Origin of the sequence: Bacteroides sp. AF32-8BH, from assembly GCF_003435205.1 — a bacterium.
Lineage (GTDB): Bacteria > Bacteroidota > Bacteroidia > Bacteroidales > Bacteroidaceae > Bacteroides > Bacteroides ovatus.
The window spans coordinates 1-44,249 of the sequence record NZ_QVLZ01000024.1; the positions used below are offsets into that span (position 1 = coordinate 1).

General features: G+C 41.4%; 40 protein-coding genes, 2 tRNA genes and 1 pseudogene. 31 read left to right on the forward strand and 12 right to left on the reverse strand.

The features are described 5' to 3' along the window. Nucleotides 1-216: 216 nt before the first annotated feature. Genes DWZ47_RS17075 through DWZ47_RS17085 form a run of 3 tightly spaced genes read right to left on the reverse strand, consistent with a single transcriptional unit; the run spans nt 217 to nt 4,907 of the window. Nucleotides 217-1,671 carry a glycoside hydrolase family 57 protein gene (locus DWZ47_RS17075; protein ID WP_032843102.1) on the reverse strand — a complete coding sequence of 485 codons (1,455 nt, stop codon included), beginning with the start codon at nt 1,669-1,671 and terminating at the stop codon, nt 217-219. A 16-nt stretch (nt 1,672-1,687) separates the two neighbouring features. After that, nucleotides 1,688-2,953, reverse strand: a complete 1,266-nt coding sequence (locus tag DWZ47_RS17080; RefSeq protein ID WP_004309013.1) for a glycosyltransferase family 4 protein — start codon at nt 2,951-2,953, stop codon at nt 1,688-1,690. 16 nt (nt 2,954-2,969) lie between these two features. Further along, nucleotides 2,970-4,907, reverse strand: a complete 1,938-nt coding sequence (locus DWZ47_RS17085; protein WP_032843100.1) for a glycogen debranching enzyme N-terminal domain-containing protein — start codon at nt 4,905-4,907, stop codon at nt 2,970-2,972. Between the two features lie 214 nt (nt 4,908-5,121). Here DWZ47_RS17085 and DWZ47_RS17090 point away from each other — a divergent pair, with 214 nt between their 5' ends. Next, nucleotides 5,122-5,775: a rhomboid family intramembrane serine protease gene (locus DWZ47_RS17090; RefSeq protein ID WP_117513982.1), complete on the forward strand. Its 654-nt coding sequence runs from the start codon at nt 5,122-5,124 to the stop codon at nt 5,773-5,775. 128 nt (nt 5,776-5,903) lie between these two features. Here the strand turns inward: DWZ47_RS17090 and DWZ47_RS17095 are convergent, their stop codons facing one another. Further along, nucleotides 5,904-6,503 carry a MarC family protein gene (locus DWZ47_RS17095; RefSeq protein WP_004301781.1) on the reverse strand — a complete coding sequence of 200 codons (600 nt, stop codon included), beginning with the start codon at nt 6,501-6,503 and terminating at the stop codon, nt 5,904-5,906. Nucleotides 6,504-6,640: 137 nt separating this feature from the next. On the opposite strand from DWZ47_RS17095, the gene DWZ47_RS17100 reads away from it, so the two are divergent. Further along, on the forward strand, nt 6,641-7,309 hold the full coding sequence (locus DWZ47_RS17100) for a Crp/Fnr family transcriptional regulator (protein WP_117513939.1): 669 nt from the start codon (nt 6,641-6,643) through the stop codon (nt 7,307-7,309). A gap of 96 nt (nt 7,310-7,405) precedes the next feature. Here DWZ47_RS17100 and guaA read toward each other — a convergent pair whose 3' ends face one another. Together guaA and mscL are read right to left on the reverse strand one after the other, a co-directional pair. Beyond that, nucleotides 7,406-8,929: a glutamine-hydrolyzing GMP synthase gene (gene guaA, locus DWZ47_RS17105; RefSeq protein WP_117513941.1), complete on the reverse strand. Its 1,524-nt coding sequence runs from the start codon at nt 8,927-8,929 to the stop codon at nt 7,406-7,408. A gap of 131 nt (nt 8,930-9,060) precedes the next feature. Continuing rightward, nucleotides 9,061-9,507, reverse strand: a complete 447-nt coding sequence (mscL, locus tag DWZ47_RS17110; RefSeq protein ID WP_004301777.1) for a large-conductance mechanosensitive channel protein MscL — start codon at nt 9,505-9,507, stop codon at nt 9,061-9,063. A gap of 142 nt (nt 9,508-9,649) precedes the next feature. Here mscL and gap point away from each other — a divergent pair, with 142 nt between their 5' ends. The 7 genes from gap to DWZ47_RS17145 all read left to right on the forward strand — a co-directional run bounded on the left by gap (nt 9,650) and on the right by DWZ47_RS17145 (nt 16,911). After that, the gene (gap, locus tag DWZ47_RS17115; RefSeq protein WP_004301776.1) at nt 9,650-10,660 is read left to right on the forward strand and encodes a type I glyceraldehyde-3-phosphate dehydrogenase; all 1,011 of its coding nucleotides are present in this window, start codon (nt 9,650-9,652) and stop codon (nt 10,658-10,660) included. A gap of 172 nt (nt 10,661-10,832) precedes the next feature. Beyond that, nucleotides 10,833-12,893, forward strand: coding sequence for a M3 family metallopeptidase (locus DWZ47_RS17120; RefSeq protein ID WP_117513943.1), 2,061 nt, complete (start codon nt 10,833-10,835; stop codon nt 12,891-12,893). Nucleotides 12,894-12,917: 24 nt separating this feature from the next. Next, nucleotides 12,918-13,433, forward strand: coding sequence for a DUF4847 family protein (locus DWZ47_RS17125; RefSeq protein ID WP_004301774.1), 516 nt, complete (start codon nt 12,918-12,920; stop codon nt 13,431-13,433). Between the two features lie 8 nt (nt 13,434-13,441). After that, nucleotides 13,442-13,891 carry a dCMP deaminase family protein gene (locus tag DWZ47_RS17130; protein WP_004301773.1) on the forward strand — a complete coding sequence of 150 codons (450 nt, stop codon included), beginning with the start codon at nt 13,442-13,444 and terminating at the stop codon, nt 13,889-13,891. A gap of 30 nt (nt 13,892-13,921) precedes the next feature. Beyond that, entirely contained in the window at nt 13,922-15,670 is a 1,749-nt protein-coding gene (locus DWZ47_RS17135; RefSeq protein ID WP_117513945.1) for a S41 family peptidase, read from the forward strand. Beyond that, nucleotides 15,648-16,175, forward strand: coding sequence for a 5-formyltetrahydrofolate cyclo-ligase (locus tag DWZ47_RS17140; RefSeq protein ID WP_004301771.1), 528 nt, complete (start codon nt 15,648-15,650; stop codon nt 16,173-16,175). Before DWZ47_RS17135 ends, DWZ47_RS17140 begins: the two co-directional genes overlap by 23 nt. Beyond that, nucleotides 16,120-16,911 carry a histidinol-phosphatase gene (locus tag DWZ47_RS17145; RefSeq protein WP_117513948.1) on the forward strand — a complete coding sequence of 264 codons (792 nt, stop codon included), beginning with the start codon at nt 16,120-16,122 and terminating at the stop codon, nt 16,909-16,911. Before DWZ47_RS17140 ends, DWZ47_RS17145 begins: the two co-directional genes overlap by 56 nt. On the opposite strand, the gene DWZ47_RS17150 is transcribed toward DWZ47_RS17145, so the two are convergent. Next, the gene (locus DWZ47_RS17150; RefSeq protein ID WP_004301769.1) at nt 16,898-17,185 is read right to left on the reverse strand and encodes a DUF721 domain-containing protein; all 288 of its coding nucleotides are present in this window, start codon (nt 17,183-17,185) and stop codon (nt 16,898-16,900) included. The genes DWZ47_RS17145 and DWZ47_RS17150 overlap by 14 nt on opposite strands. Further along, a complete protein-coding gene (gene recF / locus DWZ47_RS17155; protein WP_032855812.1) occupies nt 17,172-18,290 on the reverse strand; it encodes a DNA replication/repair protein RecF in 1,119 nt (372 codons plus the stop codon). The genes DWZ47_RS17150 and recF overlap by 14 nt, the downstream gene beginning before the upstream one ends. A 160-nt stretch (nt 18,291-18,450) precedes the next feature. Here recF and DWZ47_RS17160 point away from each other — a divergent pair, with 160 nt between their 5' ends. The 9 genes from DWZ47_RS17160 to DWZ47_RS17200 all read left to right on the forward strand — a co-directional run bounded on the left by DWZ47_RS17160 (nt 18,451) and on the right by DWZ47_RS17200 (nt 28,575). Further along, nucleotides 18,451-19,134, forward strand: a complete 684-nt coding sequence (locus DWZ47_RS17160; RefSeq protein WP_004301767.1) for a tetratricopeptide repeat protein — start codon at nt 18,451-18,453, stop codon at nt 19,132-19,134. Between the two features lie 156 nt (nt 19,135-19,290). Continuing rightward, nucleotides 19,291-19,785 (forward strand): 6,7-dimethyl-8-ribityllumazine synthase, encoded by a 495-nt coding sequence (gene ribH, locus DWZ47_RS17165; RefSeq protein ID WP_004301766.1) that lies wholly within the window; start codon nt 19,291-19,293, stop codon nt 19,783-19,785. A 50-nt stretch (nt 19,786-19,835) separates the two neighbouring features. After that, nucleotides 19,836-19,918, forward strand: a tRNA-Tyr gene (locus tag DWZ47_RS17170). Between the two features lie 8 nt (nt 19,919-19,926). Continuing rightward, nucleotides 19,927-19,999, forward strand: a tRNA-Gly gene (locus tag DWZ47_RS17175). Nucleotides 20,000-20,061: 62 nt separating this feature from the next. Next, on the forward strand, nt 20,062-21,321 hold the full coding sequence (locus DWZ47_RS17180; RefSeq protein ID WP_004308568.1) for a Gfo/Idh/MocA family protein: 1,260 nt from the start codon (nt 20,062-20,064) through the stop codon (nt 21,319-21,321). 306 nt (nt 21,322-21,627) lie between these two features. Beyond that, entirely contained in the window at nt 21,628-23,037 is a 1,410-nt protein-coding gene (locus tag DWZ47_RS17185) for a Gfo/Idh/MocA family protein (protein ID WP_117513984.1), read from the forward strand. Between the two features lie 114 nt (nt 23,038-23,151). Continuing rightward, nucleotides 23,152-24,042, forward strand: coding sequence for a YitT family protein (locus DWZ47_RS17190; RefSeq protein ID WP_004301761.1), 891 nt, complete (start codon nt 23,152-23,154; stop codon nt 24,040-24,042). A gap of 72 nt (nt 24,043-24,114) precedes the next feature. Continuing rightward, nucleotides 24,115-27,456 carry a glycoside hydrolase family 2 TIM barrel-domain containing protein gene (locus DWZ47_RS17195; protein WP_373594588.1) on the forward strand — a complete coding sequence of 1,114 codons (3,342 nt, stop codon included), beginning with the start codon at nt 24,115-24,117 and terminating at the stop codon, nt 27,454-27,456. Between the two features lie 30 nt (nt 27,457-27,486). After that, nucleotides 27,487-28,575, forward strand: coding sequence for a phosphotransferase enzyme family protein (locus tag DWZ47_RS17200; protein ID WP_004304572.1), 1,089 nt, complete (start codon nt 27,487-27,489; stop codon nt 28,573-28,575). Here the strand turns inward: DWZ47_RS17200 and DWZ47_RS17205 are convergent. Genes DWZ47_RS17205 through truA form a run of 3 tightly spaced genes read right to left on the reverse strand, consistent with a single transcriptional unit; the run spans nt 28,567 to nt 30,997 of the window. Next, a complete protein-coding gene (locus tag DWZ47_RS17205; RefSeq protein WP_117513950.1) occupies nt 28,567-29,217 on the reverse strand; it encodes a DUF3256 family protein in 651 nt (216 codons plus the stop codon). The two genes, DWZ47_RS17200 and DWZ47_RS17205, sit on opposite strands and share 9 nt — an antisense overlap. A 44-nt stretch (nt 29,218-29,261) precedes the next feature. Continuing rightward, nucleotides 29,262-30,164: a DMT family transporter gene (locus DWZ47_RS17210; protein WP_004301754.1), complete on the reverse strand. Its 903-nt coding sequence runs from the start codon at nt 30,162-30,164 to the stop codon at nt 29,262-29,264. Between the two features lie 29 nt (nt 30,165-30,193). Beyond that, complete coding sequence (gene truA, locus DWZ47_RS17215) at nt 30,194-30,997, reverse strand: tRNA pseudouridine(38-40) synthase TruA (protein WP_117513952.1); 804 nt, start codon at nt 30,995-30,997, stop codon at nt 30,194-30,196. Nucleotides 30,998-31,126: 129 nt separating this feature from the next. Between truA and DWZ47_RS17220 the strand changes: the two genes are divergently transcribed. Continuing rightward, nucleotides 31,127-31,624, forward strand: coding sequence for a hypothetical protein (locus DWZ47_RS17220; RefSeq protein WP_008775470.1), 498 nt, complete (start codon nt 31,127-31,129; stop codon nt 31,622-31,624). 20 nt (nt 31,625-31,644) lie between these two features. Beyond that, nucleotides 31,645-33,297: a flotillin family protein gene (locus tag DWZ47_RS17225; RefSeq protein ID WP_004304550.1), complete on the forward strand. Its 1,653-nt coding sequence runs from the start codon at nt 31,645-31,647 to the stop codon at nt 33,295-33,297. 628 nt (nt 33,298-33,925) lie between these two features. Here the strand turns inward: DWZ47_RS17225 and DWZ47_RS17230 are convergent. After that, complete coding sequence (locus tag DWZ47_RS17230) at nt 33,926-34,363, reverse strand: DUF6078 family protein (protein WP_004304549.1); 438 nt, start codon at nt 34,361-34,363, stop codon at nt 33,926-33,928. A 191-nt stretch (nt 34,364-34,554) separates the two neighbouring features. Here DWZ47_RS17230 and DWZ47_RS17235 point away from each other — a divergent pair, with 191 nt between their 5' ends. The 11 genes and pseudogenes from DWZ47_RS17235 to DWZ47_RS31040 all read left to right on the forward strand — a co-directional run. Next, nucleotides 34,555-35,415 (forward strand): hypothetical protein, encoded by an 861-nt coding sequence (locus DWZ47_RS17235; protein ID WP_004324977.1) that lies wholly within the window; start codon nt 34,555-34,557, stop codon nt 35,413-35,415. A gap of 84 nt (nt 35,416-35,499) precedes the next feature. Beyond that, nucleotides 35,500-36,177 (forward strand): DUF5715 family protein, encoded by a 678-nt coding sequence (locus tag DWZ47_RS17240; protein ID WP_004301742.1) that lies wholly within the window; start codon nt 35,500-35,502, stop codon nt 36,175-36,177. A gap of 101 nt (nt 36,178-36,278) precedes the next feature. Continuing rightward, nucleotides 36,279-37,295, forward strand: coding sequence for a PhoH family protein (locus DWZ47_RS17245; RefSeq protein ID WP_004301740.1), 1,017 nt, complete (start codon nt 36,279-36,281; stop codon nt 37,293-37,295). A gap of 71 nt (nt 37,296-37,366) precedes the next feature. Further along, a complete protein-coding gene (locus DWZ47_RS17250; RefSeq protein ID WP_004301731.1) occupies nt 37,367-38,311 on the forward strand; it encodes a phosphoribosylaminoimidazolesuccinocarboxamide synthase in 945 nt (314 codons plus the stop codon). A 162-nt stretch (nt 38,312-38,473) separates the two neighbouring features. Continuing rightward, nucleotides 38,474-39,211, forward strand: coding sequence for a bifunctional demethylmenaquinone methyltransferase/2-methoxy-6-polyprenyl-1,4-benzoquinol methylase UbiE (gene ubiE / locus DWZ47_RS17255; RefSeq protein WP_004308553.1), 738 nt, complete (start codon nt 38,474-38,476; stop codon nt 39,209-39,211). A gap of 17 nt (nt 39,212-39,228) precedes the next feature. Beyond that, nucleotides 39,229-40,257 carry a hypothetical protein gene (locus tag DWZ47_RS17260; RefSeq protein WP_117513954.1) on the forward strand — a complete coding sequence of 343 codons (1,029 nt, stop codon included), beginning with the start codon at nt 39,229-39,231 and terminating at the stop codon, nt 40,255-40,257. Between the two features lie 6 nt (nt 40,258-40,263). Then, nucleotides 40,264-41,010, forward strand: a complete 747-nt coding sequence (locus DWZ47_RS17265) for a shikimate dehydrogenase family protein (protein ID WP_117513988.1) — start codon at nt 40,264-40,266, stop codon at nt 41,008-41,010. 18 nt (nt 41,011-41,028) lie between these two features. Then, nucleotides 41,029-41,979 (forward strand): alpha/beta hydrolase, encoded by a 951-nt coding sequence (locus DWZ47_RS17270; RefSeq protein WP_004301723.1) that lies wholly within the window; start codon nt 41,029-41,031, stop codon nt 41,977-41,979. Nucleotides 41,980-42,051: 72 nt separating this feature from the next. Then, nucleotides 42,052-42,984 carry a TPM domain-containing protein gene (locus DWZ47_RS17275; protein ID WP_004308545.1) on the forward strand — a complete coding sequence of 311 codons (933 nt, stop codon included), beginning with the start codon at nt 42,052-42,054 and terminating at the stop codon, nt 42,982-42,984. Nucleotides 42,985-43,032: 48 nt separating this feature from the next. Continuing rightward, on the forward strand, nt 43,033-43,614 hold the full coding sequence (locus tag DWZ47_RS17280) for a LemA family protein (protein WP_004304537.1): 582 nt from the start codon (nt 43,033-43,035) through the stop codon (nt 43,612-43,614). A 447-nt stretch (nt 43,615-44,061) separates the two neighbouring features. Further along, a pseudogene (locus DWZ47_RS31040) lies at nt 44,062-44,249 on the forward strand (toll/interleukin-1 receptor domain-containing protein); the annotation flags it as partial.

Consider the following 44,249-nt stretch of genomic DNA (forward strand, 5'->3'; position numbering starts at 1 on the left):
CAGAACTGTAAAATATAAAAGAGGTTGTGCCAACGTTTTGACACAACCTCATTATTTTATAGATATATATTCAGATGAAAGCAGCCAAGGTAAATTTCACCCTTTGTATTATACAAAAAAAGACATTCATTGAAATCCCTTAAAATCTCTATCATAAAAAACCGTGAGTGCCTTTTATCTCACCCACGGTTCCATATATAATAATTCTTATACATCTTATTTAACTGTAACCTTCTTAGCTTTCCCCGTAGCCTTCTTCGGTTCTGCTGTTGCTTTCTTAACTGCAGTTTTCTTCGCAACAGGTTTTGATTTAGCAGCAGGGTCCTCTTTCACTACCGATTCTTTAGCAGTTGTAGCTTTTTTTGCTGCCGTTTTCTTTGCCGCTTCTACTTTTGCCTGTAATTTAGCCAATACCTTCTCCAATTCAGTAATTTCATCTCCCTGATTCTTAATGGTAGTTAACAAAGAATTTAATTCTTCACTGTCTACATCGATAGGATATAGTGCATCTACCCGTTTGATAAAGTCACCCAAAATATTCATATAGTTGGTGAAAGCATCATAAGGAGAATCATAGATACCACGGTTCAACCACATACCATTGTTTTTAGTTGTCATAAAACGGAAGTTATTGCTAGCCTGCAAATAATCCCAATCCTGTTTGATACGACGGTCATCACATAAATGAACACGTTCGGCTACACTATACAGTTTATTAAAAGCCTCGCGTTGCATGACATTACCCAACCAACAACTAGTATCTCTTTCTTCATCCACCCATGACATCGGATAGGCAACATCAAGCTGTGATACAGATTTCAACTTCGTCACGATTTCCGTCGGTGTAGAGAATGTGATTCCTTTAGCTTTTGCACATTCAGGCAGTGCCTTCATGAATTCAAGAATATTAGAAGATAACGGTTGAGCCATACCAAGTGCACTCAATTCCATGAAGATATTGATGACCTGTTCTTCTTGTGGCAATGCATCGATCCAATTAATATACTTATCAGCAAACAACGGATATTCCGCCCACTCCGAATTAGAAAAGCGCAAACTGATGTCGTCAGAGAGTTTGAAATCCCGCAACAAGAGCTTAAGACTTGGAGCTTGATTACAGTGATAAACATAATGCGGACTCTTCCACCCCAACACATGTTTAGCACCTTCCGTCAACATCCCCTTGAAGCCCATAGAAGCTACCAATCCACCAATTTCATCAGAATAAATCAGACTAGAGTTGCGGAACACTTTCGGTTCTTTGCCAAACATCTGTTTCATCTTATCACGTTGACGAAGTACTTCTTCACGGAAGCAATCCTCGTTAGCCAGTGAAGACAAACCATGCGAATAAGGTTCACATAAGAACTCACAACAACCAGTTTCATTTAACTGATGCAATAAATCAATGACTGCCGGAGCATGAATTTCCAATTGTTCCAAGGCTACTCCCGAGATAGAAAGTGCTACTTTAAAAGCACCACCCGAGTTTTTCGCCATCTCGATCAACGCATTGAGAGCAGGAATATACGAACGTTCAGCGACCTCATTCATACCCGTTTCGTTGGCATAATCATCATAATAATAATGGTCATTACCAATATCGAAGAAACGATAACGTTTCAAATGGATAATTTGATGTATTTCAAAATAAAGACAGATAGTTCTCATTTTATTTATTGTTTTGTTATTTACCATAGTTTCTTAACACAGACTCGTAGAGAGCACGGATTCTCAAGCCAACTTTTTCCCACGTAATCCCATCTACTTCCTTCTTTCCCTCTTCTTTGAGATATTCGAAAAGAGACGGATTGGTACACAGAGAATGGATAGCGTCAGCCATTGCATGAATATCCCAATAGTCAGTTTTTATCACCTTATCAAGAATCTCGCCACACCCAGACTGTTTAGAAATGATGGAAGGTGTTCCACACTGCATGGCTTCCAGCGGAGCGATACCGAAAGGTTCAGAGACAGACGGCATGACAAATACATCACTGTTCTTATAAACCTCATATACCTGTCTGCCTTTCATGAAGCCCGGGAAGTGGAATCGATCGGCAATACCACGTTCAGCAACCAAGTTAATCATGGCATTCAACATATCGCCTGACCCCGCCATTACAAAACGAATATTACGAGTACGCTGCAATACAAGCGCAGCAGCTTCTACAAAATATTCCGGTCCTTTCTGCATCGTAATACGTCCAAGGAAAGTGACCACCTTTTCTTTTGAGTGATCGGGACGTGGAATATCCAGCAGTTCCTGCGACAATGGATAAACAGCATTATGCATGGCAAATACCTTTCTGGGGTCCTGATGATACTCGTTAATAACAGTGCGACGAGTAAGCTCGGATACGCACATGATACAATCGGCATGATCCATACCATTCTTCTCAATCGAATAAACAGTAGGATTGACTTTGCCACGAGAACGGTCAAAATCCGTAGCATGCACATGGATGCAAAGCGGCTTTCCGCTAACCATTTTGGCATGTACTCCGGCAGGGTAAGTCAGCCAGTCATGCGCATGAATGATATCAAACTCCTGCTGACGGGCTACTACTCCGGCAATGATCGAGAAATTATTAATTTCTTCGTGCAAGTTCCCGGGATAACCACCAGCAAACTCCATACACCCCAAATCATTCACATGCATATAAGAAAAATCGGCATAAATATGATCGCGGAAAGAGTAATATTCTTCCGGTGTCATTTCCAACAAACGGGATTTCAAGTAGTCGTAGTTGACATCACGCCACACGATGGGTACTTGATTCATACCGATTATTTTCAAGAACTTTTCTTCTTCACCGCTCGGTTTAGGCATACAGAAAATCGTCTCCATATCACCTTGCAGACTCAATCCTTTAGTTATTCCATAAGAAGCAACCGCAAGACCACCATATATTTTGGGAGGGAATTCCCATCCAAACATTAAAACTTTCATCTTCGTTCCTCCTTTTTTAATAATACTTAGACAGTAGCTTTAAGACACGCAGTATTTCTGCTACATTCATCGCAAACGATACTGCGCCGCGTCCTTTGAAAGGCGGGTTCCCATCGAATAGCTCGGGAATGGAACCAACACAGTGGCTTGTCATTTCGTCATCATAACTAATCAGTTGGCGTTCAACGAATGACAATCCGCTCATCTTATAAATTCGAAGATAAGCTTCCAGATAGAATCCCATCAACCAAGGCCAAGCCGTTCCCTGATGATAAGCATAATCACGTTGTATCTGCGGACCTACATAGTTCGGATTATATCCGCCACTCTTCGGACTCAACGAACGAATTCCTTTCGGAGTGAGCAGCTCTTTGGTCACAATATCAAGCACCTGTTTCTTTTGTGCACGATCCAAAGGAGAATAATCAAACGCTACGGTAAATATCATGTTAGGACGTACACTCCAATCCATCATATTACCGTCTACATAATCAAGCAGATAACCATATTCGTTACGGAATACCTCGACAAAAGACTTTCCGGTTACTTCTGCCTGCGCATCAAGTTCATCCGCCAAGTATACGTCTCCTCCTTCGCGCACCAAATCAGCTATAAAACGCAACGCATTATACCACAACGCATTAAATTCAACAATATACCCCGTACGAGGAATCACCGGATGTCCGTTCACTGTAGAATTCATCCATGTAATCGCCTTATCCGTACCGTTGGCAAAAAGTAATCCATTATCATGCAAGAAAAGATTCTCATGTTTCCGCTGACGAATAAACTCCATTATATCTTTCAGAAGTTCTCCGTATTTCTGACGACATTGCTCACGGGAAGTTTCTTTTGCATATTGCTGCAAAGCCCAGACAGCCCAAAGCAAAACGTCAGGATGCTCCATTTCATAAATCTTGTAGCCTACTGGTTCTTCATTTATAAAATTGCGAATTGCCTTTTCCGCCGTTTTCATCACATCCTCAAACTGATCGACCTCATCGAGCGCAAGCGTCAGTCCCGGCAGGGCAATGAACATATCACGTGCACGACATTTAAACCACGGATAACCGGCAAGAATATAATGTTCGTCTTCCTGCTGGTTATGGAACTGATGAGCGGAATTCTTCAGACAATGGTAAAAGCTATCACGAGGGGTACGATCAAGCACTTCAGCCTCAAATGTTTGTTTCAATCTACGGGGAGTCACTTCTGAAGTTCCGGCAGAGAATACGATGCTCTCCCCCTTCTTTATATCCACCTCAAAATAACCGGGAACATAAAGGTCTTCATTGAAGTCATACCCACGCTCTTGTTCTTTCGGGTATTCAATACCCCGATACCAGTCAGGCATGAAATGAAACTCACACTTTTTATTCAACTGCATATATAGTTCCGGATATCCGGGATACATACAGGTTTTAATACCATTTTCCACAAGTTGATACTCGCGGTTTGCCTGCGCATTTTCATGTGTGTACTCACGTACACTCCTGAAAGCGAGGAACGGGCGGAAGCGCAAAGTCGTAGCCGAATGCGCATCCAGCAAAGTATAACGAATCAGGATTCTATTTTCATGATGTACAAAGATTTTTTCTTTGCGGAGGATAACACCTCCGACACGGTAAGTTGTTGCCGGGATATGCTCACAATCAAACTCGCGGATATACTTGTGTCCGTTAGGACTAAAGTTGTTTCCCTGATATTTGTGCAATCCCAAGTTAAACTCCGCACCGTGTTGAATTACCGTTTCATCAAGAGAAGATAGCAGCACATGATTTTCATCGTCGATATTGGGAACTGGAATTACCAACAGGCCGTGATATTTGCGTGTGTTACAATCAACAATCGTCGTACAATGATAAGCTCCTGCTTTGTTCGTCCGGAGGATTTCTCTTTGAAGAGACTCTTCCAGATTCGTCATGAGGGTCTTGTCAAATCGTAAATAACTCATAGTTGTGCATTATTAAAGGTTAATTTATTGGTCATTATATCATATATCTATTTATTGTTACATACCGCATATATGGGCTGTAGCATCATATACAACGGGTATAACGCCCAAATGTACAAATTATAGATAAAAACAAAAATAAAAAGGCTTTTTATTTTCAGATTTTGTGCAAATATTCGTAGTATTGCGTAAAATATCTAAAGAAAAGAATGTCATGAAGCAAGATATTCAGCGTATCATGCTGGCTGCAGCAAAGCCTTTGTTTCTTATTTTTATTCTCTATATACTCAAGATTATGGAAGTCGGAATGGACTGGGACTTCTCTCGCTTGGGGGTATATCCTATGGAGAAACGGGGGCTGGTAGGTATTTTAACTCACCCATTGATACACAGCGGATTTAGTCATTTACTGGCAAATACAATTCCTTTATTTTTCTTGTCATGGTGTCTTTTTTACTTTTACCGGGGGATAGCAGGTAAGATTTTTATCCTAATCTGGTTCGGAGGCGGGCTACTTACTTTCCTGATTGGAAAACCGGGATGGCACATTGGTGCCAGCGGATTAATTTACGGACTTGCCTTCTTTCTCTTTTTCAGTGGTATTCTCCGCAAATATGTTCCACTCATTGCCATCTCTTTACTTGTCACCTTTTTATATGGAGGGATTATATGGCATATGTTTCCTTATTTCTCCCCCACCAATATGTCGTGGGAAGGACATCTTAGCGGAGGAATTATGGGAACACTCTGTGCTTTCGTTTTCGTAAATCACGGACCGCAACGCCCGGAACCTTTTGCGGACGAAATGGAAGAGGAAGAAAATACAGAAGAAGAAACAACAGCAGCAGCAGAAGAAGAAACGTTATAAATGCCAACTCGTGCCACCACATTGGCACACTTGTGACATCAAAGTGGCACAAGTGCGACAAAGACATGTCACAGTTGTGCCAACACGATGGCACATCCGATACAATAGCTTTCAATTTAATAAGAAAATCAAGACCGATGCAACGCCTCAATCAATAACGTTATATTGGCTGTAAACAACCTCACAGAAATAGCTAATAAGATGATACCAAAGAATTTACGAATAATATAGATGCCTCCTTTTCCCAAGAAACGTTCTACACGACCGGTCATACTCACTACAAAGTAAACCCAGATCATATTCAAAACTAAAGCTATAATGATATTAACACTGGCATATTCTGCCCGAAGAGAAAGCAAAGTGGTGAAAGCTCCGGCACCTGCCAACAGAGGAAAGACAAGCGGCACCAAAGTTGCTTCTTTGATAGGACCCTGGTTCTTGAAAATCTCAATATCCAGAATCATCTCCAAAGACATAAGGAAAATGACAAATGCACCGGCTACTGCAAACGATTCAATATCTACATGAAAGAGTTTCAGCATCATATCTCCCGCATAGAAAAATCCGATCAGCAAAGCAAAAGAGATGACAGTAGCTTTCATTGCATTCACATCTTTCCCTTTTTCTTTCAGGTTAATTATAATAGGTATAGAGCCGATAATGTCTATCACGGCAAAAAGTACGATAAACGCACTAATCATCTGCTGCCAATTGAAGCCTGCGAACATAATTTCCTCCTTTTTTTCTGCAAATATACTCTATTTTTATGCATTCAAACAATAAAAAAAACAAAAAGAATGGTCAGATGTTGACAGCAGTATTGTATTATGAGTAAATTTGTACGATTAACAAGAGATTACAACATATGGAAACAATGTTCGACACTTTGCTCCAATTGCCTTTATTTCAAGGTCTTTGTCATGAAGATTTCACAAGTATTCTGGATAAAGTCAAGCTACACTTTATCAAGCATAAAGTGGGAGAAACTATCATAGAGAGTGGTAGTCCGTGTAAACAACTCTGCTTCCTGTTAAAAGGAGAGGTTTCTATCGTCACAAGTTCCAAAAAAAATATATACACCGTCATCGAACAGATGGAAGCACCTTACCTGCTGGAACCACAGTCGTTGTTTGGCATGAATACCAATTACACTTCTGCTTATGTGGCACATACGGAAGCACATACAGTCAGTATCAGCAAAGCATTCGTACTTAGCGACCTGTTCAAATATGAAATATTCCGGCTCAACTACATGAATATTGTCAGTAACCGGGCACAAAACCTTTATTCCCGTTTATGGGAAGAGCCGACACAGGATTTAAAAGAGAAAATCATTCGTTTTTTCCTGTTACATTGTGAAAAGACACAGGGAGAAAAGATATTCAAAGTAAAAATGGACGACCTTGCCCGCTACTTAGATGATACCCGGTTGAATACATCGAAAGCACTCAACGAGCTACAAGATAAAGGACTATTAGAGTTACGCCGGAAAGAGATTCTTATTCCGGACGCACAGAAGCTGGTAAACGAGTAGATACGGACTGACCAATCAGAAAAAAGAAACTATCCATCATAAAAATAGCCTCAACAGGAATTTCCGTTGAGGCTATTTTTATGATGGATAATGTTATTATTCCCATTCAATGGTTGCTGGTGGCTTGGAACTGATATCATAGGTTACACGGTTCACTCCCTTCACCTTATTAATAATATCATTCGATACCTTACCCATAAATTCATAAGGTAAATGTGCCCAGTCGGCTGTCATAGCATCTGTAGATGTCACAGCACGCAAAGCAACCGCTCTTTCATAAGTACGTTCATCTCCCATTACGCCCACAGACTGTACCGGCAACAAGATAACTCCTGCCTGCCATACTTTATCATACAATCCCCAGTCACGCAATCCCTGGATGAAGATATCGTCAGCATCCTGCAGAATACGTACTTTTTCAGGAGTAATATCTCCCAAAATACGCACTGCCAGTCCCGGTCCCGGGAACGGATGACGAGTAATCAGATGCTCCGGCATACCCAGCTCACGACCTACCCGGCGCACTTCATCCTTAAATAACAAACGAAGCGGTTCACACAACTTCAGATTCATCTTTTCAGGAAGACCGCCTACATTATGATGGCTCTTTATCACTGTACCCGTAATAGACAATGACTCAATACAATCCGGATAAATGGTACCCTGCGCCAGCCATTTCACGTCTTTTATCTTGTGAGCCTCCACATCAAATACATCGATGAAGCCCTTACCTATAATCTTACGCTTACTTTCCGGTTCAGCCACACCAGCCAGTTCTGCGAAGAACTTTGCGCTGGCATCAACACCAATCACATTCAGACCGAGACACTCGTAATCCTTCATCACATTCTTGAACTCATTCTTACGTAGCATACCGTGATCTACAAAGATACAAGTCAAGTTCTTACCGATAGCCTTGTTTAACAACACTGCTGCAACTGAAGAATCAACTCCGCCACTCAAACCGAGAACGACTTTATCATCCCCCAACTGCGCTTTCAGCTCGGCAACCGTACTTTCAATGAAAGAAGCCGGCGACCAGTCTTGTTTGCAACCGCAAACATCTACCACAAAGTTCTTCAGGATTTGAGTTCCGTCTTCACTATGGAATACTTCCGGATGGAATTGAACACCCCACACTTGCTCACCTTCTGCCTGATAAGCAGCAATCTCTACTTTATCTGTTGAAGCTATTTTCTTGAAATTATCAGGAATAGCAGTAATCGTATCTCCATGACTCATCCATACCTGCGATCCATCACGTACACCTTTAAATAGCACATTATCTTTGCAGAAAGAAGTCAAGTGAGCACGTCCATATTCGCGTGTTCCGGCTGGTTCCACTTTTCCGCCATTGGTGTATGACATAAATTGTGCACCATAACAAATACCCAATATCGGATATTTACCACGAATTTCACTCAAATCTACTTTGAAAGCATCTTTATCGTAAACCGAGAAAGGACTTCCGGAGAGAATGACTCCTTTAATAGTAGGGTCTTCTTTAGGAAATTTGTTATAAGGAACAATTTCACAATACGTATCCAATTCACGTACACGACGGCCTATAAGCTGTGTTGTCTGCGAACCGAAATCAAGAATTATTATTTTTTCCTGCATATCAATGGTTGGATTTTGAATAAATTGAGTTGCAAAAGTAGAAAAAAGTACGCAATCTATATTAATAATGAAGAGAAAAATAAAGGAGATTCACAAGTTTATACTTGGAATCTCCTTTATTTTAATTAGAATCAACTATTCTTTTCTTTCAGCAAATCGCGTATCTCCGTCAACAAGACTTCTTCCTTCGTTGGTGCAGGAGGAGCCGGAGGAGTAGCTGGCACTTCTGCCTGTTTTTTAGTTGTCAGTTTCGTAATCAACCGTATAAATAAGAATATAGCAAAAGCAATAATCAGAAAATCAAAGGTGGCTTGCAGAAACTGACCATAATCCAATGTCACAGCCGGAGCTATCTCCTTACCGTCAGCACCAATCTCCGCCGCTTTCATCACCCATTTCAAATCCGTAAAGTTCACACCGCCAACCAGTAAACCAATCGGAGGCATAATAACATTAGCAACCAATGATGATACGATTTTTCCAAACGCACCACCAATAACTACACCGACAGCCATGTCTATGACGTTACCTTTCATAGCAAACGCCTTAAAGTCCTGTAAAAATGTGCTCTTTCCCATCTTTTTTCAATATTTAATGTGAATTTAATATGCGAATATAAAAACATTTTTGTAATTTTGCACCGCATTTGAAAATAAAACAAGTGCGCAGGTCGAGAGATATTTGAACAAATATTATAAAACCCTTAAAAGTTTAAACAAAATGATTAAAGTAGGTATTAATGGATTCGGACGTATCGGACGTTTCGTTTTCCGCGCTGCAATGGAGAGAAACGATATTCAAATCGTAGGTATCAATGACCTTTGCCCGGTTGATTACTTGGCTTACATGCTGAAGTATGACACGATGCACGGACAGTTCAACGGTACTATCGAAGCAGATGTTGAAAACAGCAAACTGATCGTTAACGGTCAAGCTATCCGTATCACAGCTGAAAGAAATCCGGCTGACTTGAAATGGAATGAAGTAGGTGCAGAATACGTTGTTGAATCTACAGGTTTGTTCTTGAGCAAAGACAAAGCTCAGGCTCACATCGAAGCTGGTGCAAAATATGTTGTAATGTCAGCTCCTTCTAAAGATGACACTCCGATGTTCGTTTGCGGTGTAAACGAAAAAACATATGTAAAAGGTACTCAATTCGTATCTAACGCTTCTTGTACTACTAACTGTTTGGCTCCTATCGCTAAAGTATTGAACGACAAGTTCGGTATCCTTGACGGTTTGATGACTACAGTTCACTCTACAACTGCTACTCAGAAAACAGTTGACGGTCCTTCTATGAAAGACTGGAGAGGTGGTCGTGCTGCTTCTGGCAACATCATCCCTTCTTCTACTGGTGCTGCTAAGGCTGTAGGTAAAGTAATCCCTGCATTGAACGGCAAATTGACTGGTATGTCTATGCGTGTTCCGACTTTGGACGTATCTGTAGTTGACTTGACAGTTAACTTGGCTAAACCGGCTACTTACGCTGAAATTTGCGCTGCAATGAAAGAAGCTTCTGAAGGCGAATTGAAAGGTATCTTGGGTTACACTGAAGATGCAGTAGTTTCTTCTGACTTCCTGGGTGACGCTCGTACTTCTATCTTCGACGCTAAAGCAGGTATCGCTTTGACTGATACTTTCGTTAAAGTTGTATCTTGGTATGACAACGAAATCGGTTACTCTAACAAAGTTCTTGACTTGATCGCTCACATGGCATCAGTTAACGCTTAATTAGAAGCCTGAACAATATAGAAACCGCTGCGGGAAACCGTAGCGGTTTTTTTATACATTTCATTTTATATATTGTTAAAAAGCAACGTGTTATCCGTTGAATAAGCTACAATTTTAGTAGCTTTGTAACTCTATGGAGAGATTATTAATAACATTGATACTAGTTTGCACTATGAACAATATAACAAATGCCCAGAATCCTTTCTACGGGCAATACCATACGCCGCACGAAACCGTGCCGTTTGACCGGATTGAAACTGAACATTATGAGCCTGCTATCCTCGAAGGAATCAAGCTACAAAATGCTGAAATAGAGGCCATCATACAGAATCCGGAAAAGGCTGATTTTACCAATACGATAGAAGCTTTCGAAGAGTCAGGGGAATTACTGGACAAAGTAGTTGCCGTCTTCGGTAATATGTTGAGCGCAGAAACGAATGACGATCTACAAGAACTCGCTCAAAAGATTATGCCGTTGCTTAGTGAACACAGCAATAATATCACACTGAACAAAAAGCTATTCGCACGTGTGAAGGAAGTGTATAACCAAAAAGAGACTTTGCAACTAACACAGGAACAAAAACAGTTACTGGAAAATGCATATAACAGTTTTATTCGTCATGGCGCCAATTTAGAAGGAGAAGCACGGGAAGAATACCGTCGTCTGACTACCGAATTGAGTAAATTGACGCTTACCTTCAGTGAAAACAACCTGAAAGAGACGAATGCTTATCAAATGCTGTTAACGAAAAAAGAGAGCCTCGCCGGACTACCTGAAATTATCATAGAAGCAGCTGCAGAAACGGCCAAGAACGAAGAAAAAGAAGGATGGGCATTCACACTTCACGCTCCAAGCTATATTCCTTTCATGACGTATTCTGACAATCGGGATTTACGTCAAAAACTCTATATGGCTTATAATACCAAATGTACACACGATAACGAATTCAATAATATCGACATCGTAAAAAAGATAGCCAATACACGCATGAAAATAGCCCAGTTACTGGGATACAAAGATTATGCGGAATATACGCTAAAGAAAAGAATGGCTGAAAACAGCAAGTCGGTATACAAGCTGCTCAACCAACTGCTGGAAGCATACACTCCTATTGCACAACAAGAATATAAAGAGATACAAGAACTGGCTCGCGAAGAACAGGGAGCTGATTTCGTTGTCATGCCTTGGGACTGGAGTTATTATTCAAATAAACTAAAGGACAAAAAATTCAATATCAACGAAGAAATGCTCCGCCCTTACTTCGAACTGGAACAAGTGAAGAAAGGGGTGTTTGGCTTGGCAGAAAAGTTATATGGAATCACTTTCCGGAAAAATACAGAAATTCCGGTTTACCATAAAGAGGTAGAAGCCTTTGAAGTGTTTGATAAAGACGGTAAATTTTTAGCCGTCTTATACACCGATTTCCATCCGCGTCCGGGAAAGCGGGCCGGAGCCTGGATGACGAGTTATAAGGACCAATGGATAGATAAAAAGACCGGTAAAAACAGCCGCCCTCATGTATCCGTTGTGATGAACTTCACCAAACCAACCGAGAATAAGCCCGCTTTATTGACTTTCAATGAAGTAGAAACATTCTTGCATGAGTTCGGGCATAGTCTGCACGGTATGTTTGCCAATTCTACTTACAGGAGTTTAAGTGGAACCAATGTATATTGGGATTTCGTGGAGCTTCCCTCGCAAATTATGGAAAATTTCGCCATAGAGAAAGATTTCCTCAATACCTTTGCCCGCCATTATCAGACGGGAGAAGTATTGCCGGATGAATTGATAAAACGCCTTGTAGATGCATCAAACTTCAATGTTGCGTATGCTTGTCTACGACAAATAAGTTTCGGTTTACTTGATATGGCATGGTATACGCACAACACTCCTTTTGAAGGAGATGTGAAAGCTTATGAACAAGAAGCCTGGAAGGATGCGCAAATATTGCCGGTAGTACAAGAAGCTTGTATGAGTACGCAATTCTCCCACATCTTTGCCGGTGGATATGCCGCCGGATACTATAGCTACAAATGGGCGGAAGTATTGGATGCCGACGCATTTTCATTATTCAAGCAAAAAGGGATATTCAATCAGGAAGTGGCAGACTCATTCCGCAATAATATTCTGTCGAAAGGAGGAACGGAACATCCGATGATACTTTATAAACGTTTCCGCGGACAGGAACCGAGCATTGATGCTTTGCTAATCAGAAATGGGATAAAGAAATAAGTATTAAGTTATTAGATATTAAATATGAAGAGAAGTATATTTCAAATAGTAGGATTGCTTTTATTGCTTCCTTTATTTTCAGGATGTAATGATTCGGACGATGTAGCTGCTATCTTTACAGGAAAAACCTGGAAACTAAATTATATCACAGTAGATGGAGGTCATGAGATGTTTGGCTTTTGGGAGAATGAAGAACAAGAGAAAGCAAGTATTAAAGAGCTTAATAAAAACGGTACATATAATATTGTATTTGATGGCACAGTAGATGGAGATGTTATTAACGGAAATATAAAAGGAACTGTAATTGCAACCAGTACTTTTGAAGGAAAATGGAATGCCAACGCCAAAAACAATAGCTTCAAAGCTACAGTTACCACTGCAGGTAGTTATGGCGACGACAAACTCGCCAAAAATTTTATAGAGGGGCTTAATGCAGCTACATCTTACGAAGGAGATAGTAATAACTTATACCTTTTATACAAACCGGCATCCGGTAAACAAACTTTCCGTATGGTTTTCCGGGTAGTAAGCAGTAAATAGTAAACAACATGGACACTGAAAAGAAACAATTAGAACTTGACAAACGTTATATACGTATGGCCAGTATATGGGCTGAAAATTCCTATTGTCAACGCCGTAAAGTAGGAGCTTTAATTGTTAAGGATAAAATGATTATCTCCGACGGATATAATGGAACACCTTCCGGATTCGAGAATGTATGTGAAGATGAAAACAACCTGACAAAACCATACGTTCTGCATGCGGAAGCCAATGCCATTACCAAAATAGCGCGTTCAAATAACAGTAGCGACGGTGCTACCATGTACGTCACCGCCTCTCCTTGCATCGAATGTGCAAAGTTAATCATACAGGCAGGAATCAAACGGGTAGTTTATTCCGAGCATTACCGCCTGGAAGATGGAATAGAGTTATTAAAACGGGCGGGAATCGAAGTTATCTACACAGAGTTAGATGATAATTCCTCTCCAAATAAATAAGAAGACGAACGTTTTAAAAAAGGAATAGACATGAGTACAAAAAACTCTTCACGTTTTACACCTGTCATCATAGCAGTCAGTGTGGTAGTCGGGATTCTTATCGGTACATTTTATGCCAAGCATTTTGCCGGCAACCGTTTGGGTATCATTAATGGTTCCTCCAATAAGCTAAACGCTTTGTTACGCATTGTAGACGATCAATATGTCGACACCGTAAACATGGCCGATTTGGTAGAAAAAGCCATGCCGCAAATTCTAGCCGAACTGGATCCGCATTCAACTTATATCCCAGCCCAAAATCTCGAAGAAGTCAACTCTGAACTGGAAGGCAGCTTCAGCGGAATTGGCATCCAGTTTACCATACAGAATGACACCATTCATGTCAATGCTGTTGTTCAGGGAGGTCCTTCTGAAAAGATAGGATTAATGGCGGGCGACCGCATTGTTACTGTAGATGATAGCTTGTTTGTCGGCAAGAAAGTAACGAACGAACGGGCTATGCGCACCTTGAAAGGTCCGAAAGGCTCACAGGTAAAATTGGGAATCAAACGAACAGGAGAAAAGGACTTATTACACTTCAACATCACACGTGGAGACATTCCTCAAAATACCGTAGATGCTGCTTACATGGTAAACGACGATATCGGTTATGTGAAAGTCAGCAAATTCGGACGTACCAGCCATGTGGAATTGCTTAATGCATTAGCACAACTCAACCACAAAAAATGCAAAGGTCTAATCATTGACCTGCGCGGTAATACCGGAGGATATATGGAAGCTGCTATCCGCATGGTAAATGAATTCTTGCCTGAAGGTAAGTTGATCGTATATACTCAAGGCCGTAAATATCCACGTGCAGAAGAATTTGCCAACGGTACGGGTAGTTGTCAGAAAATGCCGCTCGTTGTATTGATTGACGAAGGATCTGCTTCCGCCAGTGAAATTTTCACCGGAGCTATTCAAGATAACGACCGGGGTACAGTTGTAGGACGCCGTTCTTTCGGTAAGGGACTTGTGCAACAGCCTATCGATTTCAGTGACGGATCGGCTATCCGCCTGACAATCGCCCGCTACTACACCCCATCCGGACGTTGCATCCAACGCCCATACGAAAGCGGTAAAGACCGTAACTACGAGCTGGATTTATACACCCGTTACGAACATGGAGAATTTTTCTCACGTGATAGTATCAAGCAGAATGAGAGCGAACGTTATAATACCAGCTTGGGACGTACTGTGTATGGCGGCGGTGGTATCATGCCGGATATATTCGTACCGCAGGATACAACGGGAGTCACTTCTTATCTATCGACAGTTATTAACCGGGGACTGACTATTCAGTTCACATTCCAATACACCGACAATAACCGGAAGAAGTTAAGCCAATACGAAACTGAGGAAGAATTACTAAACTATCTTCGTCATCAAGGTTTGGTGGAACAGTTTGTCCGTTTTGCCGACAGTAAAGGAGTGAAAAGAAGAAATATCCTCATTCAGAAATCATACAAACTATTGGAAAAGAACCTCTTTGGCAACATCATCTACAATATGCTTGGACTGGAAGCCTATCTCCAATACTTCAACAAGACAGATGCTACTGTCATTAAAGGTATTGAGATACTTGAAAAAGGAGAAGCTTTCCCCAAAGCTCCGGTAGCCGTTGAAGAAGAAGTGACGAAGGATAAAAAAGATGGAAAGAAAAAAAGAACTGCGCAAGCATATAGCATTACTGAAGACCAAACACGCGGATTCAACTATGCGAAAGCTGCAATCAGCTAATATACTTGCCGCCCTTGAAGCCCATCCGGCTTTCAGGGCGGCAAATACTGTATTACTATACCATTCGCTGAATGACGAAGTAGATACACATGCCTTTATTCAAAAATGGAGTAGCGAAAAACGGATTCTACTCCCTGTAGTAGTAGGCGATGATTTAGAACTACGGATATACACCGGACCGGAAGACATGTCAATCAGCGGCATCTACGGTATAGCAGAACCAACCGGAGAAATATTCACAGACTATGCAGCCATAGAGTTCATCGTCGTTCCCGGAGTAGCTTTCGATGCTAAAGGTAACCGTTTGGGGCGGGGAAAAGGATATTATGACCGTCTCCTGCCACGCATACCATCAGCCTATAAAGCAGGAATCTGTTTCCCATTTCAATTAGTAGAAGAAGTTCCGGCGGAATCATTCGACATCCGCATGGATATAATCATAACAATCAATGAAGACGAATTATCACACCCACACCACCCGCTGCCATCATGCGACAGGGAGTGACGAAGAATTTGTTTTAAGTGCCATCAAAGGCGGCTATCAAGAATTAGGCTTTTCTGACCACACTCCGTGGAAATATCACACTGATTATATATCCGACATCCGGATGCTTCCCGAAGAGTTACCGGGATATGTGGAAAGTATCCGTTCGCTGCAAGAGAAATATAAAAATCAAATCAGCATAAAAATAGGATTGGAATGCGAATACTTTCCTGAATACATACACTGGTTAAAAGGAATCATCAAAGAATATAAACTGGACTATATCATCTTTGGAAATCACCATTTTCACACAGATGAGAAGTTCCCCTACTTCGGCCGGAATACAGATTCGGTAGACATGCTCGAACTCTATGAAGAGAGTGCTATTGAAGGAATGGAAAGCGGACTATTTGCCTACCTTGCCCATCCGGATTTATTTATGCGTTCTTACCCCGAGTTCGATCGTCATTGTAAGCTAGTCAGCAGACATATCTGCCGGACGGCAGTACGGTTAAACTTACCGTTGGAATATAATATCGGATATGAAGAGTACAATGATATTCATGGTATTACTACCATTCCTCATCCGGATTTCTGGAAAATAGCCGCCCATGAAGGTTGCACCGCTATCATCGGCGTAGACGCCCATAACAATCAATATTTGGAAAACCCTTTTTATTACAACCGTGCAACCGAAACACTCTGGAAGCTAGATATAAAGGTTATAGACAGAATATCTTTCTTCAACGAAAAATAATATTTGTAATTACGGTAGCTCCGACTCTCTGATTCAGCGTGCGCACCAATACCTCACGCCCCATCATCAATTCCTGACGAAGAGCTGCGGAAGTCAGATGCACATATAATGTCTGATTACGAATATAAAGATTGCTGGTATAAGCCGCTGCCGGTCCCAAGATTTGAGGCCAGGCATCCAGCAGTCTTTGTTCGTTCAGCGGAGATTCCAAACTCTCCTGACGAAGAAACTGTTGAATCAGTTTTCCTATTTGTTCGGCATCATTGCGCTTCATTATCAGCCTCCGTTTCTTGAATTGTGCCCTCTTCTACACGAAATATTTTATAATCGCTGCCTACCTTATGTAAAATACGGTCGAGATGTCCCCGGTTCGTGTCCGTTATAAATATCTGCCCGAAATTGTCTCCAGCCACCAGCTTCACTATTTGCTCTACACGGGAAGCATCCAACTTATCGAAAATATCATCTAATAATAATAAAGGAACAGTCCGGCCGGTACGCTTCAAGAAATCAAACTGCGCCAGTTTCAATGCTACCAGATACGTTTTGTTCTGTCCCTGCGAACCTTCTTTCTTTATCGGGAATTCACCCAACAACATATTCAACTCATCTTTATGAATCCCACGCAAAGAGAATCCCATTATCTTATCCCTCTCCCTGCTTTGCTTCAACACTTCCAACAAAGAAGCATCCCGCGCATGAGACTCATAAGATAATCCCACCACCTCTTTATCCTGCGAGATAAAGGAATAGAAAGATTGGAAAATAGGAATAAACTCCCGGATAAACGCTTCACGTTTCTGGAATACGATTGCACCGGCTTGCGCCATCATCTCCTCCCATACAAGAAACAGCTCCTCCTCCACCGGAAACTCACTCTTCAACAATGTGTTACGCTGCGCCAATGCTTTATTATACCGTATCAGCGCTTCAAGATATTCCTTATCATACTGCGAAATCACTACATCCATAAACCGACGACGCTCCTCACTTCCCCCGGCTATCAATTCGGAATCGGCAGGTGAAACCATCACCAAAGGCAGAAAACCGATGTGGTCCGAAAAACGGCTATATTCTTTCTTATTCCGCTTAAATTGTTTCTTCGAACGGCGTTTCATCCCACAATAAATCTCTTCAGGAGTTCCGTCCTCCGCTTCATAAAAGCCCTGAATCACGAAAAAGTCTTGTTCATGACGAATATTTTGAGAATCAATCGGGTTTCCGGAGCTCTTACAGAAAGACAAGAAATACACCGCATCCAGCAAATTCGTCTTTCCCATTCCATTCAGTCCGAAAAAACAATTCAGCTTAGCAGAGAATCCCAGTTCTACCTCTTCCAGATTCTTATAGTTTAATATGGATATTCGTTTCAGTATCATTGTGTACACGTTAATTTGTTCACAAAAGTAGCAAGATTTTCGTGGTTTTCGGGTGTAAAACAAAAAAAGATGCTTCTAAATTTCGTTTGTAGATATAAAAAAACTACTTTTGCGAGTCGAAATATCAAACTGTGAATAATAACAAAAAGAATCATATAAAATGGCAGAACAAAAGAATCAGAACGAACATCTGAACGTAGAAGATGCACTGACACAATCGGAAGCATTTCTTATCAAGTACAAAAACGCAATTATTGGCGGTGTTGTTGCTGTGATTATTATTGTAGCAGGTTTTATCATGTACAAAAACCTCTATGCTGAACCACGTGAAGAAAAAGCACAGGCAGCTCTTTTCAAAGGACAGGAATACTTTGAACAGGATGCTTTTGAACAAGCTTTGAACGGTGACAGCATCGGTTATACAGGTTTCCTGAAAGTTGCTGATGACTACAGCGGAACAAAAGCTGCCAATTTGGCAAAAGCTTATGCTGGTATTTGCTACGCACAACTTGGCAAATATGAAGAAGCAGTGAAGATGCTGGACAGCTTCAATGGAAAAGACCAAATGGTTGCTCCGGCAATTTTGGGTGCTGCAGGTAACTGCTACGCACAACTTGGCCAATTAGACAAAGCGGCTTCTACTTTATTGTCGGCAGCAGACAAAGCTGACAACAACACATTAAGCCCGATCTTCCTGATACAAGCTGGTGAAATCCTGGTAAAACAGGGAAAATATGACGATGCTGTAAACGCTTACACTAAGATCAAGGATAAATATTTCCAATCTTATCAGGCTATGGACATCGACAAATATATCGAGCAAGCTAAATTGATGAAAAAATAATATACCATCTATTATATAAGGAAATCGAGGCACGGATTACACCGGATTAAGCGGACTATCTATTAAAACCGTGGAATCCGTGAAATCCGTGCCTTTCTTCTTAAATCTCTCATACTCTCAAATCTTCATTTTATAATTCTCAACTTTTAATTAACTATGGCAACAGCTTACCATAACTTATCCGAATATGATTTCAATTCCGTTCCGAATGCAGAAGCAATGAAATTTGGTATCGTCGTATCCGAATGGAATTTCAATATTACCGGTGCTTTACTGAAAGGCGCAGTCGATACATTAAAAAAACATGGAGCAAAAGACGAAAATATTCTGGTGAAAACTGTACCGGGAAGTTTCGAACTTACTTTTGGAGCCAACCAAATGATGGAAAATTGCGATCTTGATGCAATTATTGCAATTGGTTGCGTAATTAAAGGAGATACCCCACATTTTGATTATGTTTGCATGGGAGCAACCCAAGGAATTACCGAATTAAACGCAACTGGCGATATACCAGTCATTTACGGATTAATTACCACAAATACAATGGAGCAAGCAGAGGATCGTGCCGGTGGCAAACTGGGTAACAAAGGAGATGAATGTGCAATTACTGCAATAAAAATGATCGATTTTGTTTGGAGTTTAAATAAATAGTTGTATCTTTGCACCGCAATTGAGAAACAAACCTCCTCAAAAGCAAAAAAGGGCAAATACCAGAGTGGCCAAATGGGGCAGACTGTAAATCTGCTGTCTTTCGACTTCGGTGGTTCGAATCCATCTTTGCCCACAAAAATTGCGGAAGTAGCTCAGTTGATAGAGCATTAGCCTTCCAAGCTGAGGGTCGCGGGTTTGAGCCCCGTCTTCCGCTCTCCAAAGAGAATCTGAGAAATTAGATTCTCTTTTTTTGTTTTATTTTAGACCGCTAAGCTTATGAAAAATTCTCCGGTACAATCGCATGTACTCCGACTAGCACATCCCCCTATCCCCACTGTCCACATCGGGATTATAGGACTGGGCAATCGAGGATTGCTCACCTTACAACGTTATCTGCAAATTGAAGGAGTAGAAATCAAAGCTCTTTGTGAAATAAGAGAAGGAAATCTAAGTAAGGCCCAACAACTATTAAAAGAAGCCGACCGTTCCGAAGCCACCGGATATACCGGAGTGGAGGGATGGAAGAAGATGTGCGAATCGGATGAAGTAGATTTAATATTCATCTGCACCGACTGGTTAATGCATACTCCAATGGCAACTTTCGCAATGGAATGCAATAAACATGTAGCTATTGAAGTTCCGGCTGCTATGAGCGTGGAAGAATGTTGGCAATTGGTAGACACTGCAGAAAAAACCAGGCGACACTGCATCATGCTCGAAAATTGTTGTTATGATCCCTTTGCACTAATGACTCTCAACATGGCCCAACGAGGATTGTTCGGAGAAATCATGCATGTAGAAGGAGCCTACATTCACGATCTTCGTTCAATGTACTTTGCCGAAGAGAGCGAAGGCGGCTATCACAACCATTGGGGGAAAAGATACAGCATCGAACATACAGGCAATCCTTATCCCACTCATGGGTTGGGCCCCGCCTGCCAGATACTGGATATTCATCGCAGTGACAGAATGGAATATCTCGTGTCCATGTCTACTCATCAGGCAGGAATGAGCGAGTATGCCCGCAGACTATTCGGCGAATATTCACCGGAAGCCCACCAGAAATATCAATTGGGAGACGTAAACACCACTCTTATCCACACGCTCAAAGGGAAGACAATCATGCTTCAATACGACATATCCACCCCACGTCCTTACAGCCGCCTTCAAACAGTATGCGGCACACTGGGATTCGCCCAAAAATACCCTGTCCCCTGTATCGCCCTAGATCCTAATGGAGACACTCCACTTGAAGGAGAACTGCTAGAAAAAATGATGGCACGCTATAAACATCCTTTTAACGCAACCATTGGCGAAGAAGCACATCGCAGAGGCCTACCCAATGAAATGAATTATGTTATGGATTACCGCCTTATTCATTGTCTGCGCAACGGGCTTCCACTGGATATGGATGTATACGATGCAGCCGAATGGTCGTGTATCACAGAACTAAGTGAAAAATCTGTACTGAATAAGAGCATGGCAGTAGAAATACCGGATTTCACCAGGGGAGCCTGGAAAAAATACAAATACTAGGTTCTATCAGAAGTACAGACGAAGTAGGTAGTTTACCCCAACAGGAGCAGTAAACGTTAAGCAATTCTAAAAAGGTGACTTCTTTTTAGGAAGAGCCTTTTTATGGCATGTCTTTTATATGTATTTGACATCACATAAGCCTACACAAAATCAGGTAGAAAAAGTCAGACTCATCTTTTACCTCATAATAGAAACTTTTATGATGAAAATATCGATTATAAATATAAATAGTTGGCTAATTAATTACTATTTTTGACACGTAAATGAAAAACATCGAATAACCCCTATTAAAAACTTTAAAATATGATGAAGAAACTATTTACAGTCACGGCTATCGGCTTGGCTTTGTTAACTTGGCACACCAGTTGTACTCTACAACCAAAGGCTCCCGAAGCCTTTACTCCTATCAAAGTAGAAACTCCTGCCCGCCCTGCCGGACAAGAAGATGTAATCCAACTCGTTACTCCTAAAATTGATACCGTTCGTGTCGGTTTCATCGGATTAGGAATGCGTGGTCCTGGTGCCGTGGCACGCTGGACCCATATCCCGGGAACTAAGATTGTAGCATTATGCGACCTGCTTCCCGAACGTGTTGAAAAATCACAAGATATTTTGAAGAATGCCGGACTTCCTGAAGCTGCTTCTTACAGTGGCTCGGAAGAGGCATGGAAGCAACTTTGTGAACGGGACGATATTGATCTGGTATACATAGCCACCGACTGGAAACATCATGCAGCAATGGGTGTTTATGCCATGGAACACGGTAAGCATGTAGCTATCGAAGTTCCTGCCGCCATGACACTGGATGAAATCTGGCAGCTAATCAATACTTCCGAAAAGACACGTAAGCATTGTATGCAGCTCGAAAACTGCGTATATGACTTCTTTGAACTGACTTCTTTAAATATGGCACAACAAGGCGTATTCGGAGAAGTACTTCATGTAGAAGGTTCATATATCCATAATCTGGAAGATTTCTGGCCTGAATACTGGAATAACTGGCGAATGGATTATAATCATCTACACCGCGGTGATGTATATGCTACCCATGGCATGGGCCCTGCTTGTCAGGTACTTAATATCCACCGTGGTGACCGCATAAAAACATTGGTATCGATGGATACGAAAGCTGTCAACGGACCGGCTTATATTAAGAAACAAACAGGAGAAGAGGTGACTGACTTCCAGAATGGTGACCAGACTTCTACCCTGATTCGCACAGAGAACGGTAAAACAATGTTGATTCAGCACAACGTAATGACTCCACGCCCATACAGCCGTATGTATCAGATAGTGGGAGCCGATGGTTACGCAAGCAAATATCCGATTGAAGAATATTGCCTGCGACCTTCACAAGTTGATTCAAAAGATGTGCCTAATCATGAGAATCTGAATGCACATGGTTCTGTACCTGAAAACGTAAAAAAAGCCTTGATGGATAAATATAAAGATCCTATTCATATAGAGTTGGAAGAAACAGCCAAGAAAGTAGGTGGACATGGTGGTATGGACTTTATCATGGACTACCGTCTGGCATATTGCTTGCAGAATGGACTGCCATTGGATATGGACGTTTATGACCTGGCAGAATGGTGTTGCATGGCTGAACTTACCAGACTTTCTATCGAGAACAATTCAGCTCCGGTAGAAGTACCCGACTTCACTCGCGGCGGATGGAATAAAGTACAAGGCTACCGTCACGCTTTTGCAAAATAAAACAGAATATTTCCTTTTAGCACGAGCATAATGAACCAATCCGGCTTCTCCCCCAAAGCCGGATTATTCATGGGTTCGTGTTTGAACATTTTATAGATTATCATAATCACGTTTATGAAAACAGCTATTCCAAAGCCTTCTAAGCAAAGCATTATCCGTGAAGCCAGAGATTATGTAATGATTGCCATCGGCATGATTTTGTATGGTATCGGTTGGACCGTTTTTCTGTTACCTAACGATATCACCACCGGGGGAGTACCGGGTATTGCTTCTATCGTATATTGGGCCACAGGTTTTCCGGTACAATATACGTACTTCAGCATCAACTTCTTCTTGCTACTACTGGCCCTCAAGTTGCTGGGACTAAAGTTTTGCATCAAAACTATTTTTGGTGTATTTACCCTCACCTTCTTTCTGTCCGTCATTCAAAAATTGACGGCAGGTTTCGGGCTTCTCCACGACCAGCCCTTTATGGCATGTGTCATCGGAGCATCCTTCTGTGGAGGTGGCATAGGTGTTGCTTTTTCGGCTAATGGAAGTACGGGAGGTACAGATATAATTGCAGCCATCATCAACAAATACCGGGACATCACATTAGGAAGAGTCGTGCTCATCTGCGATATGATTATCATTTCTTCCAGTTATTTTGTCTTAAAAGACTGGGAAAAAGTGGTGTATGGGTTTGTAACTCTTTATATTTGCAGTTTCGTTCTCGACCAGGTAGTGAATAGCGCCCGCCAATCTGTACAGTTCTTTATCATATCCAACAAATATGAAGAAATAGGACGGCATATTAACGAATACCCACACCGGGGAGTAACGATTATCAATGCAACCGGCTTTTATACAGGACGAGAAGTTAAGATGATGTTTGTATTAGCCAAGAAAAGGGAATCGCCTATCATCTTCCGGTTAATAAAAGACATAGACCCGAATGCATTTGTATCGCAAAGTGCTGTCATTGGAGTATATGGAGAAGGATTCGATCATATTAAAGTAAAATAAAAAAGAAATGAAAAACCAATATTGAGAAACATGAAATTTCGACCAACCCCCAACTTATTAACAGGCATTTTCATGGGAATATTTTCCCTGACAACACTTAGTACAATGGCTGAGAAAGCCGTGAAACCTTATTGGCAGGACGTACAGGTAGTTGAAGTCAACAAAGAGTATCCACGTACTTCTTTTATGACATACAACAATCGCGCTGATGCCTTGAGTGGCAAGTTCGAACGAAGCAAGTATTACCGCTTGCTGAACGGAACCTGGAAATTCTACTTTGTAGACTCTTATAAAAAACTTCCCGAAAACATTACCGATCCGAACACCAATACAGATTCGTGGGATGATATTCAGGTGCCCGGCAACTGGGAAGTACAAGGACACGGAATAGCCATCTACACCAATCATGGTTATGAATTCAAACCGCGCAATCCACAACCTCCTACTCTTCCCGAAGCCAATCCGGTAGGAGTTTATCGCCGGGATATCGATATTCCGGCAGACTGGGACGGGCGGGATATCTACTTGCATTTGGCAGGAGCTAAGTCCGGCGTATATGTATATATCAACGGACAAGAAGTAGGATATAGCGAAGACTCCAAGAATCCGGCAGAATTTCTTATCAACAATTACGTGAAGCCGGGAAAGAACGTACTTACAGTTAAAATCTTCCGTTGGAGCACCGGTTCCTATCTTGAATGTCAAGACTTCTGGCGTATGAGTGGTATTGAACGCGATGTTTTTCTGTATTCACAGCCTAAAGCAGCTCTCAAAGATTTCCGAATTAAGTCTACGCTGGACGACAGTTACAAAAATGGAATCTTCGGTTTAAATGTCGATTTGAGAAATCACGAAAAGGCTGCAACTAATCTTACATTAGTTTATGAACTATTAGATGCACAAGGAAAAGTTGTAGCTACTGAAGAGAAGACAGCCTATATTCCATCGAACGAAGTACGTACACTTTCTTTCGATAAGAATCTGACAGATGTCAGCACATGGACCTCCGAACATCCGAATCTATACAAACTGTTGATGACAGTAAAAGAGAATGGCAAAATCAATGAAATCATTCCTTTCAATGTAGGATTCCGCCGGATTGAGATCAAGCCTATCGAACAGAAGGCTGCTAACGGAAAACCGTATGTCTGCTTATTCATCAACGGTCAGCCTCTGAAACTGAAAGGGGTAAATATCCACGAACATAATCCGTCAACAGGTCATTATGTTACAGAGGATTTAATGCGCCGTGACTTCGAACTGATGAAACAACATAACTTAAACAGTGTACGCCTTTGCCACTATCCGCAAGACCGCCGTTTCTATGAGCTTTGTGATGAATACGGACTTTATGTATATGATGAAGCCAACGTGGAAAGCCACGGAATGTATTATGATCTCCGGAAAGGCGGTTCACTGGGTAACAATCCCGAATGGCTGAAACCGCACATGGATCGTACCATCAATATGTTTGAACGTAATAAGAATTATCCGAGCGTTACATTCTGGTCGCTGGGAAATGAAGCCGGAAACGGATATAATTTCTATCAGACTTATTTGTGGTTGAAAGAGGCAGACAAAGATCTGATGGATCGTCCGGTCAACTACGAACGTGCTCAATGGGAATGGAACTCCGATATGTATGTTCCGCAATATCCGGGTGCCGACTGGCTGGAAAATATCGGAAAGAATGGTAGCGACCGTCCTGTAGCTCCTTCGGAGTATGCACATGCCATGGGAAACTCCACGGGAAACCTGTGGGGACAATGGCAGGCAATTTACAAATATCCGAATCTCCAAGGTGGATATATCTGGGACTGGGTAGACCAAGGTCTTCTCCAAAAAGATAAGAATGGAAGAGAATACTGGGCCTACGGAGGTGACTTCGGCGTAGACGCACCTAGCGATGGTAACTTCCTCTGCAACGGTCTTGTCAATCCGGATCGTGGTCCGCATCCGGCAATGACTGAAGTGAAATATGTACATCAGAATGTAGGTTTTGAAGCAGTAGATGCCGCAGCCGGTATATTCAAAATCACCAACCGTTTCTATTTCACTAACCTGAAAAAATATCAGATTCACTACAATGTACTTGCTAACGGAAAGACAATAAAAGGTGGAAAAGTATCTTTGGATATTGCTCCGCAAGCCTCTAAAGAATTCACCGTACCGGTAAATGGTCTGAAAGCCCAACCGGGAACAGAATATTTTGTCAACTTCAGTGTAACAACCACAGAGCCTGAACCGTTGATTCCAACCGGATATGAAATTGCATACGACCAGTTCCAACTTCCTATCCAGGCAGAGAAGAGTATATATAAAGCAAACGGTCCGGCATTGAAAACAACGATTCAAGGAGATGAATTAATCATTTCTTCCTCCAAAGTAAACTTTGTATTCAACAAGAATAGCGGATTAGTAACCTCGTATAAAGTAGATGGTACAGAATATTTCAAAGACGGATTTGGTATTCAGCCTAACTTCTGGCGTGCTCCTAATGATAATGACTATGGTAACAGCACTCCTAAACGTTTGCAGATATGGAAACAATCAAGCAAAAACTTCCGCATAACGGATGCCACCATGACAGCAGAAGATAAAGCAGTCTCCTTAAATGTAACCTACTTACTGGCTGCCGGCAACTTGTATGTTGTCACTTACAAAATCTATCCGAACGGAATAGTTAACGTAAATGCCAAATTCACATCAACGGATATGCAGCCTACAGAAACAGAAGTTTCCGAAGCTACCCGCATGGCTACATTTACCCCCGGAAGTGATGCTGCCCGTAAGGCTGCCTCCAAACTGGAAGTCCCTCGTATCGGTGTGCGTTTCCGCTTGCCGGCACAGATGAACAATGTACAATACTTTGGCCGTGGCCCGGAAGAGAATTATATCGACCGCAATCACGGAACGCTCGTTGGCGTATATAAGACAACAGCGGATCAAATGTACTTCAACTATGTGCGTCCACAGGAAAACGGACATCACACTGATACCCGTTGGATCGCTTTATCTCCTAATAAAGGAAACGGCCTGGTGTTGGTAGCGGACAGTCTTATCGGTTTCAATGCCTTGCGCAACTCTATCGAAGACTTTGACTCTGAAGAAGCTCTGCCCCACCCTTACCAATGGAATAACTTCAGCCCGGAAGAGGTTGCCAATCACGACGAGAACGCTGCCCGCAACGTATTACGGAGAATGCATCATGTCAACGACATCACTCCCAGAGATTTCGTTGAGGTTTGTGTAGATATGAAGCAACAAGGAGTAGGCGGATATGACAGTTGGGGTGCTCGCCCGGAACCTTTCCACCAGATCCCGGCTAACCGTGATTACCAGTGGGGCTTCACATTAGTACCCGTTCGCTCGGCTAACCAAGCCAACGAAGCTGCTAAATATGATTATCGATAACCTTAGTATAAATTTTTAAAGAAAAAAAACATGAAAGATTTATCTAGCATCGTAGCTAAATTTAAAGTCCAAGGTACGATAGAAGAAATCAAACCTTTGGGTGCAGGACTTATCAACGACACTTATAAAGTAAACACCAAAGAAGCAGATGCTCCCGACTATGTTTTGCAACGCATCAATCATGCCATTTTCCAGAATGTAGAAATGCTTCAATCCAATATTAGCGCTGTTACCAATCACATTCGCAAGAAACTGACGGAAGCCGGAGAATCGGATATAGACCGCAAGGTGTTGAGTTTCCTCGAAACAGAAGAAGGTAAAACATACTGGTTTGACGGTGACAGTTATTGGCGTGTGATGGTATTCATCCCACGTGCAAAAACGTATGAGACGGTAAATCCCGAATATTCCAATTATGCAGGAGAAGCCTTCGGTAACTTCCAGGCTATGCTGGCCGATATTCCGGAAACATTGGGTGAAACCATACCCGATTTCCACAACATGGAGTTCCGTCTCAAACAACTACATGAAGCCGTTGCGAAGGATGCTGCCGGACGGGTAGCAGAAGTGAAGTACTATCTGGATGAAATAGAGAAACGCGCAGATGAAATGTGTAAGGCTGAACGTTTATATCGTGAAGGGAAACTTCCCAAACGCGTTTGCCATTGCGATACGAAAGTGAATAACATGATGTTCGACGAGGATGGTAAAGTGCTTTGTGTCATTGATCTGGATACGGTAATGCCTAGCTTTATATTCTCCGATTATGGTGACTTCTTACGTACAGGTGCCAACACAGGTGATGAAGACGACAAAGACCTTGATCGTGTAAACTTCAATATGGAAATATTCAAAGCATTTACCAAGGGCTATCTGAAAGGAGCCAAATCATTCCTGACTCAGATCGAGATTGAGAATCTTCCTTATGCGGCGGCTTTATTCCCATACATGCAGTGTGTACGGTTCCTGGCAGATTATATCAACGGAGATACTTATTATAAAATCAAATATCCGGAACATAACCTCGTTCGCACCAAAGCACAATTCAAATTACTTCAAAGTGTGGAAGCAAATACACCGGAAATGATAGCGTTCATCAACGAATGCTTATTAAATTGAGAATGCTCCATTTTTCCAATGGTAGACTACAGGGCGGCGGAGAAACGGTTTCAGTTTCTCTGCTGTTTCTTTTGACATATAGTCGGGGGTTGTTAACGTAAGTGTCAGTTCCGTATTTTCTTTATTAAAATCGGCTTTCATCAATAGCATATCTGCCGAACGGCGTGCTTCATCAAACTCATAAACTCCTGCTGAATCGGGAGCATTCAGAAAATCATCCATCAGGGGCAGGGTAATAAAGAGAGATGTTGTAAGCGGTTTCCAGTCGTCCGTATAGAAATGGATGCTGCTATCACAGGCAGGAGCACAAACAGTAGAGACTGTACAGATTACGTTCGTTGAATCATTTAATGCCAACACTTTCATCTGCCAGGTCGATTGAACTGACATTTGCATACGGATATAGTCTTTACCAAGATCAGTCATCTCCGACTTCTTGCCAAAACGGTTTTCTACTTGCGCTTTCATCTTACTTTCCAGAAAGTCTATGCAATCTTCACGATTCACTTTTGTAAGCAAGGGACTTAGAGAATCCGGCATATTCACAAACAACGTTTTGGCCTCTTGTGCCTGAAGAGCAGTCGAAACAAAAAGTCCGACAGCAGAGAAGAATATAGTAATAACAAGTTTATTTATTTTCATATCTATCTTATTTAACCTATGACAAACAGTCTTGTGTAACTGTTTTAACTTTTAGACCCCAAATATAAGAATATCATTCCGATTAACACCAGTATAAGGTCAATCGCTTTGCTTTTTAAATTCTTTTCACGGAAGAAAAGCGCACCGAAAGTGAAAGAAACAACCACACTTCCCCGACGAACCATCGAAACAATAGAAATCATCGAATCGTCGTAACTTAATGCGTAAAAGTAAACAAAATCGGCAGCAGAAAGGAAAATGGAGATCAGGATAATCGTCCAGTCCCAGCGAAACGGGGTGGTAGACTTTCTTTTAGGCCACCAAAGCAATAACAGAATAGGACACATAATAAACACCTGATAAACATTATACCAGGATTGTACCAGCATCGGATTCAGAGACTTCATCAGATACTTGTCATACAATCCGCTGATAGCACCTGTAATGGCAGCCAGTACAATAAAAAAGATCCATTTGTTATGCTTAAAATCAATTCCTTCTTTCTTTCCCGAACGGCTCAACATAAAGAAAGAGGCAATGGCCAGCATCACACCAATCCATTGATAGAGATTCAATCGTTCACCGAATACCAGCATAGCTCCCACGAGCACCATCACCGGACGGGTGGCATTGATAGGTCCTACAATGGTTATGGGCAAATGTTTCATTCCGAAATATCCGAATATCCACGAAGACAATACGATGAACGACTTGATGATAATATATTTATGCTGTTCCCAACCAGCAACGGGAACATTGAATATTGTTCCTCCCAACAAGTCCGGTTGATAAACGGATATCAGGATAAACGGTAGAAAGATGAGACTGGAAAAGAATGTATTTAGAAACAAAACAGGAAGTACTGCATTATCTTTCAACGATTTCTTCTTGAATACATCATAAAAGCCCAGCAAAGTAGCCGAGAGGAATGCTAATAATAACCACATGAGAATATTTATTATTTACTAATTACCAATTATAAGTTATCAACGACAGACGGTTCGCCGGTTATGGATGATTGCTGGTCATCACATTCAAATATACTTTCCGGGTATTCCACGTTGACCAGAAACAGGGCTTGCCCCGGAGCAGATGTCCCGGCTTTACAACGGTCCTGCTGTTCTATAATCCGCCGGAAACCTTCAACAGTCAGTTTCCCGCGTCCCACTTCAATGAGCGTGCCTACAATGGCTCGCACCATATTCCGCAAGAAACGGTCGGCACGAATGGTAAACACCCAGGTAGCATCTTCTTCCTGCGTCCATTCTGCATGAGTGATATGACAAATATTGGTCTTTACATCCGTATGAAGTTTACTGAAACTCGTAAAATCGTTGTACTCGAAAAGGATACGCGCTGCTTCGTTCATGCGTTCATAATTCAACTGGTTATAAAGACGCCAGCGATATTGCCTGTTAAAAGGATATTTCGATGTCGTCACATAATATTTATAAGTTCGCGCAGTCGCATCAAAACGGGCATGGGTATCCGGCCGAACCCGGCAAACACGATAAATGGAAATATCGGGAGGTAGCAGACGATTTAATTTATCAGTTACAGAAGTAGTATCCAACAGTTCATCGGAATCAAAATGAGCAACCATCAGAGAGGCATGCACTCCCGCATCCGTCCGGCCTGCTCCTATTACTTCAATTTCGCGACGCAGAAAGGTAGACAATGCCTTCATCAGACATTCCTGCACACTAATCCCATTCGGTTGAATCTGCCAACCGTGATAATTGGTTCCGTCGTAAGCCAAATAAATAAAATACCTTTGCACGCTAAATCCTCTTTTTTAGGGTTTTCGCGCGCAAAAGTAGTCATTTTATCTCATTTATCTTTGTATAATTCGCATAAACCTGTATATTTGGAGAACAAAATAATCATGATTCACTAATACCTCACAATTATGAGTAGTACCATTTTCCTTATTATTGCCCTTGTGACAACAGGAATATTTGTAATCCAATTCGTTCTATCCATCTTTTTCGGAGACATAGATGCAGATGTAGACGTAGATGCTGACATCAGTAGCGTAGTTTCTTTTAAAGGACTAACTCATTTTGGAATCGGATTCGGCTGGTACATGTATTTAGCGGGAAACACTGAAATTCAAAGTTATGTCATCGGAATTCTGGTGGGTCTTTTCTTTGTTCTCGCTGTGTGGTTTCTCTATAAGAAAGCTTATCAACTGCAACAAGTGAATCATTCTGAACAGACAGATCAACTTGTGGGACGAGAATGTACCATCTACTTCAAGCAAAGCGACAGCAAATATACAGTACAAACAAGCCGAGACGGAGCAATGCGCGAAGTAGACGTCATCTCCGAATCCGGAAAAGCATATCAGACAGGTGACAGAACAATCATTACCAGTTACAAAGACGGAACACTGTTCATTCAATAACTATTCAAATACATAATTTTATGACACAAGAAATGTTGATAATGGCTGCTATATTAGTGGCAGTCATTTTGCTTACCTTCATTGGTATCCTTTCCCGTTACCGCAAATGTAAGAGTGACGAGGTACTCGTCGTATATGGTAAAACGGGAGGAGATAAAAAGTCGGCAAAACTATACCACGGTGGTGCAGCCTTCGTATGGCCTATTATTCAAGGCTACGAATTCCTGTCCATGAAACCCATGCAGATCGAATGTAAACTGACCGGTGCGCTATCCGCTCAGAATATTCGTGTAGATGTGCCGACTACAATCACCGTAGCCATCAGCACAGATCCCGAAGTGATGCAGAATGCCGCAGAACGTATGCTGGGTCTGACGATGGATGACAAGCAGAACTTAATTACTGATGTTGTATATGGTCAGATGCGTATGGTGATCGCCGATATGACTATCGAAGAATTAAATTCTGACCGGGATAAGTTCCTGGCTAAAGTGAAAGATAATATTGATACTGAACTTCGCAAATTCGGTTTGTATCTGATGAACATCAACATCAGTGATATTCGCGACGCTGCCAACTACATTGTCAACTTAGGTAAGGAAGCTGAAAGTAAAGCACTGAACGAGGCACAGGCTAACATCGAAGAACAGGAAAAGCTGGGTGCTATCAAAATTGCCAATCAAATAAAGGAGCGTGAAACGAAAGTAGCAGAAACCCGCAAAGATCAGGATATTGCTATTGCAGAAACCAAAAAACTACAGGAAATCTCCGTTGCAAATGCAGATAAGGACAGAATCTCACAAGTAGCCATTGCCAATGCAGAAAAAGAATCACAAGTAGCAAAGGCTGAAGCTGAAAAGAATATCCGTATCGAGCAGGCAAATACAGAAAAAGAAAGCCGTGTTGCCGAACTAAACTCGGATATGGAAATCAAACAGGCGGAAGCTGCCAAGAAAGCTGCCATCGGACGAAATGACGCACAGAAAGAGGTAGCACTCTCCAATGCAGAACTAGCTGTAACACAAGCTAATGCCGATAAGCAAGCAGGTGAAGCTGCCGCAAAATCGGAAGCTGCTGTACAAACTGCACGCGAAATTGCGCAAAAGGAAGTGGAAGAAGCTAAGGCACGGAAAGTGGAATCTTCATTGAAGGCTGAAAAGATTGTTCCTGCGGAAATCGCCAGACAGGAAGCTATCCTGCAAGCAAATGCCATCGCTGAAAAGATTACCCGCGAAGCGGAAGCACGCGCAAAGGCTACTTTAGCACAAGCCGAAGCGGAAGCAAAAGCTATCCAATTGAAACTGGAAGCAGAAGCGGAAGGTAAGAAGAAATCATTACTTGCGGAAGCAGAAGGTTTCGAGGCAATGGTAAGAGCAGCTGAATCGAATCCAGCTATCGCTATCCAATATAAGATGGTAGACCAGTGGAAGGAAATCGCCGGCGAACAGGTGAAGGCGTTCGAACACATGAACTTAGGAAATATCACTGTATTCGACGGAGGAAACGGTGGAACTAGCAATTTCCTGAACACATTAGTAAAGACAGTAGCTCCGAGCCTTGGCGTATTGGACAAGCTTCCTATCGGTGAAACAGTGAAGGGTATTATCAATCCGGAAAGCAAAACGGAGGAAAAGCCTGCAACAAAAGCTGACGAGAAAAAAGATAAGAAATAGTTGTAATCCAACTAATATACGCTGATGAGAAAAGCATGATTACTTGTTCTCATCAGCGTTTGTTTTTTATATATAACTCGAATAAATCTTCTTTGAACATTCCGGATTTATTACGTTCTTTATGTTACATAAAATATGTAACACAAAATATGTAATAAGTCGTGAAGCCATATCGCTCATTCTTTGTATACAGTTACAATAATCCCGGAATGTCGCGCCACTAGAAATGATTTTGCAAAATCATTTCTCATATTCTCATAATCCATAGAATAATTACCTGTAATTCAAAGCAATAGCACTATGAGAAATACTTTTCAAAAAGCTGTTTTTCATAGTATTTTGCCTGAAATGTCATAAAAAACCGGTATTTCTCATACTTTCATCATGCATTTCTCATACCGGGACTGCTATATAATACCTACATAATAAATGTCAACCCAACCCGAAGATAAGAAAAAAGGCAGTCAACTATTATCAGGGTATTACAGTCCCCGGTAGTCCCATATATTATGGGAAAAGATTCCCTAGCTGGAGGGAATTTATTCCCTTATTTTGCGGGAATAAATTCCCATAATATAAAAGAATACTTTCCCACAATATGTGGGACTACCGGAACTAACGGATATACTTACCCAAGATCATAGTATTCTATATATTCGTCAAATTGAGGCGTTTCTGTAACTCCCCGCCTGCGGAAAAGTCCCTGTATGTATTCCTGCTCCTTCGGTTTAATCAGCCGCTCCTTGTTGCAACAACGGTAATAGATCGTTTTGCCAAAGTAGGCTATCATCTGTCGTTTGATAACGGTGGCATCAGCAAGCGGCACCCGATCCAGCAAATGTTTCATACCCCGTGCAAACAACACCGGCTTTTCATCAATAAAGTAAGTGCAGTCTACACCATCGGAAGTGACATGTTCGGGATTAATAACCATTACAGCAGCCCGCTCTTTCGGCATTCGGAGAGTTACTTGTCGCCGCAAACATTTGTCCGCACGCAAACAATGTCCATTCAAGCAATGAGCGAAGCTAACGGGCATAGAATTGTAATCGAAATCTGTTTTCATGTGTGTTATGTTTAGTGGGAAAGTGGCCTATTTTTATAAACCGCTACAAATGTATGAAAATAGCTGGAGGACAGGAAATAAATACACTATTTACTCCAACATATCGATAAAATCTTTATATTTGCCTCCAACGTCAACACAGGAACTTATAAGACTATATCTCTCCTGCAAAACTATAAAACAAAATAATCATGAAAACAAAACATTTACTTGGAGCACTACTTTCATTCCTCTGTACAATTATCTTTTTTAGCTGTGGCAATAATAATGAAGAAAAGATATATCCTTTATCCTTTGAAAAAGAGTATTACGAACAACCTTTATTAAGAGCAACAGATATTACCATTAGAGGTGGAAACAGAGACTATACCGTGACTGTAGAAGAAACTGATATTTTAAGCATCGATGTAGATTTATCCAGCTCAATAGGAATGGGAAGTTTAAAAGTTACCCCCAAAAAGAAAGGAGAAACAAAGGTGAAAGTAAAAGATAATATCACCAACGAAATAGTTGAATTAAAAATTAAAATTATAGACAGTTATTTGGCATACGCAATAAAAGAAAGTAATCATCCGGCACTGTCCAATGGCACTGTGGTCTATTTGATTAACAATGAATCTAAAGATTGCTATTTCTTCCGATATAGCGACTCCAAAAACGAACTATCCCAAAATCCGATAGCCAAAGGAACATACGATTTTTCAGTCAAATTAGAAAATGGTTTCGGCAACTCATCTCCTACATACGCCATACCTTATTTAACATTAAATTATGCATCTGACGAACAAGGAAATTTCACGGATGCATCAACCCCTCCCACCCCTCACAAATTAAGATTTGAACTATTTGATGGAGTTACAAGTGTAAATGCAGTTATCAATCTTATACAAAGATATTTAAAGATAGATTGGGAGCAACTTATTAACAAGGCTCTTACTAGAAGTGACTATTTGATAATACCAACGCTGAAGACAACAATAGATAACACGGACTATACCATTATAGGCACTCTTGATACCCATCCGGAAATACCGGAAAATATTTTAGAGTGACCCATAAAAGATATGAGGCGGAAAATAATGCAAAGCATAGAACGTATGAAAAAATAGCGTATATTTGCGGGCAAAAAATACAAAATGACTACTTACAAGCTTCGCATATTACCGCTATTTTTACTTGTTATTGGGCTTACAACGCTTACTTCAAGCTGCAAAAAGAAAGACATGTCACTGAAATTGAACAAGCCGCACAATATTCGTGGCGTTGTCAGTTACAAACGTTCTTTCCCTGATTTGAACGATGCACATCTGGAAGTCGCTAAAAAGATAGGTATTAGCCCGCTGGCAGACCGAGAGGAAGCGGAAGCAATGAAAGAAAAGTTGACTCATATCACTGATAATGAATTTTATGCAGTGGATTCATTGACACATTCCATTCCCTACCTCGTTCCACGTGCCAGCGCATTGCTCGATACAATCGGCTCCAACTTTCTCGATTCATTGGCTGCCAAAGGGCTGAATCCCAATCAGGTAATCATCACCTCCGTACTACGTACTGAAAACGATGTGAAACGTCTCCGCCGTCGCAATGGAAATGCCTCCGCCAACTCGGCACATTGTTTCGGGGCTACTTTTGATGTTAGTTGGAAACGTTTTAAGAAAGTGGAAGATAAAGACGGTCGCCCTATGCAGGACGTGAGTGCCGACACACTGAAACTTGTTCTATCCGAAGTTTTAAGAGATCTACGACAAGCTGAAAAATGCTATATCAAATACGAACTGAAGCAAGGTTGTTTCCATATTACTGCCCGATGAACGGAAGATGAATGTAAATTGCAGTAAAATTCACCTCCAAACAATCAGAGAATCCAAAACGTTTCATTAAATTTGCAGAAATTTTTCTTTAATACAACTTAATGATAGAGAAGCTGATTGTTCTTGAGGACATTGATCCGGTTATTTTTTACGGCGTAAACAACGCCAACATACAGTTAATTAAAGCTTTATATCCAAAGCTACGCATAGTTGCCCGAGGCAATGTCATCAAAGTGCTGGGCGACGAGGAAGAAATGTGTGCCTTCGAAGAAAATATCACCAAACTTGAAAAGTACTGCGCCGAATATAATTCACTGAAAGAAGAAGTTATCATTGACATTATAAAAGGAAATGCGCCGCAAGCGGAACAGACAGGAAACGTGATTGTGTTCAGTGTCACAGGAAAACCTATCATCCCCCGAAGTGAAAACCAGTTGAAACTGGTAGAAGGATTCGCCAAGAATGATATGGTATTTGCCATCGGTCCGGCAGGTTCGGGAAAGACATACACCGCTATCGCCCTCGCCGTACGTGCATTGAAGAATAAAGAAATCAAAAAAATCATCCTTAGCCGCCCCGCCGTAGAAGCCGGAGAAAAGCTCGGTTTCCTGCCCGGCGACATGAAAGATAAGATCGACCCATACCTGCAACCTTTATACGATGCCCTGCAAGATATGATACCTGCTGCCAAGTTAAAGGAATACATGGAATTGAACATTATCCAGATTGCCCCGTTAGCCTTTATGCGCGGACGCACGCTGAATGATGCGGTCGTCATTTTGGACGAAGCCCAGAATACTACCACACAGCAAATCAAAATGTTCCTCACCCGTATGGGTATGAACACCAAAATGATTGTGACGGGAGACATGACACAGATTGACCTCCCCGCTTCACAAACATCGGGATTGGTGCAAGCTCTCCGCATCTTAAAGGGAGTGAAAGGTATCAGTTTTGTTGAACTGAATAAAAAAGATATCGTACGCCATAAACTGGTGGAACGTATCGTGGATGCTTACGAAAAATTCGACAAAGAAGCGAAAGCCGAACGGGAGAAACGGAAAAACGAACAACTGGTTATCAACGGCGAACGTCCGGTGAAACTGGCCAAAGACTAATCGTCTTTAGATTCGGAATCCTATTGCGACTTGTTATTTGTAACTTGTAATTTGTAATTATAATAAAGACAATGAAAGCATTAACAAAAACAGATTTCAACTTTCCGGGACAGAAAAGCGTGTACCACGGAAAAGTGCGCGATGTGTACAACATCAACGGCGAAAAACTCGTCATGGTAGCAACCGACCGTATTTCGGCCTTTGACGTAGTACTTCCTGAAGGTATTCCTTACAAAGGACAAATGCTGAACCAGATTGCAGCTAAATTCCTCGATGCCACTACTGACATCTGTCCGAACTGGAAAATGGCTACTCCGGACCCAATGGTAACGGTAGGTGTATTGTGTGAAGGTTTTCCGGTAGAAATGATTGTACGCGGTTACCTGTGTGGTAGCGCATGGCGTACTTACAAAAGCGGTGTACGTGAAATTTGTGGCGTGAAGTTGCCGGACGGAATGCGCGAAAACCAGAAATTCCCGGAACCCATCGTAACTCCGACTACGAAAGCTGAAATGGGATTGCACGACGAAGACATCTCTAAAGAAGAAATCCTAAAACAAGGACTGGCTACTCCGGAAGAGTATGAAATTCTCGAAAAATATACATTAGCCCTTTTCAAACGCGGTACTGAAATCGCAGCAGAGCGCGGACTGATCCTCGTAGATACAAAATACGAATTCGGTAAGCACAATGGCACTATCTACCTGATGGACGAAATCCACACTCCGGATTCAAGCCGCTATTTCTACTCTGAAGGTTATCAGGAACGTTTCGAAAAAGGCGAACCGCAGAAACAACTTTCTAAAGAATTCGTTCGCGAATGGTTGATGGAAAACGGCTTCCAAGGCAAAGACGGTCAGAAAGTACCGGAAATGACTCCGGCTATCGTACAAAGTATCAGTGACCGCTACATCGAATTGTTCGAAAACATCACCGGTGAGAAATTCGTGAAAGAAGATACTAGCAATATCGCTGAACGTATATTCAAAAACGTCGAAACTTTTTTGAACAGCTGATAAGCGATAAATGACAGATAATAAATGATAGTTGATAGATGATAAATGATAGTTAATATGCAGCTTATCGCATATAACTATTAACTCTGTCATCTTCCAACTATCATTTATCAACTATCTTCTTCAACTATCAACTATCATTTATCAACTATCAACTAAAAAATGGATTACCCGCAACAACATATCAAGCCTTACGACGAAGAAGGAAAAAAGACCGAGCAAGTGGAACGTATGTTCGACAACATCGCACATGCCTACGACAAGCTGAACCATACCTTATCTTTAGGTATCGACCGCAGCTGGCGCAAAAAAGCTATTGCCTGGTTACACCCTTTTCAACCGCAGCGAATGATGGATGTAGCGACCGGTACAGGGGATTTTGCCATCCTCGCCTGCCGCAAACTGCAACCTGCCGAACTAATCGGCACGGACATCTCGGAAGGTATGATGAATGTGGGACGTGAAAAAGTAAAAAAGGAAGGACTGTCGGATAAAATATCTTTTGCCCGGGAGGACTGCACTTCACTCTCTTTTGCCGACAATGATTTTGACGCTATTACTGTAGCTTTCGGTATCCGCAATTTCGAAGATCTCGACAAAGGGCTCTCCGAGATGTGCCGCGTACTGAAACCGGGCGGTCATCTTGTAATTCTGGAACTTACCACTCCGGACCGCTTCCCGATGAAACAACTGTTTTCCATCTACTCTAAAGTCGTCATTCCATTATTGGGTAAGCTTCTATCCAAAGATAACAGTGCCTACCGCTATCTGCCGGACACCATCAAAGTATTTCCTCAAGGGGAAGTCATGAAAGGAGTCATCGCCCGAGCCGGTTTTAGCGAAGTCAACTTCAAACGGCTGACCTTTGGTATCTGCACTCTTTATACCGCAACCAAATAACCTAATAATGTAACCTTATGAAAACAACAAAATCAATTGGACTATTTCTACTCTGCATTTTTTGTTGTATCAATTTCACCTCTTGTGATCCGGCAAACAATGGAGGAGATGACCTAATATGGGATTTTGCTCCCATAGTTCTTTACATTTCAGTACAGGATGCTCAAGGCAATGACTTACTGAATCCACTCACCAAAGGCTCTATTGCCAATCAAGGAATAAAAGCGATCTACAAAGGGGAGACTTACGAAAAAGATGCTCCGCTAAACGAACGCACCAGAGCTTATATGGCCTATTTCACAGGTCTGCAAACAGGAGTAAGCAAAGACGGAAAATATTATCTGACTTTCGGAGAATTCAATGGCGATCATACATTCGATAATGAGAAAGTAGAAATAGACTGGAATGACGGAAAAGAACCATCTGTCATCACTTTTTCCAGTAAACTGACCTGGAAATCAAAGAAAGAACCCGTATTCGATCGGAAATTCTGCCTGAACGGACAAGAAATTGACCAGAAACAAGGTTTAGTAATTACCAGAACTCCCTCTCAATCTGAACAGAAATTCGATATCGTTGCCGTAGAATATGGCATAGATGTAGAAACGGACGAAATTAAAGAAAAAATAAAAGCCGATTTAGAGAGTAAATCTCCCTATACCAATAGAGAATTATACAGTATATCTATTCAGAAAAAGAACTCTGGTACATATACATTACTCAACTCTGATGGCCTTTCTATAACAGAAAAAGAATTCGCAATTGAAGAAGCAGAAGCTCACGGTATGTATGGAATAACGACTGAAATAGCCAAAACTTGCAGACTTATTCCTCCTGACGACCAAATATACAACCATATAAAATTGAAATTAGGCATTGACGGCGAGAAGTCATCTAACACTTTCAATATCTTTATCGGCCGCCCTTATAATTTCTGGATATACGAAGATTTGACGGAATACTATAAAGACAAATACCCTGACGGTAAAGTAAAAGAAATAGTACGTCTTCTAAAAAGTAAACCCAATAACCCAACTAAGCAATAAATGATTATGGAAAAATATGGTTTAATCGGCTACCCTCTGCGACATTCTTTTTCTATCGGATACTTTAATGAGAAATTCAAATCCGAAGGTATCAATGCAGAGTATGTGAATTTTGAAATTCCCAGCATTAATAACTTCATGGAAGTTATCGAAGAGAATCCCAATTTATGCGGGCTTAATGTGACTATCCCCTACAAAGAACAAGTGATTCCTTTTTTGGATGAACTCGACCGTGATACCGCAAAGATAGGTGCTGTGAATGTCATTAAAATCATCCGCCAGCAGAAAGGAAAAGTCAAACTGGTTGGCTACAACTCCGACATCATCGGATTTACTCAATCCATTCAACCTTTATTGCAGCCTCATCACCAAAAAGCATTGATTCTGGGTACCGGCGGAGCTTCCAAAGCCGTCTACCACGGGCTGAAAAACCTGGGTATTGAAAGTATATTCGTATCACGTACCCACAAAGCCGATGATATGCTGACTTATGAGGAACTGACTCCCAAAATTATGGCAGAATATACAATCATCGTCAACTGTACTCCCGTAGGTATGTTTCCTAAGGTAGATTTCTGCCCTAATATTCCTTATGAGCTACTGACTCCAAACCATTTGCTCTACGATTTGTTATATAATCCGAATGTTACGCTGTTCATGAAAAAAGGAGAAGCACAAGGGGCTGTTGTTAAAAACGGTCTGGAAATGCTGCTGCTCCAGGCATTTGCTGCATGGGAGATATGGCATAAATAAGGATTAGAGAGAGTTTTTATGAGGAGAAAAGTTGTATATAGCATCATTATTATCATGCTGGCATTGACCGGCTGCACCATCGGAGGAAGTTTTTATATGTTAAACTTTTCATTGACTCCGAATGCCAAGATTTTGTCTAAAGATGCTGACTCTTATCCCTTCATGTATAGAAACTACCCTTTCCTACGTCCATGGGTGGACAGCCTGAAACAAGTGGATGCACTGAAAGATACATTCATCATCAATCCGCACGGAATACAACTTCATGCGTATTATGTTGCTGCTCCCCAACCCACCAGTAAGACAGCAGTCATTGTGCATGGACATACAGATAATGCTATCCGTATGTTTATGATTGGTTATCTGTATAATCGAGATTTAGGATATAACATATTACTTCCCGACCTGCAACATCAGGGAGAAAGTGAAGGCCCAGCCATCCAGATGGGATGGAAAGACCGTTGGGACGTATTGCAATGGATGAACATTGCCAATGAGATTTTCGGAGATAGTACACAAATGGTTGTACACGGCATTTCAATGGGAGGTGCGACAACCATGATGGTGTCCGGTGAGGAACAGAAACCATTTGTTAAATGCTTTGTGGAAGATTGCGGCTACACCAGTGTATGGGACGAATTCTCACATGAGCTTAAAGCTAGTTTCCACCTTCCCCCTTTTCCACTCATGTATACCACAAGCTGGCTTTGCGAGAAGAAATATGGATGGAATTTTAAAGAGGCTTCCTCACTGAAACAAGTAGCCAAATCACAGCTTCCGATGCTGTTTATTCACGGGGATAAAGACACGTATGTGCCTACCTGGATGGTATATTCGCTCTACGAAGCCAAACCGGGACCCAAAGAACTATGGATTGTTCCAGGAGCGGCTCATGCAGTTTCATACAAAGAGAATAAACAGGAATACACCGACCGAGTCCGTGCATTCGTCGGGCGATACATTCATTAAACCTATTATAACAAGGAGTTTTAGATTCATAACAGAAAAAGTTTCTATATTTGCAAACGTAAAATAATCGTTATGAAATCAATATTGACTTTTATACTAGCTACTTTTCTTCTGTTCCCACTACAAGCTCAAGAGAAAGTATACACGGTGGACAACCTCCCAAAAGTTCACCTGCAAAACAAAATGCAATATGTTTGCAACCCGGCCGGCATACTTTCACAGGCAGCTTGTGACAGTATAGACTCCATGCTTTATGCCTTGGAACAACAAACAGGAATTGAAACGGTGGTTGCCGTAGTTCCATCAATCGGAGAAGAAGATTGTTTCAACTTCTGCCATCAGTTACTTAATAAATGGGGTGTAGGGAAGAAAGATAAAAATAACGGATTGGTTATTTTGTTGGTTACAGATCAACGTTGTATCCAGTTTTATACCGGTTATGGTTTGGAAGGAGTGCTCCCCGATGCGATCTGTAAAAGGATTCAAACCAGATATATGATTCCTTACCTGAAAGACGGAAATTGGGATGCCGGAATGGTGGCCGGCCTAAAAGCGACTTGTCAGCGGCTTGACGGTTCTATGGAAAATGATGCTCTCTCCGATTCGAACAGCGGTGGTTCTTTTGATTTTGTTCTTGCCATTCTTTGTTTTATTGCTATTGGCGGAGGTCTTGCTTTCTTTTCGGCACGCAAACAAAGCCGTTGTCCGAATTGTGGTAAACATCAATTACAGAGAAGCGGAAGTGCTGTCGTATCCCGAATTAACGGGGTGAAAACCGAGGATGTTACCTATACATGTAGAAACTGCGGACATACCATCATACGCCGCCAACAAAGTTATGATAATGATTACCACCACCGGGGAGGTGGCGGAGGTGGTCCATTTATTGGAGGCTTCGGCGGAGGTAGTTTCGGAGGCGGAGGCGGTTTCGGTGGAGGCAGCTTTGGCGGAGGCAGCTTTGGCGGAGGAATGGGCGGTGGCGGCGGTGCCGGTTCTCGTTTCTAAAGAAAATAAGCAGAAAACAAATTATCAAATTCAATAAAAACAAGAAACATGAAGAAGTCAATTATTATCATCTTAGCCGTTGTGGCTATCCTTGTCATATGGGCAGTAAGTGTATATAACGGTCTGGTTACTATGGACGAGAATGTAAGTGGTCAATGGGCAAATGTAGAAACTCAATACCAACGTCGTGCCGACTTGATTCCTAATCTGGTAAACACCGTGAAAGGATATGCAACACATGAGAAGGAAACATTGGAAGGAGTTGTTGCCGCACGTAGCCAAGCAACTCAAATTAAAGTGGACGCTGCCGATCTGACACCAGAAAAGTTGGCGCAATACCAAAAGGCACAAGGTGCTGTAACATCAGCACTGGGCAAGTTATTAGCTATTACCGAGAATTATCCGGACTTAAAAGCTAATCAAAACTTCCTGGAATTACAGGCTCAACTGGAAGGAACTGAAAACCGTATCAATGTAGCGCGCAAAAATTTCAATGATGCTGCACAGGCTTATAACACCAATATCCGCCGTTTCCCCAAAAATATCTTTGCAGGAATGTTCGGCTTTGATAAGAAAGCATATTTTGAAGCAGAAGAAGGAAGTGAGAAGGCTCCGAAGGTAGAATTCTAAAAAGAGGCTAAATCGATCTTTATATTTTACATTTAGAGATACTTAGCAATATAAATAAATCTTTAGCTGGTGGGAAAAGAAGAAACTTTCCCACTATTTTTATTTATATCCACCTCACATTTTACAAAAGATGGCCCAGATAAGCATGGTTTTCTAATAGAAAAATACATTTATTTTCCATTTAATCACAAATGTCATTTTACAGCATTAAATCATTATATTCGTGATGCAATCTTAAAGCATTCGCTTGGAAATAATCAAGTATCTGTTTCAATAGAGAATCAATTAATTATCAAATTTTCAACAACTATTTTAAGTACTAATATCGAACACTACTTTATGTCGTCTTTTTTTCACAAAATATTTCTTTGTTATTCTTTATTCCACTCAAAAAGAGTATATTCGCACTATAAATCAGAGGTCACATTTTAGTAAATACAATATAACATGAAATACAAATACGATGTTTTTATAAGCCATTCACGCAGAGATTACGTTGATGAAAGCTACAATGTAATACCTGGTAATGCCATAGCGGAAATCCAAAATGTATTCGATGAAAATGGTATTACCTACTGGTTCGATAAAGACGGAATTTACAGTGGACAAGAGTTCATTGAAATTATCACAGGCGC

Excerpts from the sequence above, each read along its gene's own strand:
- DWZ47_RS17075 (WP_032843102.1), bottom strand. The coding sequence starts at position 1,671 with ATGAGAACTATCTGTCTTTATTTTGAAATACATCAAATTATCCATTTG.
- DWZ47_RS17080 (WP_004309013.1), bottom strand. The coding sequence starts at position 2,953 with ATGAAAGTTTTAATGTTTGGATGGGAATTCCCTCCCAAAATATATGGT.
- DWZ47_RS17085 (WP_032843100.1), bottom strand. The coding sequence starts at position 4,907 with ATGAGTTATTTACGATTTGACAAGACCCTCATGACGAATCTGGAAGAG.
- DWZ47_RS17090 (WP_117513982.1), top strand. The coding sequence starts at position 5,122 with ATGAAGCAAGATATTCAGCGTATCATGCTGGCTGCAGCAAAGCCTTTG.
- DWZ47_RS17095 (WP_004301781.1), bottom strand. The coding sequence starts at position 6,503 with ATGTTCGCAGGCTTCAATTGGCAGCAGATGATTAGTGCGTTTATCGTA.
- DWZ47_RS17100 (WP_117513939.1), top strand. The coding sequence starts at position 6,641 with ATGGAAACAATGTTCGACACTTTGCTCCAATTGCCTTTATTTCAAGGT.
- guaA (WP_117513941.1), bottom strand. The coding sequence starts at position 8,929 with ATGCAGGAAAAAATAATAATTCTTGATTTCGGTTCGCAGACAACACAG.
- mscL (WP_004301777.1), bottom strand. The coding sequence starts at position 9,507 with ATGGGAAAGAGCACATTTTTACAGGACTTTAAGGCGTTTGCTATGAAA.
- gap (WP_004301776.1), top strand. The coding sequence starts at position 9,650 with ATGATTAAAGTAGGTATTAATGGATTCGGACGTATCGGACGTTTCGTT.
- DWZ47_RS17120 (WP_117513943.1), top strand. The coding sequence starts at position 10,833 with ATGAACAATATAACAAATGCCCAGAATCCTTTCTACGGGCAATACCAT.
- DWZ47_RS17125 (WP_004301774.1), top strand. The coding sequence starts at position 12,918 with ATGAAGAGAAGTATATTTCAAATAGTAGGATTGCTTTTATTGCTTCCT.
- DWZ47_RS17130 (WP_004301773.1), top strand. The coding sequence starts at position 13,442 with ATGGACACTGAAAAGAAACAATTAGAACTTGACAAACGTTATATACGT.
- DWZ47_RS17135 (WP_117513945.1), top strand. The coding sequence starts at position 13,922 with ATGAGTACAAAAAACTCTTCACGTTTTACACCTGTCATCATAGCAGTC.
- DWZ47_RS17140 (WP_004301771.1), top strand. The coding sequence starts at position 15,648 with ATGCGAAAGCTGCAATCAGCTAATATACTTGCCGCCCTTGAAGCCCAT.
- DWZ47_RS17145 (WP_117513948.1), top strand. The coding sequence starts at position 16,120 with ATGAAGACGAATTATCACACCCACACCACCCGCTGCCATCATGCGACA.
- DWZ47_RS17150 (WP_004301769.1), bottom strand. The coding sequence starts at position 17,185 with ATGAAGCGCAATGATGCCGAACAAATAGGAAAACTGATTCAACAGTTT.
- recF (WP_032855812.1), bottom strand. The coding sequence starts at position 18,290 with ATGATACTGAAACGAATATCCATATTAAACTATAAGAATCTGGAAGAG.
- DWZ47_RS17160 (WP_004301767.1), top strand. The coding sequence starts at position 18,451 with ATGGCAGAACAAAAGAATCAGAACGAACATCTGAACGTAGAAGATGCA.
- ribH (WP_004301766.1), top strand. The coding sequence starts at position 19,291 with ATGGCAACAGCTTACCATAACTTATCCGAATATGATTTCAATTCCGTT.
- DWZ47_RS17180 (WP_004308568.1), top strand. The coding sequence starts at position 20,062 with ATGAAAAATTCTCCGGTACAATCGCATGTACTCCGACTAGCACATCCC.
- DWZ47_RS17185 (WP_117513984.1), top strand. The coding sequence starts at position 21,628 with ATGAAGAAACTATTTACAGTCACGGCTATCGGCTTGGCTTTGTTAACT.
- DWZ47_RS17190 (WP_004301761.1), top strand. The coding sequence starts at position 23,152 with ATGAAAACAGCTATTCCAAAGCCTTCTAAGCAAAGCATTATCCGTGAA.
- DWZ47_RS17195 (WP_373594588.1), top strand. The coding sequence starts at position 24,115 with ATGGGAATATTTTCCCTGACAACACTTAGTACAATGGCTGAGAAAGCC.
- DWZ47_RS17200 (WP_004304572.1), top strand. The coding sequence starts at position 27,487 with ATGAAAGATTTATCTAGCATCGTAGCTAAATTTAAAGTCCAAGGTACG.
- DWZ47_RS17205 (WP_117513950.1), bottom strand. The coding sequence starts at position 29,217 with ATGAAAATAAATAAACTTGTTATTACTATATTCTTCTCTGCTGTCGGA.
- DWZ47_RS17210 (WP_004301754.1), bottom strand. The coding sequence starts at position 30,164 with ATGTGGTTATTATTAGCATTCCTCTCGGCTACTTTGCTGGGCTTTTAT.
- DWZ47_RS17220 (WP_008775470.1), top strand. The coding sequence starts at position 31,127 with ATGAGTAGTACCATTTTCCTTATTATTGCCCTTGTGACAACAGGAATA.
- DWZ47_RS17225 (WP_004304550.1), top strand. The coding sequence starts at position 31,645 with ATGACACAAGAAATGTTGATAATGGCTGCTATATTAGTGGCAGTCATT.
- DWZ47_RS17230 (WP_004304549.1), bottom strand. The coding sequence starts at position 34,363 with ATGAAAACAGATTTCGATTACAATTCTATGCCCGTTAGCTTCGCTCAT.
- DWZ47_RS17235 (WP_004324977.1), top strand. The coding sequence starts at position 34,555 with ATGAAAACAAAACATTTACTTGGAGCACTACTTTCATTCCTCTGTACA.
- DWZ47_RS17240 (WP_004301742.1), top strand. The coding sequence starts at position 35,500 with ATGACTACTTACAAGCTTCGCATATTACCGCTATTTTTACTTGTTATT.
- DWZ47_RS17245 (WP_004301740.1), top strand. The coding sequence starts at position 36,279 with ATGATAGAGAAGCTGATTGTTCTTGAGGACATTGATCCGGTTATTTTT.
- DWZ47_RS17250 (WP_004301731.1), top strand. The coding sequence starts at position 37,367 with ATGAAAGCATTAACAAAAACAGATTTCAACTTTCCGGGACAGAAAAGC.
- ubiE (WP_004308553.1), top strand. The coding sequence starts at position 38,474 with ATGGATTACCCGCAACAACATATCAAGCCTTACGACGAAGAAGGAAAA.
- DWZ47_RS17260 (WP_117513954.1), top strand. The coding sequence starts at position 39,229 with ATGAAAACAACAAAATCAATTGGACTATTTCTACTCTGCATTTTTTGT.
- DWZ47_RS17265 (WP_117513988.1), top strand. The coding sequence starts at position 40,264 with ATGGAAAAATATGGTTTAATCGGCTACCCTCTGCGACATTCTTTTTCT.
- DWZ47_RS17270 (WP_004301723.1), top strand. The coding sequence starts at position 41,029 with ATGAGGAGAAAAGTTGTATATAGCATCATTATTATCATGCTGGCATTG.
- DWZ47_RS17275 (WP_004308545.1), top strand. The coding sequence starts at position 42,052 with ATGAAATCAATATTGACTTTTATACTAGCTACTTTTCTTCTGTTCCCA.
- DWZ47_RS17280 (WP_004304537.1), top strand. The coding sequence starts at position 43,033 with ATGAAGAAGTCAATTATTATCATCTTAGCCGTTGTGGCTATCCTTGTC.